This is a genomic window from Paenibacillus campinasensis (assembly GCF_002272015.1).
Taxonomy (GTDB): Bacteria; Bacillota; Bacilli; order Paenibacillales; family Paenibacillaceae; genus Paenibacillus_AQ; species Paenibacillus_AQ campinasensis.
This window is the reverse complement of sequence record NZ_NPBY01000010.1, coordinates 56891-113346: the sequence shown is the minus strand read 5'-3', so window position 1 is coordinate 113346 and position 56456 is coordinate 56891. Positions and strand designations below refer to the sequence as shown.

Genomic DNA, 56456 nt, shown 5'->3' with positions numbered 1-56456 from the left:
GCTTCGCCCGGTGGTAGAAGCATTTCCTGAACCACGGGCAGGCGCGTCCGAGACAAGAGTCCGAATCGCTGGCCACCGTATCCCAGAAATCTCCCCCGCGTCCTCCCAGATTAAGCTCTTCATCGTCGCCGCTTTCCGTTTGCGTCAGCCAGACGATCATCTGTGCGGCGGTGATGACATCCTCCTTCGGCGTATGGAAGTCTCTTCTATTTATTTTATGTTCAAATTTTCTCAAACACAAATAATGCCCCCTGCCCTTAAAGACAGCAGCCTTGAACGGGAAGGGAACAGCCTTGGTCAACAGTGGGATGTCACGCTCTCTTAACTGCTCCTGCAGGTTGATCGTATGCGTGCTCACCATCACCCTCTGCTCCTGCTTGACGCTCTGATAGATGGAGGGCAGCAAATATCCGAGCGACTTGCCCGTTCCTGTTCCTGCCTCGATCAGCAGGTGCTTGTCCTCGTCCAGCGCTTTCACCACTTCACCAATCATGATATCCTGCGCTTCCCGGGTTTCGTACTGTGGCAAAATGTCCCGCAGACGCCCGCGCACCTGCTCCATATATTCATCAAAGCTGACACTGGCGAGCGGATTCGGTTCCTCTTCATTCCGCACTGGCGCGATCTCCGTCCAGTCATCCACAGCAAGTGCGAACTGCCTGAAATAGGTATACGTATCCAGGTCCTGAATCGACTGATGCTCCCGCTCCGTACGGATGCCGTCAAAAAACCAGGCCAGATCGCTGTCCTCATCGGCAAACAAATCGCTCAGCCGCTGGATCGTCAGCAGCGGAAGATCATCGATCTCCTCCAGGCATTTCAGCAGCACCTGCGCGGTCGCAAGTGCATCGCTGTCCGCCTGATGCGGCCGGTCATGCTCCAGGCCGAAATGCGAGGCCACCATCCCGAGCTGATACGAAGGCAACGACGGAAAGCAAATTTTCAAGAAATGCATCGTATCCAGAATGCGTCCGCTATACGGCAAATATCCGCAGCGGTCCAGCGCATTTTGCAAAAAGTTGAAATCGAATGCCACGTTATGGCCGACCAGCACGACATCGTCCAGCATCGGCACCAGCTCCATCATCATATCCTCCAGCTCTGGAGCATCGGCAACGTCGCTGTCCGTGATGCCTGTCAAACTGGTAATAAAAGGCGGGATCGGAATCCCGGGATTGACGTACGTGCCGTACACGCGGGATATGCTTCGATCTTCTTCTATGATGGCCAGCCCTACCTGAATGATCTCATCGGCAGACTGGTTGCCCGTAGTTTCAAAATCCAATACGGCAAATTTCATGTTCGTATAAATCCCTTTCTTCCAGACTAATATTCAGCATAACAGAAGTTTGGGTTTTTGAACATTCCACGGATATGAAAAACGATGCCAAAGGCATGGCTTCCATGTCTCCTTGGCATCGCTTCCTTGTGCAGAATATGGGGTTACAGCAGCGAAATCAGCTGACTTCCGTACTGCAGCTCGCCGCCCTTCTTGTGGCATACCTCCAGGTTGATCAGCGGATCCGGCAGGGTCGGATCGCTGTGGATCGCCAGCGCAAAGCATTCTTCCGCTTTGTCTGTACAACCATTCAGGGCCTGGACGCAGCCGAGAGCGTTGTAAATCATCGCTTTCAGACGCTTGTCGTCGGCAAGGGGCAACAGCGACTTGAGCCCCTCGAACGCCCTGGACGTGTCGCCCAGATGAAGATAGGACATGGCGATGTAGAGCCGGATCAGGAGACTGTCCGGATAAATCGCGGCAGCCAGCTCAAATTGTGCAATGGCCGGACGAAACATCAGCAGCTTGTAATAACCTTGACCGCGGACGAATTCGTCCAGCTGGAGCTCCGGCGCTTCGGTCGACGGAAAAACAGGAGGCGAGATCGCACTTTCGCGAAAAATGGCCATCTTTTCTTCAAAATGCAGCCATTCTTCAATGATGCCTTCGCTCATGTTTTTCAGCATGTTCCAGTTTTGGATCAGCGCCTGCTTTTGGGGACCATTGGCAGAAGGGTAATGCTTCACAATTTCATCTAACATGTTGTTCATTTCAGCGAATACATGTTGAAACATAGCGTGCATCCCACCCTTAGCGTAAAAAATGAGATCAGTGCGACGACCTGATCTCATTTTCTGTAGAACCCGTGCTTTTCATCCGTTTGGCCATCCGTTACATTTTGGCTCTTTAGAGAACCGTTGCGTGCACCTCGTGGTAATCAGCGGTCACCGGCTTGTTATCAGCATCCACAATCACGACTGTAGGCTTGTGGTTGGTATATTCTTCCTTGGACATCATGGCATAAGATATGATGATGACATTATCGCCAGGCTGAACGAGGCGGGCCGCGGCTCCGTTCAGGCAGATGACGCCGCTGCCGCGCTCGCCTTTAATCACATAAGTCTCCAGACGGGCACCGTTGTTATTATTTACGATCTGGACTTTTTCATTCTCCAGCAGATCAGCCGCATCCATCAAATCTTCATCAATAGTGATGCTGCCGACATAATTCAGGTTCGCTTCCGTGACCGTTGCGCGATGAATTTTCGATTTCATCATCGTTCTAAACATAACTCTATCCACCCCTTTTCGCTCAGATCAGCGTATTATCAATCAATCGTGTTCTGCCGAACCGGACAGCCAGCGCAAGCAGCACCCGTCCCTCGGCGTCACTTATTTTGTCTTCGTCCTGCAGTGGATCAAGCTCCGGAAATACCGCAGCTTCCACATAATCGATATCGGCCAGCGGAGCTTCGGAAATCGTATCCCGAAGGAGCTGCCGGATCTGCCCGGCCGTTTCCGCCTGGCCGCTTGCAATCGCCTCACGCGCCTTCTGAAGCGAGCGGGACAGTACAAGCGCCTGTCTTCTTTCCTCGGGCTTCAGATAAACGTTGCGGGAGCTAAGCGCCAAACCGTCCGCCTCGCGGACGATCGGACAAGGAACAATGGTAATGTCCATGCTTAGATCCCTGACCATCTGTTCAATGACCGCCACCTGCTGCGCATCCTTCATCCCGAAGAAGGCGTAATCCGGCTTGACGATATGAAACAGCTTGCTTACGACGGTCGTCACACCGTCAAAATGCCCCGGGCGGGATGCGCCGCACAGCAGCGATGTAATGTCAGCCACGCTTACCTTCGTTTTGATCGGCTGGGGATACATCACCTCTACGGATGGAATGAAGACGATGTCCACCCCCTCAGCACGAGCCAGCTCAAGATCCCTGGCTTCATCACGCGGATAGGTCTCATAGTCCTCGCCCGGCCCGAATTGGATCGGATTGACAAAAATGCTGAGAACGACCGTCTGCGTCATTTCACGGGCTTTGCGCATCAGGCTCGCATGACCTTCGTGCAAATATCCCATCGTCGGGACGAGCCCGACCGGCTCGTGTCCGGAATGTGTGCGTTCGCGAAGCTCGGAACGCAGCTCCTCTATTGTGCGTATCACTTTCATGAATCTGACACCTTTTCCTTCCCGCTGCCATATACAGGGCCGGCAGCAGCCGTTTTTTGAGCAGTAGTGAAGATATGCTCCTCTGCCGGGAACGCGCGCTCCTTCACTTCCTTCACGTACTGGGCAATGCCCTCCCGAACGGCTGTGCCTATATCGGCATAGGTTTTCACAAAGCGCTTCTCCCGGTAAGGAGAGGCGTATTTCAAAATATCATGGTATACAAGTACCTGACCATCACAGTAGCGGCCAGCGCCGATACCGATTGTAGGGATGCTGAGCGCCTGCGTAATCTCAGCCGCACTCTCCTCCGTTACCAGCTCCAGCACGACAGCGAACGCCCCTGCCTCTTCAAGCGCCTTCGCATCCCTTATCAGTCGATCGGCGTCCGCCTGATCCTTGCCCTGAACCCGGTAGCCGCCGATCTGATTAACCGACTGCGGTGTCAATCCAATATGACCGAGCACCGGCACGCCCGCCTGCACGATCCGTCTGACCGTGTCGGCGATCTCCGCGCCTCCCTCCAGCTTCACGGCATGTGCGTGGCCTTCCTGCATGAGGCGGCGCACGCCTTTGAGACTCTCGTCCACACTGCCGTGGTATGTCATAAACGGCATATCTGCCACAATAAACGTATGCTCAGCCCCGCGCGCGACGGAGCGGGTGTGATATACCATATCATCCAGGGTCACCGGGATGGTGGAGTCGTAACCGAGCACCACGTTGCCGAGTGAATCCCCGACCAGAATCATGTCGATATCCGCCTCTTCGGCCAACCGGGCCGAAGGATAATCATAGGCAGTCAGCATGCTGATCGGCACGCCATCCTGCTTCATTTTTTTCATTTTCACAATATTAAGCGGCTGTTTGCCTGCCATGTGACATGAGCTCCTTTCATCGTTTTGTCAGCACAACAAAAAAACCTTCTAGCATTACAGCTAAAAAGGTCCGAAAGGCAAAAAAGAGTCACTTGCGATCGTCCCTTCTGTCTCGGTCCTTTCGGCTCAGAGCAGAATCCAACGTAACCGGCATAACAGTTATGAAGGTGTTCCACATGTTGTATCCCTCGCTGTCACAGATCAGAGTGCAGCTCGATTGCATCCTCGATACCGCCTCTGTCTGTAGTATATCAAAGTTCCCTCATTTTTTCACTATGATCCATTTACCTCGTATGGAACTCCACGTCACCGGAATAGACCGGAACGATGTCGCCGTCAACCTTGACCAGCAGCGCGCCTGACGGATTCAGGCCGATGGCCACTCCGGTTACGACACCCCGCTGCGATTGAACCTTCACCTCGCGCTGGATCGTGCCGGACAATGCCTCCCACAGCGAAGCAATCGCCTGGAAGCCCTGCTCGTTGTACAGCTTGTAGAGCACTTCCATCTCATACATAATATGCTGGATCAGCACCGTGCGGTTAAGGGCTTGTCCGCCCGCAAGCCTCAGCGAGGTTGCAATCGGCCTCAGCTCTTCCGGGAAATCCTCTTCCTTCAGATTGACGCTGATGCCAATTCCGGCAATGCAATAGCGCACCCGGTCGTCCTCTGCTGCCGATTCCAGCAGAATGCCGCACACCTTTTTCCCGGATAAAAGCAGGTCGTTCGGCCATTTAATATCCGTCTGGATACCCGTTGCCTTCTGGATCCCCCGGCATACCGCCACCCCGGTCAGCAATGTCAGCTGCTGGGTCAGATGAAGGGGCTGCTCCGGGCGAAGGATGAGGCTCATCCATATGCCCTTACCGCGCGGCGAGTGGAACTTGCGCCCCATACGGCCGCGGCCCCCGGTCTGCTCCTCCGAGATGACCAGCGTGCCTTCGGCGGCGCCTTGTTCGGCCAGTAGGCGCGCTTCCTCCTGGGTCGATGTCGTGCTCTCGAGGATCACGACGTTCCTGCCGAATTGTTCACTCGATAGACCCGCTATGAGCTCCTCCGCCCTCAGCTGGTCCGGGGCATCGGTCATCCGATAGCCCATCCGGGGTACAGCTTCAAAATCATAGCCTGCCTGACGGAGCTTGTTGATTTGTTTCCATACCGCCGTACGGCTGATGGACAGCCTCCGGCTGATCTCTTCCCCGGATAGAAATTGGCCCGGGTTCTCCAGAAACATGTCCAGCAGCGTATAATCTTTCTCATCATCCTTCTTCATGTATTACCACCCGTCTCGCCTCATCAATCAAGGCGCTCTTGTCATTGGGCACGATGCCGGCGGCAACCTGCATCAGCAACTGATTCAGCAGCTCGCCAAGCCATGGCCCGCCGCGCTTCTCCAGGGCGCTCAGAAGCTCATTGCCCGTAACATTCAGCTCCTTCAAGCTGTATACCACCATCTGCTGCAGCCAGTCGTCCAGTTTAGCGGTATCGGCAGTTTCCTCCGCTCCCGCAGCTGTGAGCGCATGCTGCATCGTCAGCCAGGACGCCGCAACGCCGCCGCCGAAGTCTAGGACGAGCCTGATCCAGGCCAAGCGATCCTGACTGCGCCCCTCATCCTTCAGCCGCAACCAGAACTCCTGGAACCGCAGGATGGCACTTATGGCCTCCCGGTCCTTGTTCGAGAACGTCCAGGCCCGCAGCAGCGGATCCGCCGCTGCGGATGCAAGTCCGCAGCCGAGCAGCAGCAGCGCCCATCGAACATCAAGGCGCCACGAATCCACATGGTCGATGGCACGCATCCAGGCTTCTTCATGACCCGTATAAGGAAATGGAACCTTCATATGGTCATAAAGCCCGCTGCGTACGAACAGAACCAGTCCTCGCCGCGGATGCGGACCGGCCATCACCTTGTCCATTTCGATGCGAATCCGCTCCATCGCAATCCAGCGCAGCGTCTTCTGCTCGGACTTAATCGCTCTCCAGGTGCCGGGGGCAATCGCAAAGCCCAGCACAGAGGCGAAGCGGATGCAGCGAACCATTCGCAGCCCGTCCTCCTGAAACCGAAGCCTCGGATCGCCCACACACCGAATGCGCCGCGCTTCAATATCCCTACGTCCCCCGTAGGGGTCTACCCAGGCTCCGTCGAGACCGCGGGCCATTGCATTCATCGTGAAATCCCGGCGCTGCAAATCCTCTTCAATATCTGTCACAAAGGTGACTTCCGATGGACGGCGATGATCATCGTATCCCGTTTCGGTCCGATAGGTCGTCACTTCGAAGGCTTCGCCCTCATGCATCACCGTTACCGTTCCGTGCTGCATCCCGGTCGGGATGACCTTCGGGAATAACGCGGCGGTGATCTCCGGACGCGCCGAAGTGGCAATGTCCATATCGTGGACCGGCCTCCCCATATATTCATCCCGCACGCATCCGCCTACCCAGTAAGCTTCATGCCCATGACGAAGCAGCGTACGAATGACTTCGCCGCTTCGTCTGGCCATATCGGGATGCGCATGGCGCCACGCCACCGTATGTTCATGGTTGTTGCCCATTCTAAATACCGTTCCTTTTATACTGACATAACAGACAGCAGAGCCAGCCTCATCCGCACACCGGATTCAGCTCGCCAACCTCCTGCCCTAGCACGCGATAATAGATCTGTTCATATTCTTTACGAATCCGGTCGTTGGAAAACATCGTTGTTGCCCGCTCAAGACAGGCTTTGCGCAGGTTGTCTCTCAGCCCGTCATCCTTCAATATCCGAATCGCATATTCAGCCATCGCATCGGTGTCCCCGATCGGCGCCAGAAAACCGGTCTCGCCGTGGGCTACCAGCTCTGGAATTCCGCCGGCCTCCGAGCCGACGGTCGGGACGCCGCATCCCATCGCTTCCAATGCGACGAGTCCGAAGCTTTCCTTCTCCGACGGCAGCAGCAGCACATCGGCCATCGAGATGACGTGGGCGATTTCATCCTTCTTGCCCAGGAAGAACACGCGGTCGTTCAAGCCAAGCTCCTGAATGCGGCACTGGATCTTCGGCAGATCCGGGCCTTCTCCGACCAGCAGCAGCTTCGACGGCACTTCCTCATTTACCCGTGCAAAAATCTCAAGGACGTCACCGACACGTTTGACCGGCCGGAAATTGGAGATGTGCATCAATATTTTCTCGCCCGGCTGTGCATAATCGAGACGAAGGGCGTCCACATCGCGCGGATAATACACCCGCGGATCCACAAAGTTATATGTTAAATCGATATCTCGCGTAATATCGAGCAGCTCACGTGTTTCTGAGATCAAATCCTGGGATACCGCCGTCACCGCATCACTCTCATTAATCGCCAGCCGGATCAGATCCTTCAGCGATTCATCCTGTGCCAGAACGGTAATGTCGGTCCCGTGGAGCGTTGTGACGACTTTCAATTGATCGCCGACCATTTTTTTGGCCAGGAACGCGCACACCGCATGCGGAACCGCATAATGGACATGCAGCACGTCCAGCTGCTGCATGTTGGCGACCTGCGCCATTTTGCTGGCCAGCGACAGATCGTAAGGCGGGTAGCGGAACACATAATAATCGTTCACTTCTACTTCATGATAGCAAATATTTTTATGAAATGATCCGAGCCGAAACGGAATGCTATGTGCAATAAAGTGAACCTGGTGACCCTGCTCTGCCAGAAGCTTGCCAAGCTCCGTCGCCACCACACCGGACCCCCCCAATGATGGATAGCAGGTGATCCCGATTTTTAACGGTCGTTGATTCAATGGTAAGGCCTCCTTTATGTTCACTTCTGTCTATATTATGCCGGTTAGAAGCCAAATAGATGAACCTCATACGGACTTTTCGTTGCAAAGCCTTCGGCGTACGGAATAAGCTTCCGTCCGCCAAGAAGGGCGTCTCTGGCCCGAACGCGCTCGATGTATCCTTCCGTTAACGGTGTAGACACCGCATCGTCGGCTGATTTCTCGAACTGCGAGCGATAGCAGGAGAGCGCCTGCTCCTTGATATCATAGACGTCCGTAACGTCCACGATCAGATCTGCTTGTCCCATATCATTAATATAATAAAAATAGAGCCCGTCCACCTTCACTGCCGGTTGGTCCGGCATATAACGGCGCAGCTTCGCATTGAACACCGCCTCTTCCACGAGCCGGCTGCATGCAACATGGTCAGGATGGCGATCCTCCCAATAAGGCGCGAACACGATCGATGGCGCATGCTTGCGAATGACTTCTGTAACCCGCTCCACATGCTCGGGCGTGACAAACAATCCGCGGTCCGGGAGACCCAGATTGGTGCGGACGGTCAAATTCAGCACTTCGGCTGCCGCCGCCGCTTCCTCCTTGCGTAGGGACACCGTCCCATTGGAGGATAGCTCGGCCTGCGTCAGATCGCATATGCCTACGGACAAACCGGCGGCCGTATGCTTGGCAATGGTTCCGGCCATGCCGATTTCAGCGTCATCCGCATGAGCGCCGAATATTAAAATATCCAGCTTCTCACTCATCCAAGATCAACGCCCGGTTTATATTTATGTACCAGCTCTCTCCAGGCAAAATCGCCGCGATCCAGCGCTTTGACCAGAATTTCAGCAGTGGCGATATTCGTTGCCAGCGGAATGCCCTGCACATCGCACAGACGAAGAAGAGCGTTGATGTCCGGCTCATGCGGCTGCGCCATCAGTGGATCTCTGAGGAATATGATCAGGTCCATTTCATTCTGAGCCACCAGCGCGCCAATCTGCTGGTCGCCGCCAAGGGGGCCCGATTCAAACCGATGAATGTTCAGGTTCGTATTTTCCATAATCCGCGTGCCAGTCGTTCCTGTTGAGAACAATTTATGCTCTTTAAACACCGGTTCATAAGCAGTTACAAAATTGACCATCTCGTCTTTTTTACGATCATGCGCGATAAATGCAATATTCATCATGTGTTAACCCCCAGGCTCTTAGTCTATAAAATGATCAAACCCATAAATCATCCCTGTATATCCCATTACCTTTTCAATCGCCATTTTCACACCTGGCATGTAACCAGCCCGCTCGTAAGAATCATGCCGGATCTTCAGGCTTTGACCATACCCGCCGAAAATAACCTCCTGCTGGGCAAACACCCCTGGAAGACGTACGCTATGAATGCGGAAACCGTTGTAGTAGCCGCCGCGCGCCCCTTCAATCACCTCTTCCTCCTTCGGATTTCCCTGGCGGATTTCCTCACGGTTGGCTGCGATCATCTCCGCCGTTTTGATCGAGGTGCCGGAAGGCGCGTCAAGCTTCTGGTCTCCATGCGTTTCAATAATCTCGACATGCGGCAAGTATTTGGCAGCCTGCGCGGCAAATTTCATCATTAGAATCGCGCCGATGGAGAAGTTCGGAGCAATCAGACCGCCGATCCCGCGCTCGGTGCACAGCTTGTCCAGCTCTTCAATTTGCTCCGGGGTGAAGCCCGTTGTCCCCATGATTGGACGAACTCCATGCTTAATGGCCGTTGCCGTGTTGGCATAAGCAAATTGCGGAGTCGTAAAATCGACCATGACGTCGGGCTTCGTTTCCACCAGCGCCATTTCAAGATCCGAGGTAACTTCGATTCCGCAGGCAGGCAGACCTACCATCGTCCCCGCATCTTTGCCGGCATCGCTGAGCCCTACAGCTGCAGCCAGCTGTAGCTCACTGTCGCCCAGCACCAATTTGACTACTTCTCGGCCCATACGGCCCCCGGCACCTACAACTGCTACTGAAATTGGATTTGTCATATCTAATACCCTCGCTTTCACTCCGATGATGGTTCGTTTGATTCGTACAGATAGGATTTCAATCGCTGCTTCAATTCCTCCATAATGTGTTGAAGGCCGCTTTCCTGCGGATAGAGCCCAATCGCTTTCTTAAGCGTTGAGATCGCGAGTGAATGCTCGTTAAGCTCGCTATACACCAGTGCCAGCCATACATATGCCTGGGGATAGAGCGGGTCCATGGCGATCGCCGACTTCAGCAGAGCAACAGCTTCATACAGCTTTGCCGGCGTGATATCGCTTCTGCCTTCCACCATTGCCCGCACCTGCTGGACAAGCACAATCGCTTTAATATGCTGGAGATGGAGGCGATACTCAGGTTTGTCCGGCTGCAGCCTGACCGCTTCCTCCGCATGGTCAATGGCCATATCCAGCTTGTCGCTTCTGCCATAGGTGATCGAGCATCGATAATGCACCTCCGCATCACCGGGATTGGCTGCAATCGCAGCTTCAAACCAGCGAATCGCTTCTTCAAAATCATTTTGGAGGATGCATTGATATGCGTTTTGAATGTATTCTTCCGACTTCACGGGCTGTCCCTCCCCTGCAGCGGGTTATGGTACAGCATATGAAGCTCGGGATCAATCGGTGTCCTTTTTCGTCCAGCGGTCGGCATCCCGCGTAGCAAACTTGTGCATCACCTTGTTATGCGCCTCCGTCAGATCAATACCGAGTGAATTGGCAAAGCAAATCGTAATAAACAATATATCTCCAAGCTCCATCTCGATGGAGTTCTCCGCTTCGTCAGCCTTCTTCGGCTTCTCGCCATAGCGGTGATTCACTTCCCTGGCCAGCTCGCCGACTTCCTCGGACATGCGGGCCATCATCGACAGCGGGCTGAAATAGCCTTCTTTAAATTGAGATATGTATTGATCCACTTCCTGCTGCATGTCAGCCAATGATTTACTCACACGTCAAGACTCCTTTCACACAAACGCAGCATGCTGTTGAATATATGAGCGTGTTTTACACCTATGTTATCGTAAAGCGGTTTTGAAAACAAATAATTTTTTATTCAATCCCGATATCGGTATATACTAAGAAAGTCAGCGCCAGATGATGGACAACAAATTGTTATTTATTCGAAAATGCGAGGGGTACTATGAAAACGTCACTTTGGTTCAAACAGATTCAAACGATTGTTCCGATTTTGGTCGGCACCGCAATTTATGCATTCGGCCTGCTCTACTTCATTATTCCGAATCATCTCATGGAAGGCGGCGTAACCGGGATTACGGTACTGCTGAACTACGCGTTTGAGATTTCGCCGTCCATCTCGACGCTCGTGCTGAACATTCCGTTGTTCCTGGTCGGATTTAAAATTCTGGGAGCCAGGCAGTCCATCTATACCGGGATCGGGATCGCTGCTCTGACCCTGTTTTTGTGGCTGTTTGAGACTTTGATCGACCGGGGCTGGATCATTCCGTTTCAAACCGAGCACGACTACATCCTGGCCTCCTTATATGCGGGTGTCACGCTGGGAGCCGGACTTGGCATCGTATTCCGCTTCGGAGGAACGACCGGAGGCTCCGACATCATCGCCCGCATTTTGAACCGGAAATTCGGATTCAGCATGGGACAGATCATTCTGACACTCGATGTGATCATTATCGGGCTGTCGCTGATCTACATTGAGCTGGAACAGATTCTATATACGCTGGTTGCCGTCTTTATCGCAGCGCGGGTGATTGACTTTATCCAGGAAGGGGCGTACGCTGCCAAGGCCTTCACCATCATTAGCGATCACGCGCCGGAAATCGCCGACCGGATCACGGTGGAGATGGAGCGCGGGGTAACCCTTATTCCCGCCATCGGCGTATACTCGAAGCGAGCCAAGCATATGGCTTACTGCGTGGTCTCCAGACATGAAATTCGCCGGTTGACCGGCATCGCCAAATCGGTCGATCCGAGAGCGTTCATTATTATTAATGATGTCAATGATGTGCACGGCGAAGGATTTAGAGAAGAATAACGCAACAAAGAGAGCCATCTGCCGGTAGAAGCCGGACTGGATGGCTCTTCTTGTTACATTTTACGAGGAAAAATCGGCTTCGAGGTATATTGCTGCCCCCGGTATTTGCGGTAGCCTACAAACGTGAGTGCAGCAACAATGAATGCGGCCAGCACGAGCTGCCAGGCCCAGGGGTCCTTGGCTTCGCTGAGCGGAGCCAGAGCTGGCTCATCCTTCTTCTTGCCGAACAGCATATTGATCAGCTCCTCCCCTTGCGGAACGATCTTCCGTACCTGCTCCAAATCCGAGGAGGCAGTGACACCGCCAGCATACGATAACCAGGAATCCAGCATGTTCACTTCCTCCGGCTTGCGCTGGATTACCATCGCCGGCCGGATCAGCTCATGGCGCTGCTTTAAATTTTCATAAGCGGTTTTCACGGACCGGGCATCGCCCTTAGCGGCATGCTGATCCATCAACTGCAAATCTTCGCGAATTAATTTAAAATATTGCAGCCACAGCGCATCGTGCGTATGGACAAGGCTGTCCGCCGCCAACCGCAGCTTGCCTGCGGCCAGCATCCAATGCTGCGGCTCCGCCGAGGCTCTAGCTGTCGCTTCCTTCATCTCAATAATGCACTCTGCCAATATATGAATGCCCTCCACCCCGGTCAGCCCCTCAAAGGAAGAAGCTTCGAACAAGCTGGATATCCGGCGCAGATCCTCCTGAACGGCCTGCATATGGCCGTCCTGCACATGGCGGTACATTTGCTCCACCTGTTTGTTGAACGCGTCAGCCTGGATGGCTGATGCGTCAGACGGCACCGACTTCCCCATTGCTGATGAAATTGACAGCTCGGCGGTTGGGAAGACCAGGCATAACATCAGCAGCAGTGCTGCTCCCATTTTGAATGTGATACCAACTCGAACCACAGGACATCCCTCCTACCGTATTGTATGGCAGAAGGGATGCCGATAGAACAAGCATAGCGGGCGGATCAGCGCAGCGCATGGCCCTTGCGGGCGAATCGCCAGGCGATCCAGGCCAGCAGGCCGCTGAATAGCGTAAGCGAGAAGGTGAAGATTTCAACCGCGCCCAGATCGTCCTGAAGGACGGATGGCAACCAAGGGTATAACCCAAACGTATAATCCACCGTATCGTTGATCAGCGTCCAGGCGATGGCCACCGCCAGAGCCGCTCTGCGGAAATGGAACAGCCGCACATACAGCAGCGCCTCCACCGCCATGGCCGTATGCGAGACGACCAGCATCCAGTCCTGCCATACGAGCACATCCCCCTGCCACTGTCCGGCAAAGATGATCGCAACCGCCCAGATCCCGTACTTGACAGAGGTGACGACCGCAAGCGCTTCAATCAGCTGCTGGGCCAGCATCCCAAGCATTCTTCTAGGCGGGTACAGCAGCAGAAGCAGCGCAATCGTAAAGAACAGACTCGCTGTCGGACTATCCGGTACAAAGATAAGCTGCCATATGAGGCCTTCCTGCCAGGTATATTTCAACTGATTGCCATACCATATGTAACCGTAAACGGTGCCTAACAGGTTCGTGATGAACAATAACCATAATATGTAGCGATTGCCTAGAAATTTGCGACTCCAAAGTTGTTTGATGGACAAGCAAAAGCCTCCCGTTCTCATGATTTCGGAAATGCAAGTCTTATTTTACCACGCCGGGTCGGCTATGCAAAAGTTTGGATATCCAGACCAGGCACAAAAGTCAGCGGCCCTGCCAGCTGTATGCGCCCTATCGCGGCATGCTCTACCCAGCCATGTCTTGCACGGACCTGATGGGATGAAGCTTCTATTACAATAGAAGAAACCTGACCGCTAACTGCGATCAGGTTTCTTAGGGATGTTCATCCTATTACTCAGTATTGGATTTCTGGCTTGCCAGCCATTCTGCCAGCTGATCAAGCTGTTCCTCTGTTACGCCAGCAGCTTCCGCAGCCTGCGTCATCGGAGGCATGTTGCCCTGACCATTATGAATAATCGCCAGAATTTCTTCCTTCGAGTGCGTATCACCGACACCGCGCAAGGAAGGAGCGCCTTGCCCTTTCAGATCTGCAGCGTGGCAGTTGATGCAGGTAGCTTTCTTATAAATTTCCATAGCCGGATTATCCGGATCCACAATGGCAACCTCTTGCTCTTGCGGCTGCTTCGCATTCGAGGTCGGCAGACCAGCAGCATGCCGTTCATGCGCTTCTTCTTCCCGCTGGATATGCTCCGGCTTCTGACCGCTAGCTTCCAGCTCATGAACATAGTGAGTCCATGCAGAGTTGGTCAGATACACGATCGCCAGAAGCGACAGAATCATCAGCGAGGAAGTGATCGGCCGCTTATAGAAACGGCGCTCCTTCCCTGTATCCAGGAAAGGCACGAGCAGCAGCGCACCAAATGCGATACCCGTTACGCCGATCGTTCCGAGCACGACATAGTCCCCGGATGCATACGGCAGCTTCAGATACTCGTACAGGAACAAGAAGTACCAGTCCGGCATCGGGATAACCGTAGCGCCCGGATCAGCTGGATAACCGAGTGGAGCAGGCTCCGAGATCGTCAGCACCAAAAAGCCGACAAGCACAACTACACCAACCATCCATTCCTTGAGCAAGAAGTTAGGAATGAACGCTTCTGACTTGCCTGGATATGCCGTGTAATCCGGTGGCACAACCCAGCCGTTGCCCTTTTTCACACGCGAATCGCCAACGTATACTACTTTTTCATCAGATTTATGACCGTGTGCCATAAAGATGCGCCTCCCTTCTTCTTATAGTGGTCCCGAAATACCTTGTCTGCGGATCATAATAAAGTGCGCAACCAATAAGGCAAGAAGGACCGCTGGAAGGAAGAATACGTGAATGGCGAAGAAACGGGTTAGCGTTTCGGCACCTACAATCGTACCGCCTTGCAGCAACTCTTTAATTACCGGTCCGGCCCATGGTACGGAGTTCGCAATTTCCAGTGTTACCTTTGTTGCAAAGTAAGCTTTGTTATCCCATGGAAGCAGGTAGCCTGTCAGGCCAAGGCCCAGCATAACAAAGAAAATCAGCATGCCGACAACCCAGTTCATTTCACGCGGCGCTTTGTAAGAGCCTGTGAAGAACACGCGCATCGTATGCAGGAACATCATTACGATAACCAGACTCGCTCCCCAGTGGTGCATCCCGCGAACAATTTGTCCGAAGGCAACCTGGGTCTGCAAATATTCAACACTGTTATATGCGTTAATGATATCCGGAACGTAATACATCGTCAGGAACATCCCTGACAAGATCTGGATGACTGTGATGAAAAACGTCAACCCGCCGAAACAGTACACAAATGCGGAGAAATGATGCGCTGGGTTCACGTGCTCCGGAACCTCGTGATCCGCAACGTCTCTCCAGATCGGCGTGATATCAAGACGTTCGTCAATCCAGTTGTAGACATTCTTCAACATCCGAATCTACGCCTCCTATTCTACTACAGTATTAGGTACAATTTCGCCGAGGTATATCCAGCCGTTATCGATCTTGGTCATATACTCGTCCAGCGGCTTCGGTGCAACCGCCAGGTTCTTGCCGTCTGCCGTATATCTTGCACCGTGGCAAGGGCAGTAGTACTCATTTGCGAAGTTTTGGTTGTTGTTCCAACCAACAAGACATCCCAAATGCTTACAAATCGGTGAAAGCGCTACTATTTTACCCTCGTCGTTTTTACGAATCCACGCAGTCAGCGTAGCTGTACTGTTGTACCATCCGTCCTGCTGCTGGAGTTCAAAATGGAATTCCTGTGGCTCACTCGTAATTTTGCTCTCCTCAACGACCTTAACGAATGATCCATCTTCCCTATTCTGAAGAATCGGATCCACGGCGAAGCGAAGCATCGGCAAAACTACGCCCGCTGCCATATAAGCCGTGGCACCGCCCAATGTGTATGTAAGAAATTGTCTGCGGGACATCTCTTTCAGACGGGGTGGATTGTGCGACTCTTCATGCTCGTCAATGTGGTTGCTGCTCATTCTGTGTTCAACCCCCTTTGTCAACCGTTCTCATGTGTTCTCAATGATCTAAATCACACGACTTACTAGGACATAATAATAATATATTAGGCACCCCAGACCGTCAAGAATTTGAAGCCCAAAATTGGGTTCGCTTCCAATAGTCCATCAATAAATTGTTGAATTTTCGTCACATTTAGCTTTGGGCTGCCCCCATCCACATCTCGCTGATTTTTTGGGATACAACCGCCGCAAGCGGCTTGCCCTCTGGAATGTCAATGCTGCGCCGGGACAGGACGAGTGCGCTTTCAGGCACATCCTCTTCCGAGATCGCCACATCTGCCGACACAACCACCACATATTTAAAACCGCCGGATTTGACATTTCGACAAACCTCGTTAAGCAGCTTCATATCATTAGGATTGCCATATTGTACGGCAGGATATGTAACAATTCTTCCTTTAAAGGGGATTTCAACAAGATCCATGAAATCTCGGAGCCGCTCCAGTGCAGCTGTGACCTCCCAAGGGCTCTCTCCGCCTGACAGCCCGGTATACGGGATCAGACACGTATCAAAATAGAGGGCCAGCCCTGGCCATGACGCTTCTTCCACTTCGCTGAATTTCACTGCTGATGCATCCTTTCTATAACCTGCAATATTTTCTTACATTATAAGAGTAGATGATCTATAGTGCAAAAAAAGAAAAAAAGAAATGCCGATCGGCATTTCTTCGGTTTTACAAACTTCGCCTCTGTCCGCACCTGTGACAAAACATATAGACAGACCCAGTTGATCACCTTGCTCTATCTATTGCGGCCGCCATCCTAGCGCTCCCCTTTTGTATGCAAAAATCCTTAGTTCAAAGTCTTCAGTTCATCCGTCAGGGTTCGGAAAGCCACTTCGTCGCCGGAAGCCAGGGCTGCGTCTATTTCCTTATACAGCTCCTCGCTCCGATGCTTGCGCAAAGCTTCGTCCCATACCATCTCAGCAGCCAGACTTAACATAACTTCGTAAGTAACCTTCATCTTATCCATTAGGATGCACCTCCAAACTGAATTTTACAATGTCTTGTATTCCTTCCCTTTGATCACATAGCTTTCCATCGTGACCTTCATCCTTTGCAGATCCGCGTCGGTCAGCTCCCGCACCACTCTGGCCGGTGTGCCAAGGCTTAATGTATACGGGGGAATCCTGGTGTTCTCCGTGACGACAGAACCTGCGCCGATCAAGGCATATTCACCGAGCTCCGCTCCGTTCAGCAGGATGGCGCCCATCCCGATCAGCGAGCCTTTGCCGATGGTGCAGCCGTGAATAATCGCCGAATGTCCAACCGATACTTCATCTTCGAGCAGGAGCGGTTGTCCTGCATTGACATGTCCGACAACGCCATCCTGTATGTTGCAGCGTTCGCCGATGGTGATAGGTGCCAGATCGCCCCGCAGCACCGCGTTAAACCAGATGCTCGAATCAGCCCCGATCCGAACATTACCGATCAGTTTGACACCTTCAGCGACAAATACCGACGAGTGAACCGAAGGGAAAGCCCCCGAATACCCGATCTCCATTACCGATCACTCCTTTAATTTGGTGGGAGTGATTGTAGCAATGCGCACCTTGTTCTGTCAATGGATAAAATCTTTGGAATCCCCGATGTGCAGGCTCGCTTCTGCCGCTTTCATCCCAAGGGCTGTCATTCGGATCACCGTTCCGTCCCGCTCGCTCTCTCCGATTCTCAGCATGCCCAGATGCATCAGCATCCGGATAACACGCAGCTGCAAAATGTTATGCGGCGAATCGTAATAGAAGGGACGGATTAACCAGCAGAGCGATTTCTGCATCGACTCCGCCGTCACCCACTCTTGTGCACACTGGCTGATCCAGTATACGAGCGAGGTAATGTTGGGGACAGCCCCTTTATAGAGTCTTAACCAAAAGCGGAATATCTGCAACACGCTAACTTGATTTCCTTCATCCAGGACAGCCTTCCCGCGATCGGTGAGCACCAGCCTTGCGCCTTGCTCCCGAACCCACTGACGTGCGTATGCATAGTCGTACAGCAGCGAGAACCGGTCCGGGTATTCGATGCAGGAACGCCCGTACCCAAAGCGCCACGCCCCCTTCGTGATGAGCGGCTCCGGTATATGCAAGGCTGCCATCAGCTGCTGCTGATGCCGCCGGTACATAAAGCCTTCCTGATTGAGCTCAATATCATGCCGCTCGACGAACCGGAGGAAGAGCAGCATGTCCTCGGCCGCAAGCCCTTGCTCGTCACGGTAAGCCTCCGGCTCCTGCGCTGCATATTCGAGATCCTCCAGCAGCTTTTCCCGGAGCACCTCCCGGAAGCGTTCCTTTAAATCGGCCGGCACCTGAAACAAGTATTTGGTCGAATGCGTGAAGCCGTTAAATAACCAGCCGCTGCGGCGGTACCTGGCAACAGCTTCCCGGGGACTTTCCTCTCCGGCAGCCTTCGGTTCATCCTCAACGGAAGAATGACGTATGGCTGCAATCAGCTCTTCCAGGCTGTATCCGCTGCGGGCGTCAAACACAAGATTGTTCAGAAAGCGCAAATCCTTTGCCGATAACACACGTACCTGCTCCTCGACAAAATCCCTGCGTCCAAGCTTGGACAAAATGCTCTGAATCAGTTCATGCTTCGAGTTTCTTTTGGCATCACACTGATAGTGGTTGGCAATATTGCTCAATTGTCCGATGTCGGCATACGTCAGCATATCCGCTAGATTCATCTACCATCGCCTCGCCGTTATCCATCCCGGATTCCAGGTATGGTTTTAATTCCATTATGGGATGGATTGAATGTTTTGATACCTGACCGGTCTTGAATAAATCAAGCTGGCAGCCTCCGGCACCCTACTCTTTCAACTCTCGCTGTCCTGATTCCCATTTTTAACGAAAATGGCGCCGTATAAACATTCACGCTAAATTTTTCAGGGAGGCTATAACATATCGCATCGTTCGGTAGAATGTTAGCGGGACAACCCTTCTGTTACCAGCTTATGTCAAACTCTCGTCTATCATGATTCATCCGAAGGATCATCTACAATTTCTACTAAAACAAAAAAAAGAAGGCAATCCGCCAGGCAGCACTGCCTGTGGATATACCTTCTCCCTAATCTTCTCCGTGTCGGAAAAAAACTCAAGACTGGCTCGTTATTAAATGGCGGGTACAGTTGTACAGAATCGGCGACCAGTTCTCTCCCTTGCTTTCCATAATCGTCAGGGACAGATTCCCAATTCGCTCATGCTGCAAATCGCTGCATATCACCTTGTACAGCTGAGCCAGAAAGCCGCCATGACTCACAACCAGAATGTGAGCATCAGGGTGCTCATCCTGCATATCCTTCAAGAAGGAAAGCCCTCTCTCCTGCAGCGCGGCGTCCGATTCCTGCCCGACATCCCGGCGGCTCCAGTCCGGACCGAAGCGCTCTTCCCGCTGCTCTGCCGTCAAGCCTTCGGCCTGGCCGTAGGAGCGCTCGCGCAATCGGGCGTCCGGAGCGTGCAGCGGCACGTCGATGAAGGATGAAATGATCTGCGCCGTCTCTTCGGCCCGCGATAATCCGCTGCTGACGATGAAGTCCCAGGAATGCGGCTCCTGCTGAAGCCGCTGGCCCAGAAGACGCGCCTGGTTGCGTCCTTCATCATTGAGAGGAATATCCGTCTGTCCCTGAATTTTGCCCTGTGCGTTCCAATCTGTCAGTCCATGGCGAACAAATCCAATCAGCATAGCGGCCTCACTCCTTTTCCACCTATTCTATATCTATCGTCGTACCCGGTTCAACCTCCGTAAGAAGATCAAGGCCAACCCGACACCGAGTATGGAAAGAACCATCCAGTATTCCGGCTCGGTCGGTTTCATCCCGGCGACAAACGGATCGATAATCCCACTGTTCGTTTTCGGAATGTTATAGCTTCCGTAGTTGCTCCCGGCCACGCCTGTAGGAATAATGCCCGTCGGGGCAGCCTCCGGCTGTGGCTCACTGCTGCTGCCGGTTAGGGCGAAGTACAACAGGCTGGACACGAACAGCGCCAGGAAGCCGGCAATCCATATGATCAGACGCTTTCGAAACACCCGGCTGATGGCACTGCTCTTCGAAGTTTCCTCAACGAGCCACGGGAAATCGCGATAGATTCGATCCATCACGTTTCGGTTCACGTTCTCTGCCTCGATATCGGACACCTCATGCTTCAGCGAATGAACCATTTCCATGCTCTCGACCCACATTTCGTACTCAGCCGCACATGACCGGCAGCCCTGGAGATGATCCTGCAGCCGTCTTCGCCGCAGATCATGCTCAGGCAAATCCCAGACAATCTCCATCAGCTGCTGGGCTTCTTCGCAAGTCATCTGCTTTTCATCCCTTTCAGCTCCTCGAAATCCGGCTCATAGAAATACGGTTCAAGCTGAATTTTCACACTGCCCCGCGCACGAAACAGCAGCGACTTGACAGAGCTGACGCTTTGCCCGAGAATGTCGGCAATTTCCTGATAATCCAATTGATCATACTCCCGCAGGATCAAGGCTGATCTCTGCTTTTCCGGGAGTTTCTTAATCGCTTCTCTAACCATATGTACACGTTCACTGCGCAGGATCGCCTGCTCTGGCGCCCCTTCGTTAGGCGCGATCGGTACAACGCCGCTCTCCTCAAGCGATAGCGTGCCGCTGCGCTGCTTGCGCAGCTCGCTCAGCACCGTATTGCGTGCGATGGTATAAAGCCATGTCGAGAAGGAGGCATCCACCTCCCGAAAGGAGCTCAGGCTGCGAAAAGCTTTGTAGAACGTTTCCGAACACAAGTCCTCAGCCATAACCTCCATCCCGGAGCTCTTCAACATATGATAAACAAACGCTAAAATTTTCCTCTGATAACGACGCATCAATTCCGAATATAATTCCACATTGCCTTGTTTGATCTCTTGAATCAGCTGGGAATCCGTCATATGATTTTGTGTTCCTCCTCACCCCAAGCGGTGCTGACCTCCGTAAACCATATATAATTACGCCTCTTGGTGACTGACTATTCTATGTATTTGGCATTTTCCCCAAATCTTCAACACTAGCACTCTAGCATTATAGCACAATATGGAGAAAAGTTCAGGTTTATGCCAGTGAAATATCCGGGAATCCCCAATACAACAAAAAAAATCCGCCTTCCTCATGGAAGGCGGTCGCACAAAGTGCAATGTTTGGATAGGAGTGGAGAGAAACCATACTGTACTTTTATTATATGTATACGTTTTCATTTTGTCAACATGAAAACGCAATTATTTCCGCTTATTTTTTATTAGTGGGAATTTTAATGATATACAGCGTGTCCCAGCGAGGTAAGCAGCTGCTGTGCCCGCTCCTGCTCCCGCTCGTTCCGGAAAGACAGTCGCATGACACCAGGCACCTCTTCCCGGCTCTCAATGATCTGCACATTGCTCAAGTTGATGCCCTGGGCGCCAAGCTCTGTGGCAATGCTGCCGATAATACCCGGATGGTCAGGCACATCAATATACAGATCATACTGGGATATAATGCTGCCCTTGCGTCTCTCCGGCAGCTCGCTGCGGAATTCACCTGCTCTGCGGAACGCTTCCTCAATCCCCGGGCCGCTGTTGTTCTCGAGCATTGCAATAAAGCCCTGAATCTCCTCGTTCCAGTCCCGCAACAGCGGCAGCAGCACGTCCCGGTTATTCAATAAAATATCGCGCCACACCAGCGGATCGCTTGAGGCGATGCGCGTAATGTCGCGAAACCCGCCGGCAGCGAGCATCCGGTAGAGCGGGTTGTCGTCATTGTAGGTGCGGATTTGGTTCACAAGCGCAACCGCGATAATATGCGGCAGATGACTGATCGCTCCGACGATCTGATCATGCAGCCGCGGCTCAACCTGGACGATATGCGCTCTCGTATGCGCTAGAAGGTCGATCAGCTTCTGCAGCTTATCATCCGGAACGTCATCCGGCGGTGTCAGCACATAATATGCATTTTCAAATAACAGCGAGGATGCCGCTCCAACGCCAGAACGTTCGGACCCTGCCATCGGATGACCTCCGATGAAGCAGGCGTCCTTAAGTGCAAGCGCAGAAGCACATGCTGTAATGCTGGCCTTCGTACTGCCCACGTCTGTAATAATGCAGCCGGGCTTTAAGGTCATCTCGCTTAACAACTGGATGTAGCTTTCCAGGCTGCCCACCGGGACGCATAAAAAGATAACATCCGCATCCTGCGCAGCCTCTGCCGCCGACAAAGTAACATGATCGACGACGCCTTTGGCGATGACCTGTGCGGCGTACTCCTCCGTATGCGCATATCCGGTTACAGTGATGCCCGGCTTGCCTTTGAAGCATAAAGCGAGCGATCCGCCAATCAGGCCGACGCCAAATATGGATATATGAATAGACATGTATACTCACTCGTTTCAAGCTGCATTTAGTAGTAGTGATAATCAGAAATTACACAGGGGCGACTACGTCTCCCAGCGCTTTTTCAAGAAAGCCGATGAAGGTCCGGTTCTGCTCCGGCGTGCCGACGCTGACGCGGATGCAATCCGGATACCGGCTGAATCCAGGACGAACGATAACCCCTTGTCTGAGCAAGGACTGGAACACTTCCTGTCCCGGTCTTTGGACGTTAACCAGAATAAAATTGCCGTGTGCCGGAAAATAAGAGAGGCCCAGGCGATCAAATTCCTGCTGCAAATAAGCGATCCCCTCGGCGTTCAAACGGCGGCAGTTCGCCACAAATTCCTGATCCTGGAGCGCGGCCTTGGCGGCTGCCTGTGCCAACCGGCTCGTGTTGAACGGCTCTCTCACCTGGTTGATCAGCTTCACCACTTCCGGCTCACCAAGGCCATAGCCGATTCGCAGCGAGGCCAACCCGTAAATCTTCGAGAACGTGCGAAGCACGACCAGATTCGGGTACTTCTGCATCAGCTTGATGCTGTCGGGATAAGCTGCATCGGTCACGAATTCGTAGTAGGCCTCGTCCAGCACCACCATGACATGGGAAGGGACGGCATCCAGAAACTTCACAAGCTCGGATTCGGATACAATCGTGCCCGTCGGGTTGTTCGGATTGCATACCCAGACGATCTTCGTCCGGTCATTCACCGCCGCCAGCATGCCGTTCAGATCATGAGTGCCGTCCACGAGCGGCACCTCAATGCTGACTGCTCCCTCAATGTCCGCATTGCTCTTGTAGACCGAGAACGTCTGATCGGCCATAATCGTCTCATCGCCAGGCTGTAGAAATGCCCGGGCAATCAAGGCGATCACCTCATCTGAGCCGCATCCAAAAATGATCTGATCGCTGTTGATGCCAAGGAAATCCGCGAGCTCGCTGCTCAGTTCTGCTGCTGCCCCGTCCGGATAGACGCTGGCTTCATTCAATTCAGCCAGAATCGCTTCCTTAGCCTTGGGTGAGCAGCCGTATGGATTTTCATTGGAGGCCAGCTTGATCACTTCATCCAGCCCGTACTCCTTCTTCACCTCTTCTATCGGTTTACCCGGCTGGTACACCGGGAGGTTCACGATATGCGCTTTCGGTTTCATCCGCTCATTCGCCTCGCTTTTCATATACTAGTAAACTTGAATCCTATGCGGAATCTGATGTTCCTTTTAATTGTGCCACAAACTTGCGGATTTGCAAAAGCCCCTCTTCCCGGCTCTCCTGCTTCTCCAGCAGCGGAATGTTGGATTCGATCTGGCGCACGATCGCGCTGCCGACCACAACCCCATCACAGATTGAAGAGAATCGCGCCACCTGCTCACGCGAGGAGATGCCAAATCCGATGGCAATCGGGACATTGCTGTAGGTTTTGACCGTATTCAAAAAATCCTCGATGCCCGCAAAAAAATCGGCTCGCTCCCCGGTTACGCCAAGCGAGGATACGCAATAAATAAAGCCTGTCGCATCCTTCACGATGCTGGCGATCCGCTCATGGGAGGTCGGAGCGACCAGCGGAATCAGATGGACGTCTGCCTGCCGCGCGCGCTGCCTGATCTCGGCCGCCTCTTCAATCGGCAGGTCAGGGATAATCAAGCCGCTGATCCCATGGGCCACAACCTCTTCAAAGAACGGGTCCAGCCCCATTTGAAGGACGGGATTGTAATACGTAAACAAGATGAACGGAAGCCGGCTTCCCCGCTCCCGCGCCGCAAGGGCAACTTGCATGCACGAGCGGATCGTCACCTTGCCCTTCAAGGCACGCTCCGAAGCGCGCTGGATAACGGGACCGTCGGCCAGCGGATCGGAATATGGGACGCCAAGCTCAACGATGTCCGCCTCCGCTGCTTCCAGCTGGTCAATAATATCCAGCGTCGTCTCCAGATCCGGGTCACCGACTGTAAGGAAAGGGATGAGCGCCGTCTCGTTCTGCTGCTTCAAACGTTCAAATACTGCATCCATCCGGTTCATAGCGTCTTCCCTCCCGTGTAGGCCATAATCGACTCCACATCTTTATCCCCGCGTCCGGACAGGCAGATCACTACGATGCTGTCCTCGCTCCAGGAAGGCGCAAGCTTGACGGCCTGGGCAACCGCATGCGCGGATTCCAGCGCCGGAATAATGCCCTCGGTCCGGCACAGAAGCTGCAATGCCTCCAGCGCTTCCCGATCGGTAATCGGCATGTATTGGACCCGCTCGATATCCTTCAGGTAGGAATGCTCGGGTCCGACGCCCGGATAGTCCAGACCGGCCGAGATGGAGTGCGCCTCCTTGACCTGCCCGTATTCATCCTGAAGCAGATAGCTCATGGAGCCTTGGAATACGCCGTGGGTTCCTTTGGTCATCGTAGCCGCATGATACTCGGTTTCCACACCTTTGCCGGCCGCTTCAACACCGACAAGCTGAACCTCGGTGTCTTCCAGGAACGGGTAGAACATGCCGATTGCATTGCTGCCACCGCCCACCGGCGCCAGAATCGTATCCGGCAGGCGTCCTTCGCTCTCCAATATTTGCCTGCGCGTCTCATCCCCGATAATGCGCTGGAAGTTGCGGACCATCATCGGGTACGGATGAGGACCTACCGCCGATCCGAGAACGTAGAAGGTATCCTCCACGTTGCTTACCCAGTAGCGCAGCGCTTCATTCCCGGCATCCTTTAGCGTACGGCTGCCGGACGTAACCGGGATCACCTCCGCACCGAGCATTTTCATGCGGAAAACGTTAAGCTGCTGGCGCTTGGTATCCTCTTCGCCCATGAACACCTTGCATTCAAGTCCGAGCAGGGCAGCGACCGTAGCCGTTGCCACCCCGTGCTGTCCCGCTCCGGTCTCGGCGATCACCTTCTCCTTGCCCATGCGCTTGGCCAGCACGCCCTGAGCAATGGCATTGTTGATCTTGTGAGCGCCTGTATGGTTCAAATCCTCACGCTTGAGGTATATTTTGGCCTTGCCGAGATGTTGGCTTAGCCGCTCCGCGTAATAGAGCGGGGTCTCCCGGCCGGAGTATTGTTTCAGTAAATAGGCAATTTCCGCCTTGAATTCAGGATCCTCCGCATACCGGTTGTATTCCTGTTCAAGCTCGATTAGCGCATTCATCAGCGTTTCGGGTACGAAGCGCCCGCCAAAAGCGCCAAAACGTCCGTTATTGTCTGGAAGCTGCTGTATCATATCCCTTCACCCTTTCTACGAATGCTTGTACCTTCTGTATATCCTTCACGCCCGGCTCCCGCTCCACACCGCTCGATACATCCACGCCGTCCGGCGCATAACGCGCGATCAGCTCTTTCACATTGCCCGGCTCCAGGCCGCCCGCAATAAACAGCGGGATGCCCTGCGACTCCGCCCAGGCCATATAAGGGGGGATCAGCTCCCAGGCAAACGTTAAGCCGGAGCCTCCGCCATAGACCGGATCATACGTATCGAGCAGCAATCCGTCGATGCAGCCGGCATACGAATCCAGCTGCGCCAGACGCTCCTCCCGGGACATCTCCCCGCGGACCGACAGCGCCTTAAATACGGAAGCCGGGAAGCTCGCTTTCACTTCCCGGCATAATGACGGCGATTCCTGACCGTGCAGCTGCAGCACTTGAAGCGGCACGGTGCGCATAAGCTCTCCAATCGACGACATATCAGGGTTCACGAGCACGCCGACCGCAGCAGGAGGCGGCCCAGCCTCCCAATCCTGCAAGACAGCTGCCAGTTCGGCAGCCTGTGCCGGCGTCACTTGACGGCGGCTCTTGGCAAATACGAATCCGATATAATCCACAGGTAAGTTTATCATTGATTTTAGCACTTCAACGCTTTGAAGTCCACAAATTTTTACTGCGGTTGTACTCATGATCCCACCCCATTAATATCTTGCTCCTGGCGAACGGGAGCAGGCCCCATCAGCTCCGACACCGCCCGGAAAATATCCGCCTGGCGCATGAAATGCTCCCCGACCAGCACCCCCTGTGCGCCGGCATAATGCAGATAGGACAGATCCGCCGCGCTGGTAATCCCGCTTTCGCTGATCAGCGTCACCCCGTCCGGTACGAATGCAGCCAGCTCGGCCGTGGTCTGAAGCGACGTTTCGAATGTGCGAAGATTGCGATTGTTAATTCCGATCAGATTCGCTCCCTCAAGCTCCAGCACAAGGTTCAGCTCATCCCGGTCGTGCACCTCGATCAGGCAATCCAGATCCAGCGCTGCGGCCAGAGACATGAACTCCGACATTTGCTGAGTTGTCAGAATGCTGGCAATGAGCAAAATCGCATCCGCACCCAATAGTCTCGCTTCATAGATTTGATAAGCATCAATGATGAAATCTTTGCGCAGAAGCGGAAGCTTCACCGCTTCCCGAACAGCCGTCAAGTATTCTCCGCTTCCCTGAAAATATTGAACATCCGTCAGTACCGACAGGCAGTCGGCATCCGCCGCCTCGTAGGCTATCGCAATCTGAACCGGGTCAAAATCGGGACGGATCAGCCCTTTGGAAGGCGATGCCTTCTTCACCTCGGCGATCAGCCCCATGCTGCGTTTTCTTCCCTTCGCCAGCGCGCGTTCAAATCCTTTGGTTGGCGGCATATCCGCGATTCTTCTCTCGGCTTCCGGAATGCGCAAAGTTTCGTGCAGCCGGGCTACTTCCGTTCGTTTCGTGTCCACAATCCGATCAAGATACATAGCTAAGTTCCCCCGTCCTCGTAATCAATTGCTTCAGCTTGGCTTCCGCCAATCCTGTATCCACAGCCTCTGCCGCCATTCGCACACCCTCGGCGATGCTGTCCGCAAGACCGGATACGTAGATACAGGCTCCGCTGTTCGCGAGCACAATATCCCGATACGCGCTGCGTTCTCCCTGCAGCACGGAACGAATAATCGCGGCATTCTCCTTCGCGTCTCCACCAAGTATGGCTTCAACGGGATGAACCTTGAGTCCGAGATCCGCCGGATGAATATCATAGGTCCGCACCTCACCGCCTCGCAGCTCGGAAATTCGGGTCAGGCCGGAGATGCTGATTTCGTCCAGCCCGTCATGGCCAGATACAACGAGCGCCCGCTTCAGTCCCAATTCGCTTAGCACCTGGGCGATCGTTTCGGTCTTGCTTTTATCATAAAGGCCGAGCATCTGGCGATCCGCACCGGCCGGGTTGGTGAGCGGCCCGAGCATATTGAACACCGTACGAATACCCAGCTCCTTCCGGGGAGCGGCCGCATGCTTCATTGACGGATGATAGATTTGGGCGAACAAGAAACATATGCCGATGTCCTCCAGACATGCCTTCGCCTGCTCTGCCGTCAGATGAATATTCACCCCGAGCGCCTCTAGTACATCCGCGCTGCCCGCACGGCCCGATGCCGAACGATTGCCGTGTTTGGCGACGCGCACCGATACCGAGGAGGAGATGATCGCCGAAGCGGTGGAGATGTTGATTTTGTGAATGCCGGACCCGCCGGTTCCACATGTGTCCAGCAGCCGGCTTCTTTCTGTCAGCACGCGCCCGCCGGCCGCTCTCATCGCCTCGGCAAAGCCTGTAATCTCCTGCACGGTTTCGCCTTTCATGCGCAGGGCGGTCAGCAGCGAGCCGATCTGTGAATGCGTTGCCTGCCCTTCCATCATGCACTGCATCACCTGCCGGGCCTCCTCACGGTTCAGATCGCGCCCATCGATCAGCCTGGTTATGGCGGATTGCACCTGTTCCATTCCGTTCATCCTGATTCCTCCTCCAGTTTAAGGTGTGTATTCGTACAGATAATCCTGATTGATCGTGTCGCCTGTATCCTGCACAGCAGGGAACATCGCTTCCGCGACCCGAATCGCCTTGAGCATGCCCTTCGCTTTATTTACCGTCTCCTCATATTCCTTCTCCGGCACCGAATCCCATACGATGCCCGCCCCGGCCTGAACATACGCTTTGCCGCCCCGGAAAATAATCGTCCGGATCGTAATGCAGGAGTCCATATTGCCGGTAAAACCGAGATAGCCGATCGCCCCGGCATAGGCTCCGCGGGCCTCGCGCTCCAGCTCCGCGATAATTTCCATCGCCCGAAGCTTCGGCGCCCCCGATACGGTGCCTGCCGGAAGGCAGGACAGAAATGCGTCAAAGAAATCCTTGTTCTCGCCCAGCGTTCCCGAGACGCCGGACACCATGTGCATCACATGCGAATATTTTTCAATCTCCATAAAGCTGTCGCACTTGACCGAACCGAATTCCGATACCCGGCCCAGATCGTTGCGTCCGAGATCCACAAGCATCAGATGCTCTGCCCGCTCCTTCTCGTCCTGCAGCAGATCCTCAGCCAGCGCCTTGTCCTCGGCTTCGTCGGCTCCCCGCGGCCTCGTTCCTGCAATCGGCCTCGTCTCCACCCGCCGTCCGTCTACCTTGACCAGCGCCTCTGGCGAGGTGCCAACAATGATGTCATCATCCATCTTCAGATAATACATGTACGGCGAAGGATTCATCGCTCTCAGCACACGATACACATGCAGCGGGGAGACTTCGGTTTCGATGTGGAACCGCTGGGACAGCACCACCTGAAAAATATCCCCGGCCCGAATATATTCCTTGGCCTGTTCTACGTTGGCGATATACCGCTCTTTGCTCATGTTGGACTGAATATCCCCGAGTTCGACATCTGCCGGAATCCCCCGTGAGTTCACATTCTCACTTGGCCCCTGGTCCTGAAGCCGCTCTGCCGTCTGTTCCAGCTTGGCGCATACGTTCCGGTATTCACAGCGAATGTCCTCATCGGTAGCTCCCGGCTTCACATGAACATTGCCGACCAGCAGAATGTGCTGCTTCACATGGTCGAACACGATGATCTGATCACAGAACATGAAGCGGATATCGTCCATGCCGAGATCATCCATTGCGTGTGCCGGCAGCTTCTCGTAATATTGCAGCAGATCATAGCCGAAAAATCCGATCGCCCCGCCCGTAAACGGCGGCATCTCTTTGAGCTGCGGGCTTTTGTAACGGCGAAGCAGCGCCTTGAGCTCTTCCACCGGCTTGCCTTCAAGCTTGCTTCGCTTGCCCTCCATCTCTACCTCGATATGCCCCTTCTTTCCCGAGATCATAAGGAAGGGATCGGTTCCGATAAAGGAGTAGCGAGCCCACCTTACGCCGCCCTCAACACTTTCCAGTAAAAATGCCCGCTTCCGCTCCGCATAACGTTGGAAAATGCGAATCGGGGTTTCCATATCGGCCAGCAGCCGGATCGCTACCGGAATCAGATTGTATGTGCCCGCCATAGAAACCACTTGCTCCATTGATGGACTAGCCATAATAATCCCTCCCTGAACATGATTTAAATGCAAAAAAACCTCTACTGACGTAGAGGTTTGTAAAAGACCAGATAAGTATATGCCTGAAGAGAGCAAGGTTCAACGCGAACACAGCATAACACAAACAAGCCTGTGCACATGCCTGCCGATACCTCGAAAGCCGCCTGTTGCGTCTTCCTCCGGGCACAGCCTCTCACTCAATCACACTTCCACAGGAAAAAGGTTATACGAATGGTACAACTAACCTACCCGCATGAGCATGTATGAGCAGACGATCGCCCGCAGCATCGGATTCTGAACCTGTTATGAACGTAATTCTTCTCAACTCAGCTCTTCTAAACTCAACTCATCTAAATACGAAACTCTACTCAGCTATTCTGTATCCACTATACAAGAAAAATACGATGGCACGCAACCCCAAATATTTACGGCTGCACACCCGATTCCGACAAGTCGGGCCGAAGCCGCTTGGCTTCGTTCAAATACACATGCTTGATTTCACTCTGGGACTTCTCTGTATTCACCTGCACCATAAAACGAATACAGCGCGGCAGGCTGCCCTTAACCGGAATTTCCACCGAGCACATCAGCGGCACCAGATCCCATCCCTCAAGCTGGCGGATCGCTTTGGCCGGAAATGCCGCATCGAGATCCTGCGTCATCGTAATCCAAATGTTGCTGATATATTCCGGATGAAGGTCATTGCGCTTGACCATCTCTTCGAGCAGACGAAGCGTCTCCTGCATAATCTCCTGTTCATCGTTCCGGGTCACTGTTGTTGCTCCCCGGATGCCACGGTTCATCATACGCTCTCCCCCTTCAACATTTCAACGACGCAACGAACCGCATCTACCGGCACATCCTTCACAATGCTGACGGCGCCGATGGCCTCTGGCACGATAAATACCATCCGCCCCTCCGTAAACTTCTTGTCATGCTGCATCGCAGCCATGATATCATCGACCGACACGTCGGGCGGTAGCGTCACCGGCAAGTTCAGCGCCTTCAGCATGCTGACCGTCTCCTCATAGATCCCCTTGTCCCGTCCAAGCTTCTCGGCCAGCATCGCCGAGCCGGCCATGCCGATCGAGATCGCTTCGCCGTGCAGAAATCTACCGTAGTCGCCAACAGCTTCAATCGCATGCCCGATCGTGTGGCCGAGATTAAGAATAGCCCTCAGGCCACCCTCACGCTCATCTTTGGAGACAACATCGGCCTTGATCGCACATCCGCGCTCCAGCCCATAGCTCAGCGCCTCCGGATCAAGACGCAGCAGATCTGCGGCATGATCCCGGCACCAGTATGCAAAGTCACGGTCAAGAATGAGCCCGTGCTTCACCATCTCGGACAGGCCGGCCGATATATCGCGCGGCGGCAATGTCAGCAGCGTATTGACATCGTACAGCACCATCACCGGCTGATGGAAGGCGCCGATCATGTTTTTTGCCAGCGGGTGATTGACAGCTACCTTACCCCCGACGCTGCTGTCATGCGCCAGAATGGTCGTCGGAATCTGCACGAAGGTTACGCCGCGCATATATGTAGCTGCAACGAATCCGGCTAAATCGCCAACCACGCCGCCACCGAGAGCGAACACGGCTGAGCTGCGGTCCAGCCCCCCTTGAATCGCCGTTGTCATCACTTCCTCGAACGTCTGCAGCGACTTGGAGGATTCCCCGGCAGGAACGATATGGGAGATGACCGAATAGCCCGCAGCGGCCAGTGTCTCCTCGGCCTGCTGCAAATAATGCGGCGCCACCTTGTCATCGGTCACGATCAGATGTGTGCTGTTACGGTTAATGCCCCGGGCGATGCTCAGCTCTCCGAGCCGCTCCAGCAGCCCTGACCCGATGTAGATCGGGTAAGAGCGCTCGCCGAGCTCTACATGCAGCGTCCTCATCTTAATAATTCTCCAGCTGGGACAGGTAGTTTTCGTAGTTGGCGCGAATTTCCTCCATGGAATCTCCGCCGAATTTCTCAAGAAATGCCTTGGCCACTTCCCAGGTCACGACATGCTCCATCACCACGCTTGCCGCTGGAACCGCGCAGGCATCCGAACGCTCTACCTGGGCCGTGAACGACTCTTTCGTATCAATATCTACGCTTTGCAGCGGCTTGTACAGTGTCGGAATCGGCTTCATGACACCGCGCACGACAATCGGCATGCCGTTGGTCATTCCGCCTTCAAAGCCGCCGAGACGATTCGTGGCACGGTGGTATCCGCGCTCTTTGTTGTACATGATCTCATCATGCACCTGGGAGCCGCGAAGCCGTCCCGCTTCAAAACCGATGCCGACTTCCACCCCTTTGAAGGCGTTGATCGACATCACCCCTTGTGCAATGCGCCCGTCCAGCTTGCGGTCGTACTGGACATGGCTGCCGAGGCCGACGGGCAAGCCTTCAATAATGCATTCCACGATGCCGCCGATGGAGTCGCCTTCCTTTTTAATCTGATCGATATAAGCCTCCATTTTCTTCTCCGTTTCCGGATCGACCACACGGACCGAGGACGCTTCTGTCCGCTCAATCAGCTCATCGATCGGGAGGTTATGGGGCGGGGCTTCGATTTCTCCAATACGGATGACCTGCCCTGCAATTTTGATGCCGAACTGCTCCAGGAACTGTCTCGCGATGGCTCCGCATGCTACCCGCACCGCTGTTTCCCTTGCGCTCGAACGCTCCAGAACATTGCGCAGGTCCTTCAAGTTATATTTCAGGCCGCCGTTCAGATCCGCATGCCCCGGACGAGGGCGAAATACCCGCCGCTTCTCTTCGTCACTGCCCTCAATCGGCTCGACATTCATAATATTGCGCCAATGGGTGAAATCCTTGTTCTCCACCACCAAGGCCACCGGTGCTCCTGTCGTATATCCGTGGCGCACGCCGCCCACAATCTGGGCCGTATCCTTCTCGATCTGCATCCGGCGTCCACGGCCGTAGCCCTTCTGTCTCCGGTGTAATTGAAAATTAAGCGCCTCGAAATCAATGCGCATATTGCTGGGAAGTCCTTCAATAATCGCAGTCAGTTGCGGTCCATGCGTTTCTCCTGCCGTCAAATAGCGTAGGCTCATGATGCTTTTCCCCCTTTAAACTTTTAAGCGTTAAAACGCTAAAATCCGTAAATATCTCCTGATATTATAGTATACGTCGTAAGCTTTGACAAGAAACCTCAGTCTAAATCAAAAGCGCCTCCCATCCGACGGATTGAAAAGCGCTTCTCGTTATTCTAACTTCAAAATCCATGTGCAAAAAGCCGCCGCTTCTTCATGTTCAATCAACATTCTATGTATGATGCCATCGCCAGCACGAGGCTCGCTTCCAACCTATGAAGCCGCGATCGTTTTCTGGTAGAAGAACGTCTCGCTGCTCTCCAAACCGTACTGGATCGAATTGAAAATTTGCTCCGTGCTTCCGACGAACAAAAAGCCCCCCGGCTTCAAGCTCGCTGCAAATTTTGTATACAGCTTGTGCTTAGCCTCTTCCGTAAAATAAATCATTACATTCCGGCAAACGATCAGATCAAAGCCGGAGTCAAAACGGTCTGTCAGCAAATTTTGCTTCTGGAAGTTGACTTCCTTCTTCAGACTGTCACTGAAGCGGTACAGATGACCCTCCTCGGTAAAATAGCGTGAAGCTACAGCCGGCGGCACATCCTTGAGCGATCTTTCCAGATACATGCCTTCCTTCGCTTTGCTCAGCGCCCCGTCATCGATGTCGGTCGCAAGAATGCTCGTCCTGGCGAGCAACCCCTTCTCCGCCAAAATCATCGCCAGCGTATAAGGCTCTTCCCCGGTGGAGCAAGCAGCGCTCCACACTTTCAGCTGCCCGCTGTTGCGGCTCGTTAGTGCCGGCAATATTTTGTCCTGAAGCACTTCCCACCGATTCGGATTGCGCCAAAACTCCGATACGTTGATGGTCATCCGGTCCAGAAACTCATGGAACAACGCCTTGTCCTTCATCATCGCCTCGTAAAAGACGGTAAAGGAATCAAAGCCTTTCTTCATCCGCAGCGTAGTCAGTCTGCGCTTCATCTGCGCTTCCTTGTATTCAGCGAGATTAATGCCCGTGCTGCGCTCGATATTATGGACAAAATCGATATAATCCTTATCTTCTGGTAATGTCACCTGTTCCGTCATCCTATCATTCCCGTGCTTTCATATATTGTTCTATACATGGTCAACGCCGCCTCTTACAGCCACGGAGCCAGCGTCTTCTCATAACGGACCAGCTCATGGGCTTCGAAGAAATTGGCGATTTCCTTCTCCGCGCTCTCCGGCGAATCGGAGCCATGAATGAGATTGTGGGGCGTGTGAGCCGCAAAGTCACCGCGGATCGTGCCCGGCAGCGCTTCCTTCACATTGGTTTTGCCAATGACTTGTCTGGACAGCGCGATGATATCATCGCCTTCCCACACCATCGCAAATACCGGCCCGGACGTTATAAAATCCACCAGGTTGCGATAGAAATCCTTGCCTTCGTGCTCCGCATAATGCCTTCTTGCCTGTTCATCCGAGATTTGCAAAAACTTGCCTGCCACCAGCTTGAAACCCTTGTCCTCCAAACGGCTGATAATGCGCCCCATAAGGCCGCGCTGTACACCGTCAGGCTTTACCATTAGAAAAGTACGTTCCATAGACCTGTCACTCTTCCTCTCTCAATACAGGATCATCTTGTCAGCTGCTTTTGCGATCTATCATGACATGTTGTAACCGTATTTTAACAGAAAGCTTGGTTCGGGTTAAGCCTAATATGAACGTTTTGTTATAAAATGGGCAATCTCTCTCAAATGTTTTTTCGTTTTAATATCAGGCAGCGTATCCAGCGCATCCAGCGCTTTGCGGATATAGCGGTCTGCCAGCGCCTCCGATTTGGCAATGCCAGAACTCGCTCTCACCAGCTGAACTGCCTCCGATACGTCGCATTGGCCGTTCATCGCCTGAATGCGATCCAGCTCTTGCCGCAGCGGCTCGCTCACATGGTGATCGCCAAGGGCGAATATGACCGGAAGGGTGATGTTGCCCTGCCGCATATCGCTTCCCGGTGGTTTGCCGATCTGCTTCTCCGTGCCGCACAGATCCAGCAGGTCATCCTGAATCTGAAAAGCCATGCCGACGTTATAGCCGAAACGGTATAGCCCGCTTGCTACCCGTCGGTCAGCATTGGCAGCCAGCGCGCCCAGCTGGCAGCTGATCGCAATCAGCAGGGAGGTTTTGCGGCGGATCCGCAGCAGGTAGCGGCGGATATTCTGCTCGGTGTTGAAGAAATCCCGAATCTGCTCCATCTCGCCAATCGCCATCTCGACCATCGCCTTGGCCAAAATACGGTGAATTTCAGGCGCCTCCAGCTTCGTTGTCAGCTCGAGCGCCCGGCCGTAAATATAGTCCCCGGTATACATCGCGACCCGGTTGTCCCATTTGGCCTTCACCGTCGGCTTGCCGCGCCGGGTCTCCGCATCGTCAATGACATCGTCATGCACCAGGGAAGCACTGTGAATCAGCTCAAGCGGAACCGCCACAAGCTTCAGCCGCTCGATATCATAGCTCCCGAACTTCCCGCCCATCAGCACGAACACGGGGCGAAGCCGCTTGCCTCCGGCGCGCAGCAGATGAAGAGAGGTCTCGGTCAGCTCGGGGCTGTCTCCTTCCACGCTCAGGTACAGCTCTTTCTCAATAACGTCCATATCCTTCTTGAGTGTTCCGAAAATGTCAAATCGTTTCATTTCTTCACCCGCAAACTCAATTTCTCGTTCCATAGCTCTGGCGTCACTTCATGCTGCAAGAGCCCCAGCTCATGCGCATATTTCAAATATAAACGCAGCCCTTCCTGATGCCGCGCATTAAAATCATAGCACAGGTTCGTAAAGTAATTCGACCAATAGGCGGCTGTCCCTCCGATCCGGTCCACCGCTTCCGCGATAATGGGCGACAGATCCTGCAGGCTTCGCTGCTTGCTGTCCTCGAACATCGCCGCAATCTCCGCCATCCCTTCGGCGTTCCGCTCCACCGCTTCCCGGTTGACGGCCCATACCGCAAAGGTCATGCTGCAGCCGGTCAGCTCCTTCCACCATTGCCCCAGGTCGGTCACATAATAGTCCTTGCTGTCCCAGGATGCCCGGATGGCGTTGTCGCCAATCAGCAAGGCCGCATCCGCGACCTCCAGCATATCCTCAAGCACCGGCTCGGTTGTCATATAGGTGTGCGAACCGCCGTTTAAGGCCATCAAAATCTTCAGCAGATTCACCGAAGTGGCCGAGGTGTTGGTCATGGCAATGGTCGCGTTTGTCAGTTCGTGCAGCGGCTGTCTGGAAAACAGCAGGATCGACTTGACCGGCCCGTCGGCGCTGACAGACAAATCCGGCAGCAGCAGCAGCTTGTCCGCTGCCTCTGCGTAAGCGAAGGAGGACAGCGCGCCGATCTGAATCTCTCCCCGGCTCATCCCCCGGTTAAGCTCGGCGGGAACCTTCGTGACCATCTCCGCTTCCGTGGCCAGAAGCTCCGGGTTCACGTAATGAAAAATCGGCCATGCATTGGTGTAGCTGATTTTGCCAATGACGGTTGTTTTGTTCGTCCCCGGCATGTTACTCACCCCATCTTCTATACAATTGATGCTCGATTCTCAAGCTGTCGAGAACTTTGCCCACGAGGAAATGAACCAGATCATCCAAGCTTTGCGGATGAAAATAAAAGGCCGGCATAGCCGGAATAATCTTGACCCCCAGCCTGGCCAGCTTCAGCATGTTCTCCAAATGAATGGCATGGAGCGGCGTTTCCCTCGGAACAAGCACGAGCGGCCGCCCTTCCTTCATCATGACGTCCGCCGCTCTCCCCATCAGGTTGTCCGAAGTGCCGTGCGCGACAGAGGACAGCGTGCCCATCGAGCAAGGCATGATGATCATGCCTTCCACCCGATAGGAGCCGCTGGCAATCGTCGCTCCAATATCACCGATCGGATGATAGGTCAGCGCGTCTTCGTATCCGGCGAACTTCTCGTGCAGGACGGCCTCGCGCTGCGAAGCTCCCCATCCCAGTTCCTCAGACAATACACGCCATCCGGCGTTCGTAATGATCAAATCGACATGGTAGCCAAGCGACAGCAGCGTTTCGACCAGTCGCACGCCGTAGATGCTGCCGCTAGCCCCCGTAATACCGACTACCCAGCTTTTTGCGCGAATGTCTTCCATCAGCGATAACGCACCACCAAATCAATCAGAGTAAAAACAAACAGAACGATGCTAAGCGTGCTGTTCATCGTGAAGAACGCGGTCTGCAGCCGGCTCATATCATTCGGCGACAGAATGTAATGCTGATAGAACAGAATGCCGCATGCAATCAGCATACCGATCAAATACCACCAGTTCAGCGGCGTCACAAAAAATAAAACAATGAAGCCAATTGCGGTGATGACGTGGAATCCGCGTGCGAACCAGAGCGCTTTATGAAGACCGAATCGGGACGGGATGGAGTACAGCCCTTCCTTCTTGTCAAAGTCCTGATCCTGACAGGCATAGATTACATCGAAGCCCGCCGTCCAGAAGGCCAGTGCCACGTAGAACAGCAGCGCCTTCCAGTCCACCTGACCGGTAACGGCTACCCAGCCACCGAGCGGGGCCAGCGCGGTCGTGAAACCAAGCACAACATGGCACAGCCAGGTGAAGCGTTTCGTAAACGAATAGATGATCAGCATGAATATCGCAATCGGCAGCAGCCGGAACGCAAACGGGTCCAGCATGTAGGTGGCCCAGAAAAATACAGCGAATGATGCAATAATAAATAATATGACTTCATTAGGCTTGAGCAGGCCTGCCGGAATCGCCCGTTTGGCGGTTCGTGGGTTTTTGGCGTCTATTTTCTTGTCGGTGATCCGGTTCAGACCGAAGGCGGCGCTTCTTGCGCCAAACATGGCCAGGAAGATCCATCCGATATCCCCCCAAGACGGAAGGTGGTCGAACACAACTGCAGAGCCAAGGATGGCTCCCATAAATGCGAAAGGCAGAGCAAACAGGGTATGCTCCACTTTGATCATTTCAAGATAAGTTCGTATTTTCTTAAACATCCAGATTCTCCTTGATCCCAATATGTAATGCCGCGATGCCACCGGTCAAGGAAAAGGCCTGAACTTCTTGAAGCCCGGTCTGACGGAAAGCTTCGGCAAGCTCCTCCCTTCCGGGAAACAGCTTGAGCGACTCGGGCAGCCATTTATACTGTTCGTACCGCTTGGCAAACATCTTTCCCAGAAGAGGAAGCAGTTTTTCGAAATAAAAATAATACAGGAATTTAAAAGGCTGCCAGGTTGGCTTGGACAATTCCAGACATACTACCATCCCGCCCGGCTTCACAACCCGCTTCATCTCGCGCAGCACCTGCATGTAGTCCGGCACGTTGCGTAGCCCGAAGCCGATCGTGGCGTAATCGAATTGATTGTCGGCAAACGGAAGGCTCATCGCATTCCCCTGGACCAGTCGGATATGATCCTGCAGCCCTTCCTTGGCCACCTTGCCACGGCCAACCTCCAGCATGCCCTCGCTAAAATCAAGGCCGACGATTTCGCCGGTTCCGCTTGCCTTGGCCATGCTGATCGTCCAGTCACAAGTGCCGCAGCACAGGTCGATGGCCGTATCGCCTTGACGCATGTTCATTCGGTTCATGGTGAACTTGCGCCAGGCTTTATGCCTTCTGAAGCTTAAAATATCGTTCATCATATCGTATTTTCCGGCAATGCTCTCGAATACGGAGTGAACGTATTTCTCCTTCGGGCTTCGCCCGTCATGCTTCACATTAGAAATCTCGTTGTCCACTTGCGTTCCCCCTACCCTTCACTAACGACGGTGCGATATGTGCCGAGACGCTTTAGGAACGGCTCCAGCATAAGTTCAAATTGACCTTCCGGATGACGACCCGGGATCAGCTGCCTCGCCGCCTGGACAGACTCCCTCAGCTTGTCCAGCAGCCGCTCCATCACCTTATGCTTCAGCACCAGCTTTCTCCAGTCCTTGGCATCGCTTTTGTCACCCGTCAGAAGCCTTCGCTCTTCATCGTTGACCTGCTCCAGCAAATACCAGTAGCCATACCCTTGCCTGCCGGTCTCCGGAGAACTGCAGCGATCCATTTCGCGAATGAGGGTCTCGCATTGGCTCACTTGGGTCAGCAAGGCCTTGAAATTATCCTGCACCGCTTCTTCCAGCAGGGATGCAAAAGAAAGGAACAGCTGCATATTCAGCTGCACCATGTGCTTCAAGTATTCCTCTGCCGTCAGCTTCATTTCTCTCATCTTGCTGTACAGATTCATCTTCATCACATTGACATCGCTCACCGCTCTGCCCAGCAGCGAGATGACAGAAATGCTTCCGCTTTGTGCCAGCAGCTGATAGAAGCGACCGCTGAAATAATCGCCTGCCAGCACTTTCAGCTGCAAGGAGCGCATCTGGCTCTCCCCCCGGCTGCCCGTCGTCGCATCGATGCTCTCGTGCGTATCCAGCCCCAGCTGAACCAATGATGTTACGAGGGCATACAACTCCTCCTGATCCGCTGTATTCCGCCCGGAGTTCTTCAAAAATATGTATAGCAAATGAACGCGCGCATCCGGAAAGCTCGGAAGCTGCGTATGATTTTGAATCATATCATAATTCATATATTTCTCTGCCAGTTGGGGTACGCGATACGGTTTCATGCTCAGCCTCCGTGCAACTTGATGTTCTATTATCCGATTAAGCTCTCAATCCAATCTATTATAACACATCATGCAGGCACGTACATGCCTGTTCCTGTACTAATTTACCCGTTTCAGCGGCCTATGAATTGCTTTTCCCACAGATTGGTGACCGTAAGATGCAGCGATGACAAGACCGGCTCCGGAATCCTGCCATCTTCCAAATTCAGCAGCGCCTCCTCGTAAGAGGTCTGCCACTCCGATCTTCTCATGTCCGAGGCCAGCAGCAAATACCGCTTGCCGCCCCAGCGGTCGACGGCCATGACGCGAAGGAAGAGCTGTTCGACATTGTCGGTGCCCTCAAAGCTATAAGAGAACAGGCTGGTGACATCCTCATAGATATCCCGGACAGCAACATTGCGTTCAGGCATCTGCAAATCGACCATCAGCGCCCCGCCATCCCAGTCAGCACGACTGATCTTCAAATGGAGCGGCACGCTCGATAATGCGTCCACCAGAATCTCATCGCTCATATTGCGGACATGACGCGGGAAGAAAGCGGGCGCAGCCCCGGAGTCGGCACGCACGGATGTAAACAGTCCCAGTAATAGTATCAGCAGCAGCATCGCAGCTGAGGCCGGCAGCACAACAGCCTGAACGGACTTCCAATATTTCATGAAACTCCCTCCTCTGCTTTAGTTTCCTCAAGCCTGGCAAGCTCCATACCTCATTGTACAATTAAAAAAAGCAGGCTATGCCTGCTTTTTACGCAAGTTCCATCCGTATTCAGTTCAGAACAATGTGGGGGATGTCCAGGCCACGGTGACCGCCAGCGCGACAATCCTCGCCACATTCATAAACACAAAGTTTTGCACCGCGATCACAAATGTCCTCTTCTTGGAGGGATCGGCCGTGAATATGGCGCTTTTCTTGTATACCGGGGCGAGGGTGATCAACACCAGCATAATTAACACGGGATGCACCTTCATCAGAAGAAGGGCTGCAAGGTCCAGATAGGCAAGGAAATACAGCAGCCGGAACAGCTTCAATGACGGCCGGAACCCGATATATACAGGCAGTGTATACCGCTTGTTCTCCAGATCCTCCTCCATATCGCATATGTTGTTGGCCAGCATGATGTTGGCAATCCCGAGGATGGCCGGCATCGAGACAACGAGCAGCAGCAGCACCTCCGGAAGATTTACCTGAAGGGACAGCACGCCGCCATGCAGCGCCAGTACTGCGAGGTGGCTGTCCGCCACATGAATCCAGGTCGAAATAAAGATGATGACAAATCCCATAAACAGCCCGGAGAACAGTTCGCCAAGCGGCATGCGCGAGATCGGGATAGGCCCGAACGAATACAATATCCCAACGGCAAAAGACATTCCGCCCAGCAGCAGGATCAGCCAGCCCGTGGACAAGAAAAGGAGAAGTCCCGCCCCGACAGCGGTCAGGATCAGCACGAGGATAACGGACACGACCGCCGGCTCCTTCATGTTATAACGGACGATGGCATTGTGTTCTTCGTAACCGAAGCCATGCTTTTTAATCGCCTTTTTGTAATCGTAATAGTTGTTCAGCGCGGTTGTTGCCATATCAAACGACAGCAGTGAGACAAGCATCAGTGCAAAATGGTATCCGTCGAACTCTTGAAACCGAAACAGGGCGTACAACGTTCCGAACAGAAATGGTATCATGCTGGCAACCTTCGTCGGTATCTCCACCAGTTTGATAAAAGCCCGGATTCCCATACCCATCATCCTTTATCCCTTTGATCTGATTTCAGATTACAGGATTTCAGGGCCGTCGTCTGTTCGAATTGTACTTGACAAATCCGTTTGTAAAAGTGATGAATGTTACTTTTAGAGTGAGAACAGCCTTATTCAGCAGTACCTAAGAGCCTCTTCTGCGGCTCCAAGGCGTACCCAACAGCGGCAGCGCCCAGCGGTCGAGTCCATACCACCCTGCTACTTTCCAGGCCAGGACCAGCCATGTAGCCAATATAAACAGTAATGGATTGGTGCTTACCGTACCTGCGAATAAAAAGCTGGCATTCATTAAGCCGCCGAAAAATGCGGCAATCCCGGTCAGCAATCCAAGAATAAGCCCGAGTCCGACCAGCACCTCGCCGTAGACGACCATATACGAAAAGAGCTTGGCATTCGGAAGCACAAATCCTTCGAGAAAGGAAGCATACCATCCGGTAACGTCCTTCCCTTCTTCCGCCTTCGCCAGCGCGCCCCCGACAAATCCCCGGATCGCCGCGCCAGCTTCGCTTCCCGTCCAGGCATCTGCCGTCAGTTTGCCTAGGCCTGACGACAGCCAGGCGTAACCGAGATACAGTCTTACAAGGAGCCAGATCCAAGCGGAACGCGTGCTGCTGAACAGAAACAGCGATACCGGATTTTCGGGGACAACAACATACTGGCCTTCTCTGAATGGTTTTGCCATGATATGATCAAACATCCTCTCGTATTTTTATTCATTTGTGCTAGTATAGACAACACCTGTCAATCCATCAAGAGTACCTTTAACAAAGGGTTAACACCTATTCCTACTGTAGAAACACTGTAACGCAAAAAAAGCCCCGCCAATCCGGCGGGACTTGAAACGCAATATGGAAATCAGGAGCCGGATTCAATCTTGCCGTGCTTCGTTACAATTTCGGCTTTGCCGCGTATTTTGACCGCGGACGTATGATCCGTGAACTGGGCGATGATGACCTCGCCTTTGTCCAGCTTCTCCGTATGATGAAAGCGGGTATCCTGACCGCGCGTAAGGCCGATGACCTGCACGCCATGATCCAGCGCTTTGACGATAAAATATTCCCCGTTCTGCACATTTTCCATGATCGAGACCTCCTCGCCTCAAGCTAAAAGAAAAGGCCGTGAACGTATTCACGACCCTCTGCTGTAGGTAATATGTAGAAATCTTTATTTGATTCCATCTTTGAGCGCTTTACCAGGTTTAAATGCAGGAATTTTGCTCGCAGGGATTTCGATTTCTTCACCTGTTTGCGGGTTACGGCCCTTGCGTGCGGAACGCTCGCGAACCTCGAAGTTGCCGAAACCTACCAATTGTACTTTATCACCGTTCTGCAGAGCTTCAGAGATCGCGTCGAATACAGCGTCAACTGCTTTCGTTGCATCCTTCTTGGACAGCTCTGTAGCTTCAGCTACCTGTGCAATCAGATCAGATTTATTCATTGTCTTTCACCTCCCTAGCAGGAATGTGCTCTACTTGCTATTCACTGTTTCCGTTTTGCCGCAAAATATACGTACAATCGGGTATTTTACCCGTATCCACGCGATAAAATGCTTGACGCGGAACAAACTTATAGTAATACAGCCATCTCATAATTTCAAGCGCTTTTCCTTCATGAACCGACCTGAAAATGAAAAAACAACCGTAATAGGTATATTGACCCATTCACGGTTGTCCTTAACTTTTCTTATTAAATTGAGTCTACAGGATGATGGCAATCAGGCCGCCAGAGCCCTCATTGATGATACGACCCAGTGTTTCCTGCAGTTTGTAGCGAGCGTTATCCGGCATCATGGCGATTTTGCCCTGGATGCCTTCCCGCACGATGGAGTGCAGAGAGCGACCGAAAATATCGGATTCCCAAATCTTGATCGGATCGTTCTCAAAGTCTTGCATCAGGTAGCGGACAAGCTCTTCACTTTGCTTCTCGGTGCCGATGATCGGGGAGAATTCGGACTCCACATCGACCCGGATCATATGGATGGAAGGCGCTGTCGCCTTCAGCCGGACGCCGAAGCGGGTACCCTGCCGGATCAGCTCCGGCTCGTCAAGCGCCATCTCGGCCAGCGACGGAGCAGCGATGCCATAACCGGTCGTTTTGACCATCTCCAGCGCTTCGGCGAAGCGGTCATACTCTCGCTTGGCATGGGAGAAATCCTGCATCAGTTGAAGCAGATGATCCTTGCCCCGGATCTCCACACCAACGACTTCCATCAGAATGCGATCATACAATTCGTCCGGTGCAAAGAGGTCGATCTCCGCCACGCCTTGCCCCATATTCATGCCGCTTAGACCGGCGCGGTCGATAAAGTCATACTCCATGAACTGATTGACTACCCGATCCACATCGCGCAGGCGCCGGATATCCTTCACCGTATCACGTACCGAGTTCTCGTAGTTGCTGCGCAGCCAGTGATTTTCATTAAGCACCATCACCCAGCTCGGCAGGTTCACATTCACTTCATGCACAGGGAATTCATATAATACTTCACGGAGCACGCCGGTAACATCCTCTTCGGTCATCGATGCTGCGCTCAAGGTCATGACCGGAATGTCATACTTCTCAGCCAGTTCGCTGCGCAGCTGCAGTGCTTCCTCGCTCCGCGGGCGGGTGGAGTTGATCACCACCACAAACGGCTTTCCGACTTCCTTCAGCTCCTCGATGACACGCTCTTCGGCTTCTACATACGAGCTGCGCGGAATCTCGGCAATCGAGCCGTCTGTCGTCACGACAACGCCGAGCGTGGAGTGCTCCTGAATCACTTTGCGCGTACCGATCTCAGCCGCTTCCTGGAATGGAATCGGCTCTTCAAACCATGGCGTGGATATCATTCTCGGGCCATTTTCATCTTCATAGCCCTTGGCTCCTTCCACGGCATAGCCTACACAGTCCACAAGGCGAACATTGACCTCAAGCCCCTCTGTTACTTTGATCTGCACCGCGTTGTTCGGCACAAATTTCGGCTCGGTTGTCATAATCGTTTTCCCGGCTGCGCTTTGCGGCAGCTCATCGACTGCTCTAACACGATCAGCCTCGTTCGTAATATTCGGGAGAACGACCGTTTCCATAAACCGCTTAATAAACGTTGATTTTCCCGTACGGACAGCGCCAACGACACCCAAGTAAATGTCCCCTCCGGTTCGTTCGGCAATGTCCTTAAAAATGTCCACTTTTTCCAAGAGAGATCCCCTCCTCAAATTACTCCGAAGGAAAAATGCTTTAAGAGCATCCGCTTCGTGTTCCACTCATAGCAAAGTCATTGCAACAGATGAGCAGCCTTTACAATGTCGCCAGCAGTCCGCCGCCGGTATCCGGTAGATTGTAAATGGAAACGGCAAAGCGGCGTAACTCGTACATGCATTTGGACTAGTAACATCATATGTACCGGGTTTGAAAATATGACGGTTGCCCGAATGTCATTCGTCCTAATTTTTTGCTGCATGATCGCCCGGGCAACCGGCTAGCGCCCGCACAATTCTTTCCTCGATAAACTTATGCGCGGAAATTGATAGATATTCCTCAGCACGGAAAAATCATATGTGGAAAATTGATAGGTTTGCCCTGCTGAGACCCAAATTTCATCCAAACAAAAAAAGACGATACAAGGTAGCTCACCTTGCATCGTCGCTGCTTCAGTTAAGAGATATGATGCGTTTTCAGGAATACAGGCCTTGCGCCTATTCAGCCGGCTGAGCTTGCGGGGCGCCGTTGATCCAGCGGTAAGGCACAGACTTCACCGGCACGTAAAAGGACGCCTTTTCCAGGTAGATCCGCAAATCCTCATCCTCTGCCGGTGTAATGTCATCCTTCTGCAATGCCTGCATGATGTCAAACGCATAGTCCGCGTACACTGTGCCTGCTTCGTCCATGATATAGCTCATGTCCTGACCGGAATACACACTTCGAAGTTCGGTCGAGCGGGCATCAATTTTCGAAACGTCCACTGTCCAGTAGCCCGGATAAAGCTCCTCACCCGCCGGAAGCTCGCCGAGCTGGGTCATGTACCGATTTACAGACATCTGTACATCATTTACTTTCTGTACGGTGCCCAGATCCATGACTTTGACCGTTGGCTCCGTCTCTTCGTTGATGATCAGAAAATAAGCGCTGCCGCCTTTCTCGAAGGCGGTTGCCGGAATGTCGTCAATGTAGCCCGTGTTCTTCAACTGCTCCAGGTTAATTCTGAATTTCTCATAGCGGGGAATTTCAGGCCCTGCCGTTATGATCGGCAGCACACCCTCTTGTTGATAATAATCATCCACGGCTGCCTGCAAATTTCTTACGCTCTCCACATAGGATACCCTGTTGTTCTGTGCCTGATTGTCGGGATATAAACAGCCGCTAAGAATCGCGGACAACAGCACCAGGATCGCCGCGGCCGGAAGCGTTCTGCCCGCTTTGACAGCTTTGGTCATCCAAGTGATTTTCTTCAACGTTACATCATCCTTCTCTATAAAATATAGAACGGGAACTAGATCCAATCATCGGATTCCCGTTGTTTTGCAGCTTCGAGCTGTTTGCGAACCGCTGCCTTGAGCGGGTCTTCGGGAACGACCACCGTGAGCGGTCCGGTCACCTTCGTCTGGCAAGATAACCGGCTGCCCCGCTCCAGCAAGGCCGCTCCGAGCTTGCGTCGCTCCTTGTCTTCAGGAGGCAAGCAGTTCGCACGTTCGCTCTCCTCAATCGTCACCTTGCACATCAGACATCCCGCCTTGCCTCCGCAGCGGGTCGGGATTCGCACGCCTGCCTTTTTGGCGGCATCGAGCACCGTGGTATAAGGTCTGACGGTTATGGTTTTGCCATCAGGCAGAAACGTAATCTCGTAACTCAACGTGACTCGCGCCCTTTCATGTACGGAAATCCTATGTAGTCGGCTGCCTCAACAGCCGTTCCTCCCGCAAAGCTATCGCCCCTAACTTGTCAGCTCTCGTATGAGGGCCACGTGCCCGGCATGAAATGTATAGCTGCCCATCATCCGTTCCAGGATGCCCCGATGGGCTTCCGGCTGAAGCCGGATTGACTCCGATATCGCGAGATACCGGTCCGGCCTGTCTCGAAGGACGTTAAAGACAAGCTCATGCGCCAGCGGCATTAAATGGACGCTGTGCCCGTTTATAACCGTTGCTGGAGCTGCCGGATACAGAAGGTTGTCAATCTCGGTCGTATAGACAGAGCCACCCACACGGATCTTGAAACCCCCGATCAGCTCAAGCAGAATCTCGTTCACCTCATAGTGACCCCGTATCGACAGGTACATCTCCTCTTCATCCACGGCAGGCTTGTCCAGCGTATGGTCACTAAGCACATCATGAAGCTTGCCAATCCCCTCTGCATCGGCATATACATCCATATCCCGAGGCGGTCTGTCCAGTGTTACGCCTTGCAGCAGCAGGCCACAGCTGCCTCCGAGCAGCCAGTTCGGACCCGCTTGGTTCAGCTGCCGGGCAACGATGCTCAGCGCCTCGCTCAGCTCTGGCTGAATATCGTTTATTGTCATGCTACACCTCTTCCGCTTGAAGCTTGCCTCATCGCAGGATATGATCACCCATCCTGTCTAAATGATAGAAGCAAGTCCCAATATAAAGCCGATGATCATCATCATGAACGCCGCAACCGACAGAATTCCCCGAATAAAGCCTTTGGTTTTCGTTCGTGCAAGCGTAACCACGACAACGGATAGAGCCATAATCAATAAAGCGACAAGGGATAGCCACATCTTTTGCATCGGATCCATGTCACAAACTCTCCCATCTCTGTTCAAAATGATTCAACCTATTATAGCATGAAACTCCTGCCGCCTCACCTTCGGATTTGTCTAACATTCCTTGAACAAATTGACCGCCATGCAAGAGGCGAAGCCCCCTGTTTCTTATAAATACAAAAGCCGCTGTCCAGGATGGACCAACGGCTTTTTCACTAAACCAAACAGCAATCAGGCATTATTTATTCAGCATCATTTTCATCAAGGATTCCATGTTGTTCGGGTTCATCCCGCTCTTCTTGACAGCTGCCACAATCTCCTTCACTGTCTCTTCACTGACAGGAATGTTGGCCATCGCAGATACCTGCTTGATCAACTTTCGGAGCTGGGCTTCATTTTGCAGCGTAGACGGTTTTACCGTGCTGGCCAGCTTGTTCACGGCGCCTGATGAGATTTTCTTTCCGCTTTTCTTGTTAATGGCGTTTAGAACTTCCTTGTGAAAGCTTTTGTTCATATCCACCCTCCTCCGGCAATTCCTCACATTACTATATGAGAGGGCCGCAAGAAAGGTGAATAAGCTAGGTGTTATGCCACTGCTTCCAGGTCTGAAGCGGCATCATTTCCATTTCGGTTTTCGGGTCCCGCCCCATGAGCGCTTCGACGGCGCTGCGGGGAGCGCGATCCTTGAACAGCACATGATACAGCTGATCCGCAATCGGCATCTGCACGCCATATTTTTCAGAGATGGCGTAAGCCGCCTTCGTTGTGCGAATGCCTTCGACAACCATGCCCATCGACTCCAGCACCTCGTCGACCTTCTTTCCTTGTCCCAGCAGCGAACCGGCACGCCAGTTGCGGCTGTGCTGACTCGTTGCCGTCACGACGAGATCGCCGATGCCGGCAAGTCCGGCAAAGGTGAGCGGATTGGCCCCCAGCTCGATTCCGATGCGGGAGATTTCCGCCAGGCCGCGCGTCAATAATGCCGCCTTCGCGTTGTCGCCAAAGCCAAGGCCGTCAGACATGCCTGCTCCAAGCGCAATGATGTTTTTAAGCGCACCGGCCAGCTCCACGCCAACCATATCCCGATTTGTATAGACACGGAAATAAGCGTTCATGAACAGATCCTGGGCCGCCGCGGCTGCTTGCTCATCAGATGAAGCCACGACCACGGTTGTCGGGCATCTTCGGACCACCTCTTCCGCATGGCTCGGTCCAGACAGCACCACAACCCGTCCTTCATCGCAGCCAAGCTCTTCGGAGATTACCGTGGACATCCGCTTCAGCGATTCAAGTTCGAAACCCTTGGTCGCATGCACGACCAGCATGCGCTCATTCCAGCAGCGCTTCAGCTGCTTGCTCACCGCACGCATCGCTGAAGACGGAGCCACAATAATGACAGCCGACGAGCCGGAGACCGCTTCCTCCATGACGGAGGTTGCGCGGATGCGCGGCGACAGCTCTACCCCCGGCAAATATCGCTCATTCGTATGTCGCTCATTGATTTCCTTTGCCTGCTCTTCCGTTCTTGTCCATAGCGCCACATCTAACTGATTGGAGGCTAGAACACTTGCCAAAGCGGTTCCCCAACTGCCGGCCACCAACACAGCAATTTTGTCAGACAACGCGCTTCCCTCCTTTATCCTTTCCTTTGCCTCCTGAACCCAGCTTGTTCTCATTGCCTTTTATGATTTTGCTGATATTGGTGCGATGGCGCCAGATCGCAAATATACAAATCAAAAGGCTGGTCCAGAAAATCGGCCACGGATAACCCCCGATCATAAGAAAAATCGGGGTCAGAACCACAAAGATCAGTGATCCGAGAGATACGTATTTCGTGAAAACGATGGATAGAATCGCAATGATCCCGGCATACAGCGCAGGCAGAAAGCAGAGTGACGCCAGCACGCCGATGGCGGTAGCGATGCCTTTACCTCCCCGAAAGCGGAAGTAAAGCGGCCAGTTATGGCCCATAATTGCAGCAAGTCCGCACAGCCCCGGCAGCCATTCCTGCTCCGTCCCAAGCCAGCGGCCGAGCCAAACGGCGGCAACACCTTTCAGAACATCCAGGACAAGCACTAAAATAGCCGGGCCTTTGCCTAAAACACGCAATGTGTTGGTCGCCCCGGCATTGCCGCTGCCATGCTGACGAATATCGATGCCCTTGAGCAATTTCGCCAGCAATACGCTGAAACTCACCGAGCCCAGCAAATAACTAATGATGATCGCAAACGTCTCCAGAAACAAGCTACTCTCCCCTAACTTTCATCAGACTTTCTCCGCGTAAATATGCGGATTGGCGTACCTTCAAAGTCAAATGCGGCCCGGATTTTATTCTCAAGATACCGCTCATATGAGAAGTGCATCAGTTCCGGATCGTTGACAAACACGACCATCGTCGGCGGCTTAACCGCCACTTGTGTCGCATAGTTAATGCGCAGCCTGCGCCCTTTATCCGTCGGAGGCGGGTTGATGGCCACCGCATCGGAAATGACATCGTTCAGCAGATGTGTCTGCACACGCAGCGAGTGCTGCTCAGCCACATGCTTGACGACAGGCAACAGCTTGTGCAGACGCTGCTTTGTTTTGGCTGACAAAAATACAACCGGAGCATACGTCATGAACAAGAAGTGATCGCGAATCTTCTTCTCAAACGTCTGCATCGTTTTGTCATCCTTCTCCACAACATCCCATTTGTTCACGACGAATAGAGAAGCCTTACCCGCCTCATAGGCATATCCCGCAATATGCTTGTCCTGCTCGATGATGCCCTCTTCCCCGTTGATCAGCACCAGTACAACATCCGCCCGCTCAATGGCACGCATGGCACGCATGACGCTGTATTTTTCCGTCGTTTCGTATACTTTGCCCCGCTTGCGCATCCCCGCTGTATCAATCAATACATACCGCTGCCCGTCTTTCTCGAACGGGGTATCCACCGCATCGCGAGTCGTGCCGGCTATGTCGCTGACGATGACCCGCTCTTCGCCTAATATGGCGTTCACGAGCGAGGACTTTCCGACATTCGGACGCCCGATCAAGGCAACCCGGATTACATCCTCGTCATAGCCGTCGTCTTCCAGCACCGGCAGCTTCTCCACGACAACGTCAAGCAGATCGCCGATCCCGGTGCCGTGGCTTCCGGAAATGCCGACAGGGTCGCCGAATCCGAGGCTGTAAAACTCGTAAATGTCCTCCGCTCTCCGCTGGTTGTCCACCTTGTTCACCGTCAAAATGACGGGTTTGCCCGAACGGAACAAAATATGGGCTACTTCTTCATCCGACTGGGTGACGCCAGTTTTGGCATCGCATATAAACACGATCACATCCGCCTCTTCGATCGCAAGCTCAGCCTGCATCCGAATCGACTTCAATATCATGTCATCCCCGTCAATTTCGATACCTCCGGTATCAATGACACTGAACGCACGGCCGTTCCACTCCGCCGTTCCGTAAATCCGGTCTCGGGTAACCCCCGGTTTATCTTCAACAATGGCCAGTCTGTCCCCAATAAGCCGGTTGAAAATCGTTGATTTCCCGACATTCGGTCGTCCGACGATAGCCACTACGGGTCTTGCCATATTCACTCCTCCTGTCCATTCTTACGCTTATCATCATAGCAAAAAACGCTACAATTGGCTAACCTTTCATCTATTATGCTCGCAAGAAGCGCTCTGCATCCCACAGACACCATTCCCCGTACAAAAATAAAGGGCGAACCCAAAGCTGGGTTCGCCGCTTATATGGAAGGTCATTCGCGACCGAGCATTACTTTTCCCGACTTACTTCAGTTTGCTCAGCTTGTCGCCAAAGCGTTCGCCAAGCGTAACACTCATCCCTTGGTTGTTCAGGGAAACGTTCGGGTTGTCCTTCAGGTCGATTTTTGGACCTTTGGAAGGCTTTTCAGCTCTTGGAGCCGGCTCAGGAGCTTCCTCTGTTTCTTTGATGCTCAGGCTGATGCGTTGTTCAGATGTGTTAATGTCCAGAATTTTGACTTGAACCTCTTGCCCCTCTTTAAGAACTTCTTGCGGAGTTCCGATATGCTTGTGGGAGATTTGAGAGATATGCACCAAGCCTTCAACTCCAGGCGCCAGTTCAACAAATGCACCAAAGGTTACAAGACGCTTCACAACACCCGTAACCACGTCGCCTGTGTTGAATTGCTCACCAGCAGTTTCCCAAGGACCCGGCTGAGCTGCTTTGATGCTCAGGCTGATTTTGCCCTTCTCAGGATCAACCTTCAGCACTTTCACCGTAACCTTGTCACCTTCAGACAGCACATCGGAAGGCTTCTCAACATGGTTCCAAGCGATTTCGGACACATGCACCAGTCCATCCACGCCGCCCACATCAACGAAAGCGCCAAACTGGGTCAGACGTTGCACCGTGCCATCCAGCACTTGGCCGTCTTGCAGTTCAGACATTACCTTTTGTTTGTTCGCTTCGAACTCTTCCTCAAGCACATCTTTCTGGGAAAGAATCAGCTTGTTGTTTTCGCGGTCAAGCTCCTTGATTTTCACGCGAAGCGTACGACCTTTGTAATCGCTGAAATCTTCAACAAAATGACGCTCTACCATCGAAGCCGGAATAAAGCCGCGAACGCCGACGTTAGCCACAAGGCCGCCCTTCACAACATCCGATACGGTAACCTCGAACACTTCTTGATCTGCGAAACGCTTCTCCAGATCTTCCCATGCGTTCTCGGAATCTACCGCACGCTTGGACAGCACCAGGCTCTCCTTGTCGTCATTGATGCTGACTACTTTGCATTCCACCTCTTGACCAACCTGCACCGCTTCGGATGCGTTGTCAAGCTGAACCGCAGACAGCTCGCGAACAGGAATTACACCGTCATATTTATATCCAATGCTTACATAAGCTTGGTTATCCTCCAGTTTGACGATCGTTCCCTTCACGGTGTCCCCTTTTTTCAAGGATACGATTTGGTCGAGCTGCTCCTGGCTTTGCACTTCAGCAGCTTCTTGATTTCTTGTTTCTTCCGACATGTCAATAACCTCCTCAATTCAAACCCCATTTATTTAAACCCGCATATCGCGAAGTTCAAAACATTATTCGTTGTAGTATCTTTCCAATCCGCGCATCGTTTTTATGCACATCCTTGGAAAATCAATTCACATTCGGCTTCCCGCTCTCCCGCATCTCATAAATTCTCTCCATGATCAGGTTCGTAGCGGCATCCAGCGCTTCCGGAGACTTATCGCCTTCGAATGCGGACAGATCCACCGGCGCACCGTAGATGATCTTCATCTTGCGAAACGGCTTGTAATTCCCGACAATCGCTGCCGGCACGACCGTTGCACCGCTTCGGAGCGCGAAGCTTGCTGCCCCGCGTTTGGCTGCGGCATCCGAATTTCGCGTGCCTTCAGGGAAGATCCCCATCACCTCGCCTTGGCGCAGAATGGTCAGTGCCATCTTGATGGAGTCTTTGCTGACGCCGCCGCGCTTAACCGGAAATGCACCCAGCTGGGAGATCAGCCATCCGAAAACCGGGATTTTGAAAAGCTCGGCCTTCGCCATGAATTTCACCTGGCGTTTGACGTGAATGCCAACCGAGATCGGGTCTCTTACACTGATGTGATTGGCACAGATCAGCACGCCGCCCTCAGCAGGAATGTTATGTACGCCCACTGACTCAAATCGGTACAGAATTGCAAATACTCCGCGAACTACGGCTCTGCAAAAAACATAAATCATGTCCTATTTCTCCCCATCCCAATGAATTACGCAGTAAGAAACAATCGCATCGACAACCTCTTCAATACTCATGCTTGTCGTATCGAGGAAGATGGCATCCTCTGCACGTCGAAGCGGGGATACTTCCCGCTGCTGGTCCAGACGATCCCGCTCGGCGATATCGTGTTCCAGCTGCTCCAGCGATATGTCTTCCGTCTGGCTTAATTCATTGTAGCGGCGGAGCGCGCGTTCCTTCACACTGGCTGTCATGAAAATCTTAACTTCGGCATCAGGCAGCACCGTCGTTCCGATGTCCCGGCCATCCATGACCACGCCTTTTTCCAGTGCCATTTGCCTCTGCAGGTGAACAAGCTTGGTGCGGACGCCCTCAATCTGCGCATACTTCGATACCACGTTATTCACCTGGCTTGACCGAATATACGGCGTGACGTCTTCCCCATTCAGCAAAACTTTCTGGCCATTTACATGCGGTTTTAATTCAATCACCATGTTTTGTGCCTTTTGAAGCACATTTTCCGAATTTTCCGAAGGAATTCCTTCTTTCAGCATAAACCAGGTTAACGCCCGGTACATGGCTCCGGTATCCACATAAATGTACTGAAGCTTGCTCGCAACCATACGGGCAACCGTGCTTTTGCCCGCCCCTGCAGGTCCATCGATGGCGATGTTAATTTTGTCCCGATAACCTGTCCCCTGCATAACCAACGGGGCATTCCTCCTCAAACATAAGCCTCAAAAAAAAGCAGGCGCCCTGCCTGCGACGTCAAAATTATACCACACTAGCTAGAGTGATGCAAAAGAGAAGGAATGTTTCCCATCATCCAATCCTTTACATTTTGTTCGTCCAAAGGGACGCCCTCCAGCTGATCGACCGGTGACACATAAGGCCTCGCAGGCTTGTAATGCAAAAGCAGCTGCAAGCTGATCAGGGCGACCAGCAAGCATACGAGCATGCGAAGCAGCACGCTGCCAAAGCGGTCAAACAGCTCTGATGCAGGCTTGTCCAGCAGGCGATTATCCTTCTTGTCATCCATCGTCGTTCGCGTAGTTTCCAGCTTGTCCCGCATCAACACATGGCTTCCTTTCCCGTCGAAATTTGGGGTTAGTATGCCCTGGATCTTATCATTTGATGCATGGCATCCTGTACCAGCCAACTTTCTTTCAGGATTCAGGCTGAAATCTCCCATGGTTGGGCTTACACCTTGCGTAAATCAAACTGGCGCTCGAAGCAGAACCGTATGAGTTTCTGCCGCTCCACATCCAATATTTGAACGAATTTGACCATGGCCACGCTTTGGCTGCTGCTCAGCTTCTGCACGCGCACGACCTCCCCCTCGAACGGCACATGCTCGAGCGCGCCGTTTTTGTACGGGATCAATATCCAGAAGGAAGCAACCATGCCTTCCTCCATCCGCTGTCCAACATCGGTATTCAGATGGAAGGATACGCCGCCCCCTCCTACGTCAACCGTCTTGGTCAGGAACGGCGGGCTGCCCTTCGTTGTCACCGACAGTTCAAGCTCGGCTGTCACCCTCAAATATCCGCGTCGCTGGACACTTGTAATGTCACCTTTCTCCGGTTTGCGAATGCGCACAAGCGGGACAGCATCCTCCTGGTAGCCGAGCACATACGAGTTGAAGTAATGTTTCATGCCGCCCTCTGTCGTGAAGGAAGCGGACAGCTCGTCTCCGATATACAGCTTCTTCAGTCTCCCGCTTCCGTCCGCAATGGGAACTTCAATGAGCATGGCATTGTCATCAAGGTCCGCGATGCGGGATTTATAGATCGCTTTAGCTTCATTTTCATCTTCCGTGTCCATTGAAATGTAAAGGACATCATTGATTTTCGGAAACAAACCGGCTTCACCTACTCATATCGACTTTGTTTTCATTATATCATGCCAAATCTTGTCTTCTAGTCCTTTTTAGGACATTGACGTCTGACGGTGACTCCGAGGCTATAATTATGGTCACGTTAACAACGCAAAAAAAGCATGGCGGACAGGCTCTTTCCCTTATCCGCCATGCTGGGCTCATCCCATTGCAATTATTCTACTCCGGCCTGAGCATCCTTAACAACTTCCACGGTCTCCTCAAGTCCCGTATCTGCGTTAATGTATATCCGATACTGGGACCCGTTGATACGTCCGCCAAATTCATACGTCAATACATCTTCATTGCTGTCATTCTTGATCAGAGCCTTCCGGTGATACAGCACCTTCAATTCGGTATTCAGCGTTTTCTCGGCTTCGGCGAGACTCAGCTTGGGCTGCGGAATTTCACGGTCTTCCTGATATTCATACACGTAATCGCTGGCCTGGAAACCGAGCACCTCGCCATTGTCCAGCCCGGAGCGGACGGTCACCTTTTCCGGATAGATCAATACGCCATCTTTCTCATGTACAAACGAGAAGTTGGCCAGATTGTCATATTGGTCAGCGGCAACGACCGTCATATCGCTGTACCCCTTTAGGCTCAGGAATTCCTGAGCTTTGTCGATCGCCTGCTGAACGGATACCTGCTTAGGACCGACCTCTCTCTCATCCGTATAGGAGATGACCTGGCCGCCCTTTTGCGTAAAGTCCATGCTGATTGCACCGTTTGGTCTATTCACCCTCGCCGTATAGGAAGGCCAATCTGTGCCTTGGCCGTTCAGCGTAATCTGAACGTCAGCCTGCTCGCCCGCATCCGTAAATTTCAGGGCTTTCCGTCTGACATCCTCTTCGGTAATTGGAGAACCCGAGAGCATTTTGACAGATCGTCTGCTGTACATGCTGCTCACCGACGGCCCCCAGTCCAGCTCTGGATAGCTTTCCACCCTTTTGTTCACCGTCTGGAATCCGTCGATAATCGAGTTGTCCTCCGGGCTGCCGTTAGCCAGCGCCGTTTCAACATCCATCCAGCGCAAACGGCTCGTGATTACCCTCTCCTGCACTTCCTGCAGATCCTTCGTGATTTCTCCGGAATTGTAATACAGCGTCTTGAGGGTCTGGAGTTCATTCTCGCTAAGAGGCTCCTTCGTCAAATCACGAACCCCTGCTTTATATGCAAAATTGGAAATGCGCGACAGAAACTCCTCCGTCTTGTTGAACGGCAGCAGTGTGAGCGGAAGCTGGTTGATTTCGTTCTGCGCTTCGCTTGTAATACGCCATACATTCATCAAGCCTTTGCGGTGCATTCCTTGTGACTTCGAGCTGACGGCAAGCGTGTTGCCCAGTTCAGCATGAAGCTTATCCAAATGGAATGACAAATCATGAAAAGCGCGTTGGTACTGGTTTTCCGCATTGATTAGAACAGCATTCTTCTCTTTATTCTCTTGATAGCCCCACACCAGCGCCCCGATCAACAATACAGTGGCAACTGGAAACAGAACAGCGCTTAAACGTTTGTACATAATGCGTTGTCTCCTTTCATCTACTCACTGACGTTATTGTGACTAGAAGAAAGAAGCTTTATTCATCTTTTCCCAGCTAATGTTCTTCTTCAATTTCAAAGTGGTCGCGGTTATTACACAAGCATTGCTTAAATCCGGTTTCAATGCGACCGCGCTCCATTCTGCCGCGCAGAATGAAACGCTCTCCGCAATCCTTGCAATGGATTCTCACTTTTACGCGCAAAAAAGGCACCTCCATTCCTGATACCTCCCTGACGTTGCAGTCAGAGGCTTCAAGATGAAGTGTGCCCTTATTTGTTATGTGTTATAATCTCTTCTTCGCGATTAATGAACCGGAAAGGAGAGCGATTGTTCGCCCGCGAGATTTTCCCCATTCCTCCGTACCATAGCAGCACCATCAGCGGAACCATAAACCACAGCCAGTTGTGGGTCATCGTGTTCAAGATGATGTCATACAGACCAT

Annotated in this window: 67 protein-coding genes (2 of these 67 running past the window's edge); 1 reads left to right on the top strand and 66 read right to left on the bottom strand. The window is 53.0% G+C overall.

What is annotated here, in order from left to right; all coding sequences use genetic code 11:
* From dinG to CHH67_RS03220, 13 genes are all read right to left on the bottom strand, one after another.
* A protein-coding gene (dinG, locus tag CHH67_RS03280; RefSeq protein ID WP_095263549.1) for an ATP-dependent DNA helicase DinG crosses the window boundary here: on the bottom strand, positions 1-1300 show its 5' end (the start). The gene continues 1586 nt to the left of window position 1, outside the view; the window shows 1300 of its 2886 coding nt (coding positions 1-1300); the start codon lies at positions 1298-1300; the stop codon falls past the left edge of the window.
* Positions 1301-1443: 143 nt separating this feature from the next.
* Complete coding sequence (locus CHH67_RS03275) at positions 1444-2073, bottom strand: tetratricopeptide repeat protein (RefSeq protein WP_095263548.1); 630 nt, start codon at positions 2071-2073, stop codon at positions 1444-1446.
* A gap of 112 nt (positions 2074-2185) precedes the next feature.
* Positions 2186-2569 carry an aspartate 1-decarboxylase gene (panD, locus tag CHH67_RS03270; protein ID WP_095263547.1) on the bottom strand — a complete coding sequence of 128 codons (384 nt, stop codon included), beginning with the start codon at positions 2567-2569 and terminating at the stop codon, positions 2186-2188.
* Positions 2570-2591: 22 nt separating this feature from the next.
* Positions 2592-3455, bottom strand: a complete 864-nt coding sequence (gene panC, locus CHH67_RS03265) for a pantoate--beta-alanine ligase (RefSeq protein ID WP_095263546.1) — start codon at positions 3453-3455, stop codon at positions 2592-2594.
* Complete coding sequence (gene panB, locus CHH67_RS03260) at positions 3452-4330, bottom strand: 3-methyl-2-oxobutanoate hydroxymethyltransferase (RefSeq protein WP_095263545.1); 879 nt, start codon at positions 4328-4330, stop codon at positions 3452-3454. The genes panC and panB overlap by 4 nt, the downstream gene beginning before the upstream one ends.
* A 284-nt stretch (positions 4331-4614) precedes the next feature.
* Entirely contained in the window at positions 4615-5604 is a 990-nt protein-coding gene (locus CHH67_RS03255) for a biotin--[acetyl-CoA-carboxylase] ligase (RefSeq protein ID WP_095263544.1), read from the bottom strand.
* Positions 5591-6880 carry a CCA tRNA nucleotidyltransferase gene (locus CHH67_RS03250; protein ID WP_095263543.1) on the bottom strand — a complete coding sequence of 430 codons (1290 nt, stop codon included), beginning with the start codon at positions 6878-6880 and terminating at the stop codon, positions 5591-5593. Before CHH67_RS03250 ends, CHH67_RS03255 begins: the two co-directional genes overlap by 14 nt.
* A 49-nt stretch (positions 6881-6929) precedes the next feature.
* Entirely contained in the window at positions 6930-8093 is a 1164-nt protein-coding gene (bshA, locus tag CHH67_RS03245; RefSeq protein ID WP_095263542.1) for an N-acetyl-alpha-D-glucosaminyl L-malate synthase BshA, read from the bottom strand.
* A gap of 44 nt (positions 8094-8137) precedes the next feature.
* Positions 8138-8836: a bacillithiol biosynthesis deacetylase BshB1 gene (gene bshB1, locus CHH67_RS03240; protein ID WP_095263541.1), complete on the bottom strand. Its 699-nt coding sequence runs from the start codon at positions 8834-8836 to the stop codon at positions 8138-8140.
* The gene (mgsA, locus tag CHH67_RS03235) at positions 8833-9258 is read right to left on the bottom strand and encodes a methylglyoxal synthase (protein ID WP_176475518.1); all 426 of its coding nucleotides are present in this window, start codon (positions 9256-9258) and stop codon (positions 8833-8835) included. The genes bshB1 and mgsA overlap by 4 nt, the downstream gene beginning before the upstream one ends.
* Positions 9259-9276: 18 nt before the next feature.
* A complete protein-coding gene (gene dapB, locus CHH67_RS03230; RefSeq protein ID WP_095263540.1) occupies positions 9277-10080 on the bottom strand; it encodes a 4-hydroxy-tetrahydrodipicolinate reductase in 804 nt (267 codons plus the stop codon).
* A 17-nt stretch (positions 10081-10097) separates the two neighbouring features.
* Positions 10098-10646: a tetratricopeptide repeat protein gene (locus tag CHH67_RS03225; RefSeq protein ID WP_095263539.1), complete on the bottom strand. Its 549-nt coding sequence runs from the start codon at positions 10644-10646 to the stop codon at positions 10098-10100.
* A 51-nt stretch (positions 10647-10697) separates the two neighbouring features.
* On the bottom strand, positions 10698-11027 hold the full coding sequence (locus tag CHH67_RS03220; protein WP_095263538.1) for a nucleotide pyrophosphohydrolase: 330 nt from the start codon (positions 11025-11027) through the stop codon (positions 10698-10700).
* Positions 11028-11218: 191 nt separating this feature from the next.
* Between CHH67_RS03220 and CHH67_RS03215 the strand changes: the two genes are divergently transcribed.
* On the top strand, positions 11219-12088 hold the full coding sequence (locus CHH67_RS03215; RefSeq protein WP_095263537.1) for a YitT family protein: 870 nt from the start codon (positions 11219-11221) through the stop codon (positions 12086-12088).
* A gap of 53 nt (positions 12089-12141) precedes the next feature.
* On the opposite strand, the gene CHH67_RS03210 is transcribed toward CHH67_RS03215, so the two are convergent.
* The 53 genes from CHH67_RS03210 to prsW all read right to left on the bottom strand — a co-directional run.
* Positions 12142-12999, bottom strand: a complete 858-nt coding sequence (locus tag CHH67_RS03210) for a sporulation protein YpjB (protein WP_244908068.1) — start codon at positions 12997-12999, stop codon at positions 12142-12144.
* A gap of 65 nt (positions 13000-13064) precedes the next feature.
* The gene (locus CHH67_RS03205) at positions 13065-13703 is read right to left on the bottom strand and encodes a DUF1405 domain-containing protein (protein ID WP_095263536.1); all 639 of its coding nucleotides are present in this window, start codon (positions 13701-13703) and stop codon (positions 13065-13067) included.
* A gap of 247 nt (positions 13704-13950) precedes the next feature.
* The gene (locus CHH67_RS03200; protein ID WP_095263535.1) at positions 13951-14832 is read right to left on the bottom strand and encodes a menaquinol-cytochrome c reductase cytochrome b/c subunit; all 882 of its coding nucleotides are present in this window, start codon (positions 14830-14832) and stop codon (positions 13951-13953) included.
* A 21-nt stretch (positions 14833-14853) separates the two neighbouring features.
* On the bottom strand, positions 14854-15525 hold the full coding sequence (gene qcrB, locus CHH67_RS03195) for a menaquinol-cytochrome c reductase cytochrome b subunit (RefSeq protein WP_095263534.1): 672 nt from the start codon (positions 15523-15525) through the stop codon (positions 14854-14856).
* Positions 15526-15540: 15 nt separating this feature from the next.
* A complete protein-coding gene (locus tag CHH67_RS03190; protein ID WP_095263533.1) occupies positions 15541-16086 on the bottom strand; it encodes a Rieske (2Fe-2S) protein in 546 nt (181 codons plus the stop codon).
* A 175-nt stretch (positions 16087-16261) separates the two neighbouring features.
* Positions 16262-16693: a DUF2487 family protein gene (locus CHH67_RS03185; RefSeq protein ID WP_095263532.1), complete on the bottom strand. Its 432-nt coding sequence runs from the start codon at positions 16691-16693 to the stop codon at positions 16262-16264.
* A gap of 227 nt (positions 16694-16920) precedes the next feature.
* Positions 16921-17100 carry an IDEAL domain-containing protein gene (locus tag CHH67_RS03180; protein ID WP_095263531.1) on the bottom strand — a complete coding sequence of 60 codons (180 nt, stop codon included), beginning with the start codon at positions 17098-17100 and terminating at the stop codon, positions 16921-16923.
* Between the two features lie 24 nt (positions 17101-17124).
* Positions 17125-17631, bottom strand: a complete 507-nt coding sequence (locus tag CHH67_RS03175) for a gamma carbonic anhydrase family protein (protein WP_095263530.1) — start codon at positions 17629-17631, stop codon at positions 17125-17127.
* A gap of 57 nt (positions 17632-17688) precedes the next feature.
* A complete protein-coding gene (locus CHH67_RS03170) occupies positions 17689-18810 on the bottom strand; it encodes a hypothetical protein (RefSeq protein ID WP_095263529.1) in 1122 nt (373 codons plus the stop codon).
* A gap of 410 nt (positions 18811-19220) precedes the next feature.
* Positions 19221-19808, bottom strand: coding sequence for a histidine phosphatase family protein (locus tag CHH67_RS03165; protein ID WP_095263528.1), 588 nt, complete (start codon positions 19806-19808; stop codon positions 19221-19223).
* 33 nt (positions 19809-19841) lie between these two features.
* On the bottom strand, positions 19842-20429 hold the full coding sequence (locus CHH67_RS03160) for an anti-sigma factor family protein (RefSeq protein ID WP_095263527.1): 588 nt from the start codon (positions 20427-20429) through the stop codon (positions 19842-19844).
* Entirely contained in the window at positions 20426-21019 is a 594-nt protein-coding gene (locus CHH67_RS03155) for an RNA polymerase sigma factor (protein ID WP_095263526.1), read from the bottom strand. The genes CHH67_RS03160 and CHH67_RS03155 overlap by 4 nt, the downstream gene beginning before the upstream one ends.
* Positions 21020-21375: 356 nt before the next feature.
* On the bottom strand, positions 21376-22470 hold the full coding sequence (locus CHH67_RS03150; RefSeq protein WP_095263525.1) for a prephenate dehydrogenase: 1095 nt from the start codon (positions 22468-22470) through the stop codon (positions 21376-21378).
* A gap of 49 nt (positions 22471-22519) precedes the next feature.
* Positions 22520-23617, bottom strand: coding sequence for a histidinol-phosphate transaminase (hisC, locus tag CHH67_RS03145; protein ID WP_095263600.1), 1098 nt, complete (start codon positions 23615-23617; stop codon positions 22520-22522).
* Positions 23618-23660: 43 nt separating this feature from the next.
* Positions 23661-24482 carry a tryptophan synthase subunit alpha gene (trpA, locus tag CHH67_RS03140; RefSeq protein ID WP_095263524.1) on the bottom strand — a complete coding sequence of 274 codons (822 nt, stop codon included), beginning with the start codon at positions 24480-24482 and terminating at the stop codon, positions 23661-23663.
* Positions 24479-25675: a tryptophan synthase subunit beta gene (gene trpB / locus CHH67_RS03135; protein ID WP_095263599.1), complete on the bottom strand. Its 1197-nt coding sequence runs from the start codon at positions 25673-25675 to the stop codon at positions 24479-24481. Before trpB ends, trpA begins: the two co-directional genes overlap by 4 nt.
* Positions 25653-26348: a phosphoribosylanthranilate isomerase gene (locus tag CHH67_RS03130; RefSeq protein ID WP_095263523.1), complete on the bottom strand. Its 696-nt coding sequence runs from the start codon at positions 26346-26348 to the stop codon at positions 25653-25655. Before CHH67_RS03130 ends, trpB begins: the two co-directional genes overlap by 23 nt.
* Entirely contained in the window at positions 26345-27172 is an 828-nt protein-coding gene (gene trpC, locus CHH67_RS03125; RefSeq protein ID WP_095263522.1) for an indole-3-glycerol phosphate synthase TrpC, read from the bottom strand. The genes CHH67_RS03130 and trpC overlap by 4 nt, the downstream gene beginning before the upstream one ends.
* Positions 27162-28202, bottom strand: coding sequence for an anthranilate phosphoribosyltransferase (gene trpD, locus CHH67_RS03120; protein WP_095263521.1), 1041 nt, complete (start codon positions 28200-28202; stop codon positions 27162-27164). The genes trpC and trpD overlap by 11 nt, the downstream gene beginning before the upstream one ends.
* 18 nt (positions 28203-28220) lie before the next feature.
* Positions 28221-29774, bottom strand: coding sequence for an anthranilate synthase component I (trpE, locus tag CHH67_RS03115; protein ID WP_095263520.1), 1554 nt, complete (start codon positions 29772-29774; stop codon positions 28221-28223).
* Between the two features lie 425 nt (positions 29775-30199).
* Positions 30200-30580, bottom strand: coding sequence for a chorismate mutase (aroH, locus tag CHH67_RS03110; protein WP_095263519.1), 381 nt, complete (start codon positions 30578-30580; stop codon positions 30200-30202).
* On the bottom strand, positions 30577-31674 hold the full coding sequence (gene aroB / locus CHH67_RS03105) for a 3-dehydroquinate synthase (protein WP_095263518.1): 1098 nt from the start codon (positions 31672-31674) through the stop codon (positions 30577-30579). The genes aroH and aroB overlap by 4 nt, the downstream gene beginning before the upstream one ends.
* 1 nt (position 31675) lies before the next feature.
* On the bottom strand, positions 31676-32845 hold the full coding sequence (aroC, locus tag CHH67_RS03100) for a chorismate synthase (protein ID WP_095263517.1): 1170 nt from the start codon (positions 32843-32845) through the stop codon (positions 31676-31678).
* Between the two features lie 252 nt (positions 32846-33097).
* Positions 33098-33910 carry a CheR family methyltransferase gene (locus CHH67_RS03095; RefSeq protein WP_095263516.1) on the bottom strand — a complete coding sequence of 271 codons (813 nt, stop codon included), beginning with the start codon at positions 33908-33910 and terminating at the stop codon, positions 33098-33100.
* Between the two features lie 53 nt (positions 33911-33963).
* Positions 33964-34407, bottom strand: a complete 444-nt coding sequence (gene ndk / locus CHH67_RS03090) for a nucleoside-diphosphate kinase (RefSeq protein WP_095263515.1) — start codon at positions 34405-34407, stop codon at positions 33964-33966.
* Between the two features lie 111 nt (positions 34408-34518).
* On the bottom strand, positions 34519-35493 hold the full coding sequence (locus CHH67_RS03085) for a polyprenyl synthetase family protein (RefSeq protein ID WP_095263514.1): 975 nt from the start codon (positions 35491-35493) through the stop codon (positions 34519-34521).
* On the bottom strand, positions 35490-36350 hold the full coding sequence (locus CHH67_RS03080; protein ID WP_095263513.1) for a menaquinone biosynthesis protein: 861 nt from the start codon (positions 36348-36350) through the stop codon (positions 35490-35492). The genes CHH67_RS03085 and CHH67_RS03080 overlap by 4 nt, the downstream gene beginning before the upstream one ends.
* A gap of 1 nt (position 36351) precedes the next feature.
* Positions 36352-36954, bottom strand: a complete 603-nt coding sequence (locus tag CHH67_RS03075; protein WP_095263512.1) for a UbiX family flavin prenyltransferase — start codon at positions 36952-36954, stop codon at positions 36352-36354.
* Entirely contained in the window at positions 36954-37826 is an 873-nt protein-coding gene (locus CHH67_RS03070; RefSeq protein ID WP_095263511.1) for a UbiA-like polyprenyltransferase, read from the bottom strand. The genes CHH67_RS03075 and CHH67_RS03070 overlap by 1 nt, the downstream gene beginning before the upstream one ends.
* The gene (locus CHH67_RS03065; RefSeq protein ID WP_095263510.1) at positions 37819-38568 is read right to left on the bottom strand and encodes a demethylmenaquinone methyltransferase; all 750 of its coding nucleotides are present in this window, start codon (positions 38566-38568) and stop codon (positions 37819-37821) included. Before CHH67_RS03065 ends, CHH67_RS03070 begins: the two co-directional genes overlap by 8 nt.
* 11 nt (positions 38569-38579) lie before the next feature.
* On the bottom strand, positions 38580-39440 hold the full coding sequence (locus CHH67_RS03060) for a heptaprenyl diphosphate synthase component 1 (protein WP_095263509.1): 861 nt from the start codon (positions 39438-39440) through the stop codon (positions 38580-38582).
* A gap of 113 nt (positions 39441-39553) precedes the next feature.
* Complete coding sequence (locus CHH67_RS03055) at positions 39554-40096, bottom strand: hypothetical protein (protein WP_095263508.1); 543 nt, start codon at positions 40094-40096, stop codon at positions 39554-39556.
* A gap of 114 nt (positions 40097-40210) precedes the next feature.
* Positions 40211-41173: a 1,4-dihydroxy-2-naphthoate polyprenyltransferase gene (locus CHH67_RS03050; protein ID WP_095263507.1), complete on the bottom strand. Its 963-nt coding sequence runs from the start codon at positions 41171-41173 to the stop codon at positions 40211-40213.
* Positions 41174-41315: 142 nt separating this feature from the next.
* Positions 41316-41873: a DoxX family membrane protein gene (locus CHH67_RS03045; protein ID WP_095263506.1), complete on the bottom strand. Its 558-nt coding sequence runs from the start codon at positions 41871-41873 to the stop codon at positions 41316-41318.
* A gap of 173 nt (positions 41874-42046) precedes the next feature.
* The gene (mtrB, locus tag CHH67_RS03040) at positions 42047-42271 is read right to left on the bottom strand and encodes a trp RNA-binding attenuation protein MtrB (RefSeq protein WP_095263505.1); all 225 of its coding nucleotides are present in this window, start codon (positions 42269-42271) and stop codon (positions 42047-42049) included.
* 84 nt (positions 42272-42355) lie between these two features.
* Positions 42356-42628, bottom strand: a complete 273-nt coding sequence (locus CHH67_RS03035) for an HU family DNA-binding protein (RefSeq protein WP_095263504.1) — start codon at positions 42626-42628, stop codon at positions 42356-42358.
* Between the two features lie 259 nt (positions 42629-42887).
* Positions 42888-44366, bottom strand: coding sequence for a stage IV sporulation protein A (gene spoIVA, locus CHH67_RS03030; RefSeq protein WP_095263503.1), 1479 nt, complete (start codon positions 44364-44366; stop codon positions 42888-42890).
* Positions 44367-44864: 498 nt separating this feature from the next.
* Positions 44865-45620, bottom strand: coding sequence for a DUF3939 domain-containing protein (locus tag CHH67_RS03025; RefSeq protein ID WP_230875560.1), 756 nt, complete (start codon positions 45618-45620; stop codon positions 44865-44867).
* 38 nt (positions 45621-45658) lie between these two features.
* Positions 45659-46018, bottom strand: a complete 360-nt coding sequence (locus CHH67_RS03020) for a 2Fe-2S iron-sulfur cluster-binding protein (protein WP_095263502.1) — start codon at positions 46016-46018, stop codon at positions 45659-45661.
* Between the two features lie 81 nt (positions 46019-46099).
* Positions 46100-46684 (bottom strand): hypothetical protein, encoded by a 585-nt coding sequence (locus tag CHH67_RS03015; protein WP_095263501.1) that lies wholly within the window; start codon positions 46682-46684, stop codon positions 46100-46102.
* Between the two features lie 57 nt (positions 46685-46741).
* Entirely contained in the window at positions 46742-46921 is a 180-nt protein-coding gene (locus tag CHH67_RS03010; protein WP_095263500.1) for a DUF2768 family protein, read from the bottom strand.
* A 205-nt stretch (positions 46922-47126) separates the two neighbouring features.
* Positions 47127-47402 carry a stage VI sporulation protein F gene (locus tag CHH67_RS03005; protein WP_095263499.1) on the bottom strand — a complete coding sequence of 92 codons (276 nt, stop codon included), beginning with the start codon at positions 47400-47402 and terminating at the stop codon, positions 47127-47129.
* A 64-nt stretch (positions 47403-47466) separates the two neighbouring features.
* Positions 47467-48510, bottom strand: a complete 1044-nt coding sequence (locus tag CHH67_RS03000) for an NAD(P)H-dependent glycerol-3-phosphate dehydrogenase (protein WP_095263498.1) — start codon at positions 48508-48510, stop codon at positions 47467-47469.
* The gene (gene plsY / locus CHH67_RS02995) at positions 48503-49132 is read right to left on the bottom strand and encodes a glycerol-3-phosphate 1-O-acyltransferase PlsY (protein ID WP_095263497.1); all 630 of its coding nucleotides are present in this window, start codon (positions 49130-49132) and stop codon (positions 48503-48505) included. Before plsY ends, CHH67_RS03000 begins: the two co-directional genes overlap by 8 nt.
* Positions 49133-49143: 11 nt before the next feature.
* Entirely contained in the window at positions 49144-50466 is a 1323-nt protein-coding gene (gene der, locus CHH67_RS02990; protein WP_095263496.1) for a ribosome biogenesis GTPase Der, read from the bottom strand.
* Positions 50467-50667: 201 nt separating this feature from the next.
* Complete coding sequence (gene rpsA / locus CHH67_RS02985; protein ID WP_095263495.1) at positions 50668-51891, bottom strand: 30S ribosomal protein S1; 1224 nt, start codon at positions 51889-51891, stop codon at positions 50668-50670.
* Between the two features lie 121 nt (positions 51892-52012).
* Positions 52013-52600: a lysophospholipid acyltransferase family protein gene (locus tag CHH67_RS02980; protein WP_095263494.1), complete on the bottom strand. Its 588-nt coding sequence runs from the start codon at positions 52598-52600 to the stop codon at positions 52013-52015.
* 3 nt (positions 52601-52603) lie between these two features.
* Positions 52604-53305, bottom strand: a complete 702-nt coding sequence (gene cmk / locus CHH67_RS02975; RefSeq protein ID WP_095263493.1) for a (d)CMP kinase — start codon at positions 53303-53305, stop codon at positions 52604-52606.
* A gap of 74 nt (positions 53306-53379) precedes the next feature.
* Complete coding sequence (locus CHH67_RS02970; RefSeq protein WP_144029235.1) at positions 53380-53667, bottom strand: DUF5359 family protein; 288 nt, start codon at positions 53665-53667, stop codon at positions 53380-53382.
* Positions 53668-53795: 128 nt separating this feature from the next.
* Positions 53796-54455, bottom strand: a complete 660-nt coding sequence (locus tag CHH67_RS02965; protein ID WP_176475516.1) for a flagellar brake protein — start codon at positions 54453-54455, stop codon at positions 53796-53798.
* A 191-nt stretch (positions 54456-54646) separates the two neighbouring features.
* Entirely contained in the window at positions 54647-55993 is a 1347-nt protein-coding gene (gene ypeB, locus CHH67_RS02960) for a germination protein YpeB (RefSeq protein WP_095263492.1), read from the bottom strand.
* A 76-nt stretch (positions 55994-56069) separates the two neighbouring features.
* Positions 56070-56231 (bottom strand): hypothetical protein, encoded by a 162-nt coding sequence (locus CHH67_RS26100; RefSeq protein WP_155617393.1) that lies wholly within the window; start codon positions 56229-56231, stop codon positions 56070-56072.
* 52 nt (positions 56232-56283) lie between these two features.
* A protein-coding gene (gene prsW / locus CHH67_RS02955; RefSeq protein ID WP_095263491.1) for a glutamic-type intramembrane protease PrsW crosses the window boundary here: on the bottom strand, positions 56284-56456 show its 3' portion. The gene runs 532 nt beyond the window's last position; the window shows 173 of its 705 coding nt (coding positions 533-705); its start codon lies beyond the right edge, outside the window — the gene reads right to left on this strand; it ends in the stop codon at positions 56284-56286.

Excerpts from the sequence above, each read along its gene's own strand:
- CHH67_RS03010 (WP_095263500.1), bottom strand. The coding sequence starts at position 46,921 with ATGGATCCGATGCAAAAGATGTGGCTATCCCTTGTCGCTTTATTGATT.
- ndk (WP_095263515.1), bottom strand. The coding sequence starts at position 34,407 with ATGGAACGTACTTTTCTAATGGTAAAGCCTGACGGTGTACAGCGCGGC.
- qcrB (WP_095263534.1), bottom strand. The coding sequence starts at position 15,525 with ATGTTGAAGAATGTCTACAACTGGATTGACGAACGTCTTGATATCACG.
- CHH67_RS03165 (WP_095263528.1), bottom strand. The coding sequence starts at position 19,808 with ATGCTGATTGGATTTGTTCGCCATGGACTGACAGATTGGAACGCACAG.
- CHH67_RS03250 (WP_095263543.1), bottom strand. The coding sequence starts at position 6,880 with ATGGGCAACAACCATGAACATACGGTGGCGTGGCGCCATGCGCATCCC.
- trpE (WP_095263520.1), bottom strand. The coding sequence starts at position 29,774 with ATGGCTAGTCCATCAATGGAGCAAGTGGTTTCTATGGCGGGCACATAC.
- ypeB (WP_095263492.1), bottom strand. The coding sequence starts at position 55,993 with ATGTACAAACGTTTAAGCGCTGTTCTGTTTCCAGTTGCCACTGTATTG.
- CHH67_RS03215 (WP_095263537.1), top strand. The coding sequence starts at position 11,219 with ATGAAAACGTCACTTTGGTTCAAACAGATTCAAACGATTGTTCCGATT.
- aroB (WP_095263518.1), bottom strand. The coding sequence starts at position 31,674 with ATGAGGACGCTGCATGTAGAGCTCGGCGAGCGCTCTTACCCGATCTAC.
- CHH67_RS03130 (WP_095263523.1), bottom strand. The coding sequence starts at position 26,348 with ATGAGTACAACCGCAGTAAAAATTTGTGGACTTCAAAGCGTTGAAGTG.
- mtrB (WP_095263505.1), bottom strand. The coding sequence starts at position 42,271 with ATGGAAAATGTGCAGAACGGGGAATATTTTATCGTCAAAGCGCTGGAT.
- CHH67_RS03200 (WP_095263535.1), bottom strand. The coding sequence starts at position 14,832 with ATGGCACACGGTCATAAATCTGATGAAAAAGTAGTATACGTTGGCGAT.
- CHH67_RS03055 (WP_095263508.1), bottom strand. The coding sequence starts at position 40,096 with ATGAAATATTGGAAGTCCGTTCAGGCTGTTGTGCTGCCGGCCTCAGCT.
- CHH67_RS03005 (WP_095263499.1), bottom strand. The coding sequence starts at position 47,402 with ATGAACAAAAGCTTTCACAAGGAAGTTCTAAACGCCATTAACAAGAAA.
- trpC (WP_095263522.1), bottom strand. The coding sequence starts at position 27,172 with ATGTATCTTGATCGGATTGTGGACACGAAACGAACGGAAGTAGCCCGG.
- CHH67_RS03175 (WP_095263530.1), bottom strand. The coding sequence starts at position 17,631 with ATGGAGATCGGGTATTCGGGGGCTTTCCCTTCGGTTCACTCGTCGGTA.
- CHH67_RS03085 (WP_095263514.1), bottom strand. The coding sequence starts at position 35,493 with ATGAAACGATTTGACATTTTCGGAACACTCAAGAAGGATATGGACGTT.
- CHH67_RS03015 (WP_095263501.1), bottom strand. The coding sequence starts at position 46,684 with ATGACAATAAACGATATTCAGCCAGAGCTGAGCGAGGCGCTGAGCATC.
- CHH67_RS03155 (WP_095263526.1), bottom strand. The coding sequence starts at position 21,019 with ATGACGGATTCCCAGCTGATTCAAGAGATCAAACAAGGCAATGTGGAA.
- rpsA (WP_095263495.1), bottom strand. The coding sequence starts at position 51,891 with ATGTCGGAAGAAACAAGAAATCAAGAAGCTGCTGAAGTGCAAAGCCAG.
- CHH67_RS03170 (WP_095263529.1), bottom strand. The coding sequence starts at position 18,810 with ATGAATCTAGCGGATATGCTGACGTATGCCGACATCGGACAATTGAGC.
- panD (WP_095263547.1), bottom strand. The coding sequence starts at position 2,569 with ATGTTTAGAACGATGATGAAATCGAAAATTCATCGCGCAACGGTCACG.
- CHH67_RS02980 (WP_095263494.1), bottom strand. The coding sequence starts at position 52,600 with ATGATTTATGTTTTTTGCAGAGCCGTAGTTCGCGGAGTATTTGCAATT.
- panC (WP_095263546.1), bottom strand. The coding sequence starts at position 3,455 with ATGAAAGTGATACGCACAATAGAGGAGCTGCGTTCCGAGCTTCGCGAA.
- CHH67_RS03180 (WP_095263531.1), bottom strand. The coding sequence starts at position 17,100 with ATGGATAAGATGAAGGTTACTTACGAAGTTATGTTAAGTCTGGCTGCT.
- trpA (WP_095263524.1), bottom strand. The coding sequence starts at position 24,482 with ATGAACCGGATGGATGCAGTATTTGAACGTTTGAAGCAGCAGAACGAG.
- aroC (WP_095263517.1), bottom strand. The coding sequence starts at position 32,845 with ATGAGCCTACGCTATTTGACGGCAGGAGAAACGCATGGACCGCAACTG.
- CHH67_RS03045 (WP_095263506.1), bottom strand. The coding sequence starts at position 41,873 with ATGGCAAAACCATTCAGAGAAGGCCAGTATGTTGTTGTCCCCGAAAAT.
- CHH67_RS03070 (WP_095263511.1), bottom strand. The coding sequence starts at position 37,826 with ATGTTTAAGAAAATACGAACTTATCTTGAAATGATCAAAGTGGAGCAT.
- CHH67_RS03160 (WP_095263527.1), bottom strand. The coding sequence starts at position 20,429 with ATGACTTGCGAAGAAGCCCAGCAGCTGATGGAGATTGTCTGGGATTTG.
- CHH67_RS03275 (WP_095263548.1), bottom strand. The coding sequence starts at position 2,073 with ATGTTTCAACATGTATTCGCTGAAATGAACAACATGTTAGATGAAATT.
- CHH67_RS03060 (WP_095263509.1), bottom strand. The coding sequence starts at position 39,440 with ATGAAACCGTATCGCGTACCCCAACTGGCAGAGAAATATATGAATTAT.
- dapB (WP_095263540.1), bottom strand. The coding sequence starts at position 10,080 with ATGACAAATCCAATTTCAGTAGCAGTTGTAGGTGCCGGGGGCCGTATG.
- CHH67_RS02970 (WP_144029235.1), bottom strand. The coding sequence starts at position 53,667 with ATGCGGGACAAGCTGGAAACTACGCGAACGACGATGGATGACAAGAAG.
- CHH67_RS03095 (WP_095263516.1), bottom strand. The coding sequence starts at position 33,910 with ATGACGGAACAGGTGACATTACCAGAAGATAAGGATTATATCGATTTT.
- trpD (WP_095263521.1), bottom strand. The coding sequence starts at position 28,202 with ATGAACGGAATGGAACAGGTGCAATCCGCCATAACCAGGCTGATCGAT.
- aroH (WP_095263519.1), bottom strand. The coding sequence starts at position 30,580 with ATGATGAACCGTGGCATCCGGGGAGCAACAACAGTGACCCGGAACGAT.
- CHH67_RS03150 (WP_095263525.1), bottom strand. The coding sequence starts at position 22,470 with ATGTCTATTCATATATCCATATTTGGCGTCGGCCTGATTGGCGGATCG.
- mgsA (WP_176475518.1), bottom strand. The coding sequence starts at position 9,258 with ATGATGAATATTGCATTTATCGCGCATGATCGTAAAAAAGACGAGATG.
- CHH67_RS03190 (WP_095263533.1), bottom strand. The coding sequence starts at position 16,086 with ATGAGCAGCAACCACATTGACGAGCATGAAGAGTCGCACAATCCACCC.
- hisC (WP_095263600.1), bottom strand. The coding sequence starts at position 23,617 with ATGAAACCGAAAGCGCATATCGTGAACCTCCCGGTGTACCAGCCGGGT.
- CHH67_RS03075 (WP_095263512.1), bottom strand. The coding sequence starts at position 36,954 with ATGGAAGACATTCGCGCAAAAAGCTGGGTAGTCGGTATTACGGGGGCT.
- der (WP_095263496.1), bottom strand. The coding sequence starts at position 50,466 with ATGGCAAGACCCGTAGTGGCTATCGTCGGACGACCGAATGTCGGGAAA.
- panB (WP_095263545.1), bottom strand. The coding sequence starts at position 4,330 with ATGGCAGGCAAACAGCCGCTTAATATTGTGAAAATGAAAAAAATGAAG.
- CHH67_RS03035 (WP_095263504.1), bottom strand. The coding sequence starts at position 42,628 with ATGAATAAATCTGATCTGATTGCACAGGTAGCTGAAGCTACAGAGCTG.
- CHH67_RS26100 (WP_155617393.1), bottom strand. The coding sequence starts at position 56,231 with ATGGAGGTGCCTTTTTTGCGCGTAAAAGTGAGAATCCATTGCAAGGAT.
- CHH67_RS03050 (WP_095263507.1), bottom strand. The coding sequence starts at position 41,173 with ATGGGAATCCGGGCTTTTATCAAACTGGTGGAGATACCGACGAAGGTT.
- CHH67_RS03255 (WP_095263544.1), bottom strand. The coding sequence starts at position 5,604 with ATGAAGAAGGATGATGAGAAAGATTATACGCTGCTGGACATGTTTCTG.
- bshB1 (WP_095263541.1), bottom strand. The coding sequence starts at position 8,836 with ATGAGTGAGAAGCTGGATATTTTAATATTCGGCGCTCATGCGGATGAC.
- CHH67_RS03080 (WP_095263513.1), bottom strand. The coding sequence starts at position 36,350 with ATGCCGGGGACGAACAAAACAACCGTCATTGGCAAAATCAGCTACACC.